At 62.8% G+C, this 57,517-nt stretch carries 50 protein-coding genes and 1 tRNA gene (2 of these 51 only partly in view); 32 read left to right on the plus strand and 19 right to left on the minus strand.

The window, feature by feature from the left end; translation table 11 throughout:
* On the minus strand, positions 1–305 hold the 5' portion of the coding sequence (locus AC1DCM_RS13480) for a Na(+)/H(+) antiporter subunit C (protein ID WP_477518605.1). It extends 196 nt beyond the left edge of the window; the window shows 305 of its 501 coding nt (coding positions 1–305); it begins with the start codon at positions 303–305; the stop codon falls past the left edge of the window.
* Positions 302–3,304 carry a Na+/H+ antiporter subunit A gene (locus AC1DCM_RS13485; RefSeq protein WP_477518606.1) on the minus strand — a complete coding sequence of 1,001 codons (3,003 nt, stop codon included), beginning with the start codon at positions 3,302–3,304 and terminating at the stop codon, positions 302–304. Before AC1DCM_RS13485 ends, AC1DCM_RS13480 begins: the two co-directional genes overlap by 4 nt.
* A gap of 203 nt (positions 3,305–3,507) precedes the next feature.
* Here AC1DCM_RS13485 and AC1DCM_RS13490 point away from each other — a divergent pair, with 203 nt between their 5' ends.
* From AC1DCM_RS13490 to AC1DCM_RS13500, 3 genes are all read left to right on the plus strand, one after another.
* Positions 3,508–4,911, plus strand: coding sequence for an MFS transporter (locus AC1DCM_RS13490; RefSeq protein WP_477518607.1), 1,404 nt, complete (start codon positions 3,508–3,510; stop codon positions 4,909–4,911).
* Positions 4,912–4,974: 63 nt separating this feature from the next.
* Positions 4,975–5,457 (plus strand): cation:proton antiporter regulatory subunit, encoded by a 483-nt coding sequence (locus AC1DCM_RS13495; RefSeq protein ID WP_442006072.1) that lies wholly within the window; start codon positions 4,975–4,977, stop codon positions 5,455–5,457.
* A gap of 6 nt (positions 5,458–5,463) precedes the next feature.
* Positions 5,464–6,663 carry a cation:proton antiporter gene (locus AC1DCM_RS13500; RefSeq protein WP_477518608.1) on the plus strand — a complete coding sequence of 400 codons (1,200 nt, stop codon included), beginning with the start codon at positions 5,464–5,466 and terminating at the stop codon, positions 6,661–6,663.
* Positions 6,664–6,753: 90 nt separating this feature from the next.
* Here AC1DCM_RS13500 and dcd read toward each other — a convergent pair whose 3' ends face one another.
* A complete protein-coding gene (gene dcd, locus AC1DCM_RS13505) occupies positions 6,754–7,329 on the minus strand; it encodes a dCTP deaminase (RefSeq protein ID WP_216927188.1) in 576 nt (191 codons plus the stop codon).
* Between the two features lie 134 nt (positions 7,330–7,463).
* Between dcd and AC1DCM_RS13510 the strand changes: the two genes are divergently transcribed.
* Positions 7,464–9,443 carry a CAP domain-containing protein gene (locus AC1DCM_RS13510; protein ID WP_477518609.1) on the plus strand — a complete coding sequence of 660 codons (1,980 nt, stop codon included), beginning with the start codon at positions 7,464–7,466 and terminating at the stop codon, positions 9,441–9,443.
* Between the two features lie 15 nt (positions 9,444–9,458).
* Here the strand turns inward: AC1DCM_RS13510 and AC1DCM_RS13515 are convergent, their stop codons facing one another.
* Complete coding sequence (locus AC1DCM_RS13515; protein WP_477518610.1) at positions 9,459–9,902, minus strand: SRPBCC family protein; 444 nt, start codon at positions 9,900–9,902, stop codon at positions 9,459–9,461.
* 215 nt (positions 9,903–10,117) lie between these two features.
* Here AC1DCM_RS13515 and AC1DCM_RS13520 point away from each other — a divergent pair, with 215 nt between their 5' ends.
* From AC1DCM_RS13520 to AC1DCM_RS13540, 5 genes are all read left to right on the plus strand, one after another.
* Positions 10,118–11,644 (plus strand): M15 family metallopeptidase, encoded by a 1,527-nt coding sequence (locus AC1DCM_RS13520; protein ID WP_477518611.1) that lies wholly within the window; start codon positions 10,118–10,120, stop codon positions 11,642–11,644.
* Positions 11,645–11,723: 79 nt separating this feature from the next.
* A tRNA-Gly gene (locus AC1DCM_RS13525) sits at positions 11,724–11,797 on the plus strand.
* Between the two features lie 145 nt (positions 11,798–11,942).
* Positions 11,943–12,404: a nuclear transport factor 2 family protein gene (locus AC1DCM_RS13530; protein ID WP_442006078.1), complete on the plus strand. Its 462-nt coding sequence runs from the start codon at positions 11,943–11,945 to the stop codon at positions 12,402–12,404.
* 83 nt (positions 12,405–12,487) lie between these two features.
* The gene (locus tag AC1DCM_RS13535; protein WP_442006079.1) at positions 12,488–12,622 is read left to right on the plus strand and encodes a hypothetical protein; all 135 of its coding nucleotides are present in this window, start codon (positions 12,488–12,490) and stop codon (positions 12,620–12,622) included.
* Positions 12,619–13,794, plus strand: coding sequence for a N(5)-(carboxyethyl)ornithine synthase (locus AC1DCM_RS13540; RefSeq protein ID WP_477518612.1), 1,176 nt, complete (start codon positions 12,619–12,621; stop codon positions 13,792–13,794). Before AC1DCM_RS13535 ends, AC1DCM_RS13540 begins: the two co-directional genes overlap by 4 nt.
* Positions 13,795–13,876: 82 nt before the next feature.
* Here AC1DCM_RS13540 and AC1DCM_RS13545 read toward each other — a convergent pair whose 3' ends face one another.
* Positions 13,877–15,259, minus strand: coding sequence for an MFS transporter (locus tag AC1DCM_RS13545; protein ID WP_477518613.1), 1,383 nt, complete (start codon positions 15,257–15,259; stop codon positions 13,877–13,879).
* Between the two features lie 156 nt (positions 15,260–15,415).
* Between AC1DCM_RS13545 and AC1DCM_RS13550 the strand changes: the two genes are divergently transcribed.
* Together AC1DCM_RS13550 and AC1DCM_RS13555 are read left to right on the plus strand one after the other, a co-directional pair.
* Positions 15,416–16,270 (plus strand): LysR substrate-binding domain-containing protein, encoded by an 855-nt coding sequence (locus AC1DCM_RS13550; protein WP_431116895.1) that lies wholly within the window; start codon positions 15,416–15,418, stop codon positions 16,268–16,270.
* A 318-nt stretch (positions 16,271–16,588) separates the two neighbouring features.
* Entirely contained in the window at positions 16,589–17,362 is a 774-nt protein-coding gene (locus AC1DCM_RS13555) for a sugar phosphate isomerase/epimerase family protein (protein ID WP_477518614.1), read from the plus strand.
* A gap of 368 nt (positions 17,363–17,730) precedes the next feature.
* Here the strand turns inward: AC1DCM_RS13555 and AC1DCM_RS13560 are convergent, their stop codons facing one another.
* Positions 17,731–18,417, minus strand: a complete 687-nt coding sequence (locus AC1DCM_RS13560) for a helix-turn-helix domain-containing protein (RefSeq protein WP_477518615.1) — start codon at positions 18,415–18,417, stop codon at positions 17,731–17,733.
* A gap of 148 nt (positions 18,418–18,565) precedes the next feature.
* Entirely contained in the window at positions 18,566–19,606 is a 1,041-nt protein-coding gene (locus AC1DCM_RS13565; protein WP_477518616.1) for a LacI family DNA-binding transcriptional regulator, read from the minus strand.
* Positions 19,607–19,802: 196 nt separating this feature from the next.
* Here AC1DCM_RS13565 and AC1DCM_RS13570 point away from each other — a divergent pair, with 196 nt between their 5' ends.
* The 4 genes from AC1DCM_RS13570 to AC1DCM_RS13585 all read left to right on the plus strand — a co-directional run bounded on the left by AC1DCM_RS13570 (position 19,803) and on the right by AC1DCM_RS13585 (position 23,452).
* Positions 19,803–20,972, plus strand: a complete 1,170-nt coding sequence (locus AC1DCM_RS13570) for a Gfo/Idh/MocA family protein (RefSeq protein WP_442006089.1) — start codon at positions 19,803–19,805, stop codon at positions 20,970–20,972.
* The gene (locus tag AC1DCM_RS13575) at positions 20,972–22,186 is read left to right on the plus strand and encodes a dihydrodipicolinate synthase family protein (RefSeq protein WP_477518617.1); all 1,215 of its coding nucleotides are present in this window, start codon (positions 20,972–20,974) and stop codon (positions 22,184–22,186) included. The genes AC1DCM_RS13570 and AC1DCM_RS13575 overlap by 1 nt, the downstream gene beginning before the upstream one ends.
* Positions 22,183–23,022, plus strand: coding sequence for a sugar phosphate isomerase/epimerase family protein (locus tag AC1DCM_RS13580; RefSeq protein WP_477518618.1), 840 nt, complete (start codon positions 22,183–22,185; stop codon positions 23,020–23,022). The genes AC1DCM_RS13575 and AC1DCM_RS13580 overlap by 4 nt, the downstream gene beginning before the upstream one ends.
* Before the next feature lie 250 nt (positions 23,023–23,272).
* Positions 23,273–23,452: a hypothetical protein gene (locus AC1DCM_RS13585; protein ID WP_477518619.1), complete on the plus strand. Its 180-nt coding sequence runs from the start codon at positions 23,273–23,275 to the stop codon at positions 23,450–23,452.
* Positions 23,453–23,475: 23 nt separating this feature from the next.
* Here the strand turns inward: AC1DCM_RS13585 and AC1DCM_RS13590 are convergent, their stop codons facing one another.
* From AC1DCM_RS13590 to AC1DCM_RS13600, 3 genes are all read right to left on the minus strand, one after another.
* The gene (locus AC1DCM_RS13590; RefSeq protein WP_477518620.1) at positions 23,476–23,709 is read right to left on the minus strand and encodes an Hsp15 family protein; all 234 of its coding nucleotides are present in this window, start codon (positions 23,707–23,709) and stop codon (positions 23,476–23,478) included.
* Positions 23,690–24,805: a YihY/virulence factor BrkB family protein gene (locus AC1DCM_RS13595; protein ID WP_477518621.1), complete on the minus strand. Its 1,116-nt coding sequence runs from the start codon at positions 24,803–24,805 to the stop codon at positions 23,690–23,692. The genes AC1DCM_RS13590 and AC1DCM_RS13595 overlap by 20 nt, the downstream gene beginning before the upstream one ends.
* 133 nt (positions 24,806–24,938) lie before the next feature.
* Entirely contained in the window at positions 24,939–26,201 is a 1,263-nt protein-coding gene (locus tag AC1DCM_RS13600) for an ROK family transcriptional regulator (protein ID WP_477518656.1), read from the minus strand.
* Between the two features lie 82 nt (positions 26,202–26,283).
* On the opposite strand from AC1DCM_RS13600, the gene xylA reads away from it, so the two are divergent.
* From xylA to AC1DCM_RS13635, 7 genes are all read left to right on the plus strand, one after another.
* Positions 26,284–27,471, plus strand: a complete 1,188-nt coding sequence (gene xylA, locus AC1DCM_RS13605; RefSeq protein WP_477518622.1) for a xylose isomerase — start codon at positions 26,284–26,286, stop codon at positions 27,469–27,471.
* Between the two features lie 130 nt (positions 27,472–27,601).
* The gene (xylB, locus tag AC1DCM_RS13610) at positions 27,602–29,032 is read left to right on the plus strand and encodes a xylulokinase (protein ID WP_477518623.1); all 1,431 of its coding nucleotides are present in this window, start codon (positions 27,602–27,604) and stop codon (positions 29,030–29,032) included.
* Between the two features lie 68 nt (positions 29,033–29,100).
* On the plus strand, positions 29,101–30,084 hold the full coding sequence (locus AC1DCM_RS13615; protein WP_477518657.1) for a LacI family DNA-binding transcriptional regulator: 984 nt from the start codon (positions 29,101–29,103) through the stop codon (positions 30,082–30,084).
* Between the two features lie 208 nt (positions 30,085–30,292).
* Complete coding sequence (gene araB / locus AC1DCM_RS13620; RefSeq protein ID WP_477518624.1) at positions 30,293–31,996, plus strand: ribulokinase; 1,704 nt, start codon at positions 30,293–30,295, stop codon at positions 31,994–31,996.
* On the plus strand, positions 31,993–32,700 hold the full coding sequence (locus AC1DCM_RS13625) for an L-ribulose-5-phosphate 4-epimerase (RefSeq protein WP_477518625.1): 708 nt from the start codon (positions 31,993–31,995) through the stop codon (positions 32,698–32,700). The genes araB and AC1DCM_RS13625 overlap by 4 nt, the downstream gene beginning before the upstream one ends.
* A gap of 34 nt (positions 32,701–32,734) precedes the next feature.
* Complete coding sequence (gene araA, locus AC1DCM_RS13630) at positions 32,735–34,255, plus strand: L-arabinose isomerase (RefSeq protein WP_431120334.1); 1,521 nt, start codon at positions 32,735–32,737, stop codon at positions 34,253–34,255.
* Positions 34,252–35,148 carry an aldose 1-epimerase family protein gene (locus tag AC1DCM_RS13635; protein ID WP_477518626.1) on the plus strand — a complete coding sequence of 299 codons (897 nt, stop codon included), beginning with the start codon at positions 34,252–34,254 and terminating at the stop codon, positions 35,146–35,148. Before araA ends, AC1DCM_RS13635 begins: the two co-directional genes overlap by 4 nt.
* Before the next feature lie 60 nt (positions 35,149–35,208).
* On the opposite strand, the gene AC1DCM_RS13640 is transcribed toward AC1DCM_RS13635, so the two are convergent.
* Positions 35,209–36,225, minus strand: a complete 1,017-nt coding sequence (locus AC1DCM_RS13640) for a LacI family DNA-binding transcriptional regulator (protein ID WP_477518627.1) — start codon at positions 36,223–36,225, stop codon at positions 35,209–35,211.
* 126 nt (positions 36,226–36,351) lie between these two features.
* On the opposite strand from AC1DCM_RS13640, the gene AC1DCM_RS13645 reads away from it, so the two are divergent.
* From AC1DCM_RS13645 to AC1DCM_RS13670, 6 genes are all read left to right on the plus strand, one after another.
* Positions 36,352–36,717, plus strand: coding sequence for an L-rhamnose mutarotase (locus AC1DCM_RS13645; RefSeq protein ID WP_477518628.1), 366 nt, complete (start codon positions 36,352–36,354; stop codon positions 36,715–36,717).
* The gene (gene rhaI / locus AC1DCM_RS13650; protein ID WP_477518629.1) at positions 36,714–37,895 is read left to right on the plus strand and encodes an L-rhamnose isomerase; all 1,182 of its coding nucleotides are present in this window, start codon (positions 36,714–36,716) and stop codon (positions 37,893–37,895) included. The genes AC1DCM_RS13645 and rhaI overlap by 4 nt, the downstream gene beginning before the upstream one ends.
* 3 nt (positions 37,896–37,898) lie before the next feature.
* Complete coding sequence (locus tag AC1DCM_RS13655; RefSeq protein WP_477518630.1) at positions 37,899–39,947, plus strand: bifunctional aldolase/short-chain dehydrogenase; 2,049 nt, start codon at positions 37,899–37,901, stop codon at positions 39,945–39,947.
* A gap of 8 nt (positions 39,948–39,955) precedes the next feature.
* On the plus strand, positions 39,956–41,434 hold the full coding sequence (locus AC1DCM_RS13660; protein WP_477518631.1) for a rhamnulokinase: 1,479 nt from the start codon (positions 39,956–39,958) through the stop codon (positions 41,432–41,434).
* A 187-nt stretch (positions 41,435–41,621) separates the two neighbouring features.
* Positions 41,622–42,053 (plus strand): aspartate 1-decarboxylase, encoded by a 432-nt coding sequence (gene panD / locus AC1DCM_RS13665; RefSeq protein WP_431116915.1) that lies wholly within the window; start codon positions 41,622–41,624, stop codon positions 42,051–42,053.
* Positions 42,054–42,213: 160 nt separating this feature from the next.
* Complete coding sequence (locus tag AC1DCM_RS13670) at positions 42,214–43,140, plus strand: AEC family transporter (protein WP_477518632.1); 927 nt, start codon at positions 42,214–42,216, stop codon at positions 43,138–43,140.
* A 20-nt stretch (positions 43,141–43,160) separates the two neighbouring features.
* On the opposite strand, the gene AC1DCM_RS13675 is transcribed toward AC1DCM_RS13670, so the two are convergent.
* Positions 43,161–45,797 (minus strand): trehalase-like domain-containing protein, encoded by a 2,637-nt coding sequence (locus tag AC1DCM_RS13675; protein ID WP_477518633.1) that lies wholly within the window; start codon positions 45,795–45,797, stop codon positions 43,161–43,163.
* A 111-nt stretch (positions 45,798–45,908) separates the two neighbouring features.
* A complete protein-coding gene (locus AC1DCM_RS13680) occupies positions 45,909–46,898 on the minus strand; it encodes an LLM class flavin-dependent oxidoreductase (RefSeq protein WP_477518634.1) in 990 nt (329 codons plus the stop codon).
* 271 nt (positions 46,899–47,169) lie between these two features.
* Between AC1DCM_RS13680 and AC1DCM_RS13685 the strand changes: the two genes are divergently transcribed.
* Positions 47,170–48,159, plus strand: a complete 990-nt coding sequence (locus tag AC1DCM_RS13685) for an ABC transporter substrate-binding protein (protein ID WP_477518635.1) — start codon at positions 47,170–47,172, stop codon at positions 48,157–48,159.
* 81 nt (positions 48,160–48,240) lie between these two features.
* On the opposite strand, the gene AC1DCM_RS13690 is transcribed toward AC1DCM_RS13685, so the two are convergent.
* Together AC1DCM_RS13690 and AC1DCM_RS13695 are read right to left on the minus strand one after the other, a co-directional pair.
* The gene (locus tag AC1DCM_RS13690; protein ID WP_477518636.1) at positions 48,241–49,170 is read right to left on the minus strand and encodes a threonine/serine dehydratase; all 930 of its coding nucleotides are present in this window, start codon (positions 49,168–49,170) and stop codon (positions 48,241–48,243) included.
* A 95-nt stretch (positions 49,171–49,265) separates the two neighbouring features.
* Complete coding sequence (locus AC1DCM_RS13695) at positions 49,266–50,153, minus strand: aldo/keto reductase (RefSeq protein ID WP_477518637.1); 888 nt, start codon at positions 50,151–50,153, stop codon at positions 49,266–49,268.
* A gap of 118 nt (positions 50,154–50,271) precedes the next feature.
* Here AC1DCM_RS13695 and AC1DCM_RS13700 point away from each other — a divergent pair, with 118 nt between their 5' ends.
* The 3 genes from AC1DCM_RS13700 to AC1DCM_RS13710 all read left to right on the plus strand — a co-directional run bounded on the left by AC1DCM_RS13700 (position 50,272) and on the right by AC1DCM_RS13710 (position 52,963).
* Positions 50,272–51,156, plus strand: a complete 885-nt coding sequence (locus AC1DCM_RS13700; protein ID WP_477518638.1) for a helix-turn-helix transcriptional regulator — start codon at positions 50,272–50,274, stop codon at positions 51,154–51,156.
* A 57-nt stretch (positions 51,157–51,213) separates the two neighbouring features.
* A complete protein-coding gene (locus tag AC1DCM_RS13705) occupies positions 51,214–51,657 on the plus strand; it encodes a GNAT family N-acetyltransferase (protein WP_442006112.1) in 444 nt (147 codons plus the stop codon).
* 91 nt (positions 51,658–51,748) lie between these two features.
* Complete coding sequence (locus AC1DCM_RS13710) at positions 51,749–52,963, plus strand: FG-GAP repeat domain-containing protein (RefSeq protein WP_477518639.1); 1,215 nt, start codon at positions 51,749–51,751, stop codon at positions 52,961–52,963.
* Positions 52,964–53,146: 183 nt separating this feature from the next.
* On the opposite strand, the gene AC1DCM_RS13715 is transcribed toward AC1DCM_RS13710, so the two are convergent.
* The 4 genes in view from AC1DCM_RS13715 to AC1DCM_RS13730 are tightly spaced (at most 10 nt apart) and all read right to left on the minus strand, a layout consistent with a single transcriptional unit that may run on beyond the window.
* Positions 53,147–54,499 carry an NtaA/DmoA family FMN-dependent monooxygenase gene (locus AC1DCM_RS13715; RefSeq protein WP_477518640.1) on the minus strand — a complete coding sequence of 451 codons (1,353 nt, stop codon included), beginning with the start codon at positions 54,497–54,499 and terminating at the stop codon, positions 53,147–53,149.
* 10 nt (positions 54,500–54,509) lie between these two features.
* Positions 54,510–55,595: an LLM class flavin-dependent oxidoreductase gene (locus tag AC1DCM_RS13720; protein ID WP_477518641.1), complete on the minus strand. Its 1,086-nt coding sequence runs from the start codon at positions 55,593–55,595 to the stop codon at positions 54,510–54,512.
* Positions 55,592–56,425, minus strand: a complete 834-nt coding sequence (locus tag AC1DCM_RS13725) for a DUF1684 domain-containing protein (RefSeq protein ID WP_477518642.1) — start codon at positions 56,423–56,425, stop codon at positions 55,592–55,594. Before AC1DCM_RS13725 ends, AC1DCM_RS13720 begins: the two co-directional genes overlap by 4 nt.
* On the minus strand, positions 56,409–57,517 hold the 3' portion of the coding sequence (locus AC1DCM_RS13730) for an LLM class flavin-dependent oxidoreductase (protein WP_477518643.1). 58 nt of this gene lie beyond the right edge of the window; 1,109 of the gene's 1,167 nt are visible here — the last part of the coding sequence; its start codon lies off the right edge, out of view; the stop codon is at positions 56,409–56,411. Before AC1DCM_RS13730 ends, AC1DCM_RS13725 begins: the two co-directional genes overlap by 17 nt.

Below are 57,517 nucleotides of genomic sequence, written 5' to 3' on the forward strand. Positions count from 1 at the left end.
CGTGCCAAGGCCCAAGTCCGGTAGATGATGCCGAGCATGAAGGCAGTGACGGCGAATGAAATGACGATCGATGTGAGGATGAGCGCCTGTGGCAGGGGGTCGTTGTACTCACTGGAGGCTGTTTCCTTGTTGAACAAAGGAGCGAGTCCGGCGTACCCTCCCGTACTGAGGATCAGCAGGTTGGTGGCGTTGGCAAGCAGCATCAAGCCAAGCAGGACGCGAGTCAGGCTTCGCTCCAAAATCAGGTAGATACCGCAGGCATACAGGACGCCCATGACGATCAGGAGGGTCAGGTTGATGCTCATGGGTTGCCCTTCCCGGAGGCGGCCGTTTCGGCGGACTCAGACGCGGCGGCTCGGGTCTTTACGGCCCTTGGCACCTTCCCTTCAAAATGTTCGTCGATCTCAGCGCCCAGGCTGCGTAGAACGTCGAGCGCCAGTCCCACCACCACGATGTAGACACCGATGTCGAAGATCGTGGACGTTACGAACTTGACGTCTCCGAATACGGGCAGCCAAAACTCGATGATCGCGCTCTGGAACACCTGGCCGCCGAGGAGGAGCGGCACGAAACCGGACGCTGCCGCCGTCGCTAGTCCTGTCCCCAACAGCGTGCCTGCACTCACTGTCGCTGCTTCGCTCAATTCGAACCGTCCTCCGGCGAGGTAACGGATGGTGAGGGCGAGGCCTGCGGTCAAACCGCCTGCGAAGCCGCCGCCGGGCAAGTTGTGACCCGCAAGGAGTAGATAGATGGAAAAAACGATCATCGAGTGGAAGATCATCCGGGTGACCACTTCGAAGATAATGGACCTCCGTTCAGGAGCCAGCGTCCGGCCTGCTACCAGCCAGGCATCGCGGGTAACGTCCGTGAACTTCCTCGCCACGGCCAGCCGGGCACCGTCGCGGGAGTCGCGGTCGACGCCGGTGCGCCGCCCCACGCTACCTTCCGGTACTGCCTCTGAGGTTTTGATGCGATCGCCGCGGCTGCGCACGAAGATCAGACTGGCAACGCCAGTGGCGGCCACGGCCAGGACCGAAATTTCGCCGAAGGTGTCCCACGCGCGGATGTCCACGAGGGTCACGTTGACCACGTTCAGGCCACCGCCGCCTTCGTAGGCCAGGCGTGGGAATTCAAGGGAGACAGGCGTGGCCACCCGGGCACCCATGGCGTAGATGGCAACGAAGATCATGGTGATGCCGAATGCGGCACCTACGATCACGCGGATCACCCGGAGGCGGCCACCCGTTCGGTCCCGTAGTTCGGCGGGCAGGCTGCGCATGGCCAAAACGAAGGCCACCAGCACGATGGTCTCCACCAGCATCTGGGTCAGTGCAAGGTCAGGCGCTCCTTGCAAGGCAAACATGAGCGCGATGCCGTAACCGGTGACAGACACCATGAGCACCGCCAGGAAGCGCTTGTTGGCGCGGACAGCAGCCAGCGCGCCCACCACGATGCCCACTCCCGCGATCAACTGCAACGGAGAGTTTGGATCGATGAAATAGATGCCGTCAGGCAAAGGTTTGTTGGTCAGGAGCAGAGCTGCGAGGGGCACTGCGAAGGCAACCGTGAGGATGACCGTCAGATAGAAATACAGTGAACCACGCTGGGTGCGGCCCGTGACCCACACTGCGACGTCATCCAAAGCGCCAATCGTATGTTGGTAGGCGCGGTCGCCGTCCACCCAATCGGGAACCAGGCCTTGCACGCGTGAAACGACGTTGCGGCCGTAGAACATGGCGGCACCGGCAACAAAAGTGATCGCGGTCAGTCCCAAAGCGGGCGTGAGCCCATGCCACAAAGCCAAGTGCCCGGCGTCGACGGCTTCCTCCCCATCTGCGAACAGCGCTGCGTAAGGCTGGATCCAACTATCCACCGGCGCGGGCCACAGTCCGTAAACAATGGTGAGGAAACTCAGAAGGGCAGGCGCAGCCAGGAAGGCGGGCTTGATGGCTTTGAAGGGCGTGTGCTCTATACCGGGCTTTGTGGCAAAGGCACCCCACATGAAGCGTGCGCTGTACGCGAAGGTAAGGATTGAACCGATCACGAGCCCGATCAGAATCCAGATGCCCCAGGCAGGTGCGTCATGGCCCATGCCGTAGTGCACGAAGGCTTCAAACACGGACTCCTTGGCCACGAAACCCGCCAGCGGCGGCACGCCCGCCATGGAGGCGGCCGCAATCGCGGCCACTACCCCGAGGGCTCGTGAGGAGCGGAAGACGCCGGAGAGTTTCCGGATATCGCGTGTCCCCGACTGGTGGTCGATGACGCCGACCACCAGGAACAGTGCCGCTTTGAACAAGCCATGGGCCAGCAGAAGCCCAAGCCCGGCAAGGGCGGCGTCAGGTCTGCCCAGGCCCACCACCATGGTCAGGAAGCCGAGCTGGCTCACCGTTCCATAGGCCAGGATGAGCTTGATATCTGTCTGTCGGAGGGCCCTGTATCCGCCAACCAACATCGTGGCCAAGCCGAGGCCGAGGACCATTGGCAGCCACAATTGCGATTCCGCGAAACCTGGCGCCAGCCGCGCGACGATGTATATACCGGCCTTCACCATGGCCGCGGCATGCAGGTAGGCGCTCACGGGAGTTGGAGCCGCCATGGCACCCGGAAGCCAGAAGTGGAAAGGGACCAGCGCCGATTTGGTCACTGCACCCACCAGGATGAGAACGACGGCGGCCCCCACCATCCCACTTGTGGTGCCGTTAACGAGCGTCCCGGCTTGGTCCAGGATGGAGGAGATCCGGTAGGTTCCTGCCGCTTGGCCAAGGATGACGAGACCCACGAGCATCGCCAGCCCGCCGGCTGTTGTAACCATCAGCGCCTGAAGGGCAGAACGCCGCGCGGCCAGGCGGGTCCGGGCATAGCCGATGAGCAAGTATGACAGGACGGTGGTGAGCTCCCAGAAGATGAACATCATCAGGAGGTCGTCGGACGTCACCAGGCCGAACATGGCACCAGCAAAAGCCAGGAGCTGGGCGCCGAACCCACCGAGCCCAGGGTCCTTGTTCTTGAAGTACCGGGCGCAATAGACCAACACCAGGGCGCCAACGCCGAGGATGAGCAGTGACATGACCCAGGCGAGTGCGTCCATCCTGAACGCAAAGTCAAGCTTCAGGTTCGGAACCCAGGGGAATACTTCTTCTATACCGCCGCCGGAATATACGGGGCCGTGCTGGAGGACCAGCCAAACGAAGGCCACGGCAGGAACCGCTGCCAGGACATAGAAGGCGTTCCGACCAAGTTTGCTGAAGATCAAGGGCGCCACAGTTGCCGCTACAAAGGTGGTGGCGAGAACTGTGATCACTGTTTTCTCCGCAAAGTCAGAAACGAATTGTCAAAAGTTGGAGCAGGCGGTCATACGTTGGGTTCAGTTGGACCAGTTTATCAAGGGGCCCGGACAGTTTTTGGCCGGAGCCGATGGGGCCTGCGAATGAATTCCCACTGCGTTATTCACATAGCGGTCTGTCATCTGCCCGCCACTGTCCGAGGCCCGATAGCATTCAGGCTATGAACGCGGCCGCAGTTCCCGAAGCCTCCCACCCAGCATCCGAGCTCGCCTCCGGACCTGCTTCCTCCAAGAAGGGCCAAATCCTTGCTTGGGCGTCCTGGGACTGGGGCTCGGCTGCCTTTAACGCGATCATGACCACATTCGTCTTCACGGTGTACCTGACCTCTTCTGCCTTCGGTGGAGAGGACGCCGCGTCTGCCGCACTTGGTGCTGCGTTGGCCGTCGCGGGCCTGGCCATCGCGCTGCTGGCCCCGGTGACGGGCCAACGTTCGGATGGCGGCGGCCGGCGCAAGCTCTGGCTCGGAGTCAACACGGCTGCCACAGCCGTCCTCACGGCCCTGTGCTTCTTTGTCTTCCCGCAGCCGGGATTCCTTCTCCTTGGTGTCTGCCTGATCGCGCTTGCCAATATCTTCTTTGAGTTCGCCGGCGTGAACTACAACGCCATGCTGGCCCAAATCTCCACACCCAAAAACATCGGCAAGGTCAGCGGTTTTGGCTGGGGCATGGGATACCTCGGTGGGATCGTGGCCCTGTTGCTGGTCCTGCAGCTCTTCGTGCAGCCATCTTTCGAATGGTTCGGTGCTTCCACTGAAGAATCACTGAACATCCGGCTTGTGGCCATTTTTTCGGCTCTGTGGTTCTTCATCTTCGCCCTGCCCGTGCTGTTCGCCGTTCCGGAAGTTTCCGTGAAGAAGGACACCGCTTCCCTGGGCTTCATCGCGTCGTACAAGCTGCTGCTCCGGCGGATCGTGGCCATCTATCGCACCAGTCCCCACACCATTTACTTCCTGCTGTCCAGCGCGATCTTCCGCGACGGCCTTGCTGCTGTCTTCACGTTCGGCGGGGTGATCGCTGCCGGGACCTTTGGTTTCGAACTCAAGGAAGTGATCTTCTTCGCGATTTTCGGCAACGTCGTCGCAGCCGTTGGTGCCATCATCGGCGGCTTCCTGGACGACAAGATCGGACCAAAGGCAGTCATCGTGATTTCCTTGGTGGGTCTGCTGATCGCGGGCACCTTCATCCTGGTGCTTGGCAACGGAAACTACGTGTTCTTTGGAAACAGCTGGCCTGCCGCCAATACTTTCTGGATCTTCGGCTTGCTGCTGTGCCTTTTTGTTGGGCCAGCCCAGTCTTCGTCAAGGGCCTATTTGGCCAGGCTCGCCCCCGACGGCGAGTCGGGAGAACTCTTCGGGCTCTACGCCACCACGGGCCGGGCTGTCAGCTTCCTTGCTCCCACCCTCTTCACCCTGTGCATCACAATTGCCGCTCCAATTGTTGAAGAAGGTGGAGCCCAGCGATGGGGCATCCTCGGCATCATGGTTGTCCTGCTCGCCGGCCTTCTGGTGATCCTGCCGGTGAAGCCGCCCACCAAGGTGGAAATAGCCGTGGTACCAGAACGTTAACTAGATAAGACCGGCTGAATACGAACGCCGTACCAGACGGTACAACAGAGTTAGGGTGGAGATATGAACGTGGATGAGACTGAACTCCCGGGCCTTGGGATCCGTAAGGATTTCGTCACGGCCTCGGGCCGTCGCATCGGTGTCGTTGAGCTTCGCGAAGGCGAGACAGAGCTCTTCGTGTCCACCTGGGATGACCCGGACACCTGCCAGGCTTCCATTCCCCTCACAGCCGATGAAGCCGCCACCCTGGGCAACCTCCTGGGCGGGCAGCACATCGCCATGCGTCTGGCAGAAGCCCACCGCGAGATACCTGGCATCGTAACCCGCCAGTTCTCCATCACCCCTGATTCCCCATTCGTGAACCAGCCCATGGGCAAAGCCCAGATCCGTACCCGCAGTGGCGTTTCGATCGTTGCGATTATGCGTGAAGGCGAGGTCGTCCCGTCGCCCGCACCCGACGTCGTACTTCACACTGGTGATTTGCTCGTTGCGGTTGGCACCCAGGAAGGCCTCGACTCGGCGGCCGATATCCTCCGCAACGGCTGACCCGCTATGGATCCGCTCGCACTAGCCCTCGTTGAACTGGGGGCCGTCGTCTTCTGCCTCGGTCTCCTTGCTCGACTAGCGGGCCGGATCGGCATGTCCCCCATTCCGCTTTACCTGGTGGGTGGCTTGGCCTTCGGTGCAGGTGGCTTCGTCAAATTGGATGGCATGCATGAGTTTTCCCATCTTTCCGGCGAAATCGGCGTCATCCTGCTGCTGTTGATGCTCGGATTGGAATACACCGCCTCTGAACTCGTCACCGGGCTCAGACGTTCATGGCAGGCCGGTGTCCTGGACTTCGTCCTGAATTTCCTCCCCGGCGCCGGAATAGCGGTTCTTCTGGGCTGGGGTCTTGTGGGTGCCATCGTGATGGGTGGCGTTACGTATATCTCGTCCTCAGGAATCGCCGCGAAGGTCATCACTGACCTCGGCCGGATCGGTAACCGCGAAACTCCCGTGGTGCTTTCCATCCTCGTTTTCGAGGACCTCGCCATGGCCATTTACCTTCCCATTCTTACTGCCATCCTGGCCGGTGTCGGGTTCCTGGGTGGGCTGCAGACGGTGGGCATCGCGCTGGCTGTCGTCACAGTTGTTCTGATGATCGCGCTCAAGCATGGGCACCGCGTCTCCCAAGCCGTTCACAGCGAGAACTCCGAAGTGTTTCTGCTGAACGTGCTCGGGCTGGCTCTTCTGGTAGCCGGTATCGCCTCTGCCCTCCAGGTCTCAGCCGCAGTGGGTGCATTCATGTTGGGCATCGCCATCTCCGGCGCCACAGCCCACAATGCGACCCGCATCCTTGAGCCCCTCCGGGACTTGTTTGCCGCGATCTTCTTCGTCGCCTTCGGCCTGAACACGGACCCCACGTCCATCCCACCGGTCCTGGGCTGGGCACTGCTGCTCGCCCTGCTGACAACTGCCACCAAAATGTTCACAGGATTCTGGGCAGCCAAACGTGCGGGCATCGCAATGCCAGGCCGCTTCCGTGCGGGAGCGGCCCTGATTGCGCGTGGTGAATTCTCGATCGTCATTGCTGGTCTGGCGGTGGCTTCGGGAGCCGTGCCGGACGAAGTCGCCGCCTTGGCTACGGCTTATGTCCTCATTATGGCCATCACAGGTCCGCTGGCCGCTCGCTTCGTGGAGCCTGTGGTCAAGGCACTCCGCAGGAGCCCCCGCACACCGCCGCGGGCGGCCGAGCGCGCCACGGCCTGATGGGTCAGCGCCTGAGGGGTCAGCGCCGGATGGTTAGCGCCTGAGGCTCTGGGCCTGACGATTCGCGCCTGAGGCCCGGCCCATTTCCGGCTAGATGGCGGTCCGGTGGAAATTCTGGTGGCTGCGGCTGGCGGTGGGTCCGCGCTGGCCCTGGTAGCGGTTACCGTACTCACCCGAACCGTAGGGATGTTCCGCTGAGGATGTCAGGCGGAAGAAGCACAGCTGGCCGATCTTCATGCCCGGCCACAACTTGATAGGCAGCGTCGCCACGTTGGAAAGCTCCAGCGTGACGTGCCCTGAGAAGCCGGGATCGATGAAGCCCGCGGTGGAGTGCGTCAACAAACCAAGCCGGCCGAGGGACGACTTACCCTCGAGGCGGGCAGCGATGTCGTCGGGCAGGCTCACTGTCTCGTACGTTGAGCCCAGTACGAATTCACCCGGGTGCAGGATGAAAGGCTCATTGCCTTCCACCTCCACCAGCCGGGTCAGCTCGGGCTGCTCCTCGGCGGGATCGATGTGGGCGTATTTGTGGTTATCGAAGAGCCGGAAAAACCGGTCAATCCGCACGTCCACGGAAGACGGCTGAACCATCGCGGGATCGTACGGTTCAAGGACAATCCGTTGGGAGTCTATTTCGGCACGAATATCGCGGTCAGAGATCAGCACAGCATCAAAAATACCCCATGCCTTGTCCGGGCCATGCATTGTCCGGGCCGCCCCATGGGACTATAGTTCCCGGACATGTAAAGCCGCGCCCGTACTTGGGGGCAACGAGCATTCGCGGGGTAATTGTGGGGAAATTGTCAGCGCCTGCGGCTATCGTGCTGGCTGGCGCGCTGGCCATATTGGTAGCCGCGTCCAGCCAAATCCTGCCAGCGACAGACGCCGTACCGGGCGGCGGAACTACTTCTTCGGGCAGTGTTCCTTCCGGCCTCACGGTCCCTGAAACCAGTACGACGCCGGACGCCGCCCCTTTGGGGGCGACCCCCGCGCCCAGCGAAGGAGCGGGCGTCGACTCTTCGCCAGGGCCGGGTTCGGGGACCAGCCCCGGTTCGGAAAATGGTGCGCCGACTAGACCGATCGCGATAGATCCGACTGTTGAGGCGCCCCCTCCGGTGCCGAACATCGGGCCCTCATGGGGCCCGGATAATCCTTCCGTGGACGGCACTCCCTCCGGGAATCCAGAGGCCAACGAGCCACCCGCCCCAAATCCTCCCGCCGCATCTGCACCGTCGTCGGCTTCCCCCACCTCCGTTCCAACGCCAACAGCGCCTGCCGTAGGACCTGGCCCGTCGGAGTCACCGACGCCAACAGCGCCACCGACTCAAACGCCGTCGCCAACACCCTCACCAACTCAAACACCGACGCCGTCACAAACGGCACCCGCGCCGTCACCAACGCCTGTCACACCCACGCCCACTCCATCGTCAACGCCGGTCACACCAACGCCAGCCCCCACGCCCTTCCCCGGCAAGACCCCGAGCAGCGATGCGAATCCGGACAACGGTGCCCTCGCGCTTCTCCCCGACGACAACACCGCGGCCATCCTGACCGTGTTCAACGCGATCAACAGCTACCGCGCTTCTCTGGGCCTGGCCCCGGTGAAGTATCACGCCACGGTGGCGAGCATGGCGCAGGAATGGTCGAACAGCATCGCCAGCCGTGAAGTGATCCAGCACCGGGCGAACTTTTGGACGGATCCGCGGGCGCTCAACCCGAACAACGGCGCTGGTGAGGTCATTGCCGTCCGATGGGATCGTGACGCTGCCCAACTGGTGGAATGGTGGAAGGGCTCCCCCGGTCACGACGCCCTGCTGCGTGATCCCCGTTTCAATGTGATGGGCATCGGGATCACGTATACCGACGGCAACTGGCAAACAACCCCCAACCGCTACACACTGTGGGGCGTGGTCAACTTCTTCGGCTACACCACGTTGCCCGCCGGAACCACCACGCGGCCCGGCGGGACGGTCACGCCGCCCACGGATCCTGTGGGTGTATGCGAACCGGGCGGCAAGTACCAGCCGCCTACCGTGAATCTGAGCGCGGCAGCCATCCGCAGCGCTGCAGACCTCGTATCCATCAGCCCGGACGGAACGGTGTACTCCTACCCGTCCTTGGGTAACGCCAAGTACGGAACGGCCCGCAAGATCGGAATCGGTTTCACCGGGCTCAAGGAGTTGTTCGTATCGGATTGGGACCGCGACGGCGTCTTTGACCTCATCGCCCAACGCCTGGATGGAGCGCTCCTGGTGTACCCGGGCAGACAGTCAGGCGGCTTCGGATCGCCGGGAGTCCTGGGCCAGGGATGGGAGTCCCTCAACATAGCCGTGGGTAATTGGTGTGCAAACAACCGCCTCCCGCAAATTGTGGCCATGGATGCATCCGGCGGGCTCTGGTTCTACAAGAATTCCGGTATGACATACATACGCACCCAGGCGGCCATCGGAACAGGCAACAAGGCCGTCCGGCTCAGCATGGTGGACTACAACGCCGATGGTTTCCAGGATCTTCTCACAGTCGAGCCCAACGGTTACCTGAGGCTGTACCGCGGCAGCGGGCTGGCCATCCCGAAGCAGGAGGCCAGGCCCGTGGTGGGTGCGGCTTGGACCGACTACACCGGTTTGCGTTCACTTCAAGGAGTGACCGGCGCCAACACCACAGGCGTCGCTGGCCTGGGCACCAATGGAGTACTGGAGTATTGGGACCTCACCTCGGGCGGACTGACGACGCCGGTCACCGTCGGCGGCGGCTGGAGCGGCTTCAAGCTCGCCCAGTAGGGAATCGTCCAGTAGTCAGACCACCGAGTCGGACTCAATGACGGTCTTGAGCTGCTCCAACTGGGCAACTTCAGTTTCCATGGTTTTCTGGATCATGCCGTTCATGAGTTTTTGCAAGCCCTTGGGGTGGTACTCCAGGGCGAACCTGAGCCGCGTGGTCTTGCCCTCGGTGCTGAGGTAGTAGCCGCCCGTGGGCCGGGCGGGTCCGGCCACCACTGCGAAGCGCACTTCTGCGCCAGGCCGGGCCTCGGTGATCTGGAAGTCAGCCGCGATGGGCCGTCCTCCCGGGCCAGTAAGCGTCTGCTGGTAGACCGCGCCCTTCTGGCCGCGAACACCGGATCGAAGCGAAATGCTGCGCACGCCCGAGCGCCAGAGGGAGTTGTTCATGCCGTCCATCAGGAATCCATAAACGGTCATGGCATCCCTGCTGATCACCACTTCATAAGCTGCAAATGCCACGGAAACCTCTTTCGGCGTACGGTTCGAATGTCGTAGCCCGGTTCCCCATACACTGCAGCTAACACCTTCAGAATAGTCAGCCGCGCTTCCCGACGACACAGGACAAACGAGCCTTGACCGAATGGTTACCTGGCGACGGATCTGAGACACAGCTGACACATAACCCCGCGCCGGGTAGAGTTCGTGCGGCTGGCAAAAACCAAATTGGGGGCGTAATGCGAGTACTGAAACATCCGTTTGTCCATGGCAATGCACGACGACGGCTGGCCGCCTGCGCGGCATTCCTCGCCATGGCGGTGGCTGGCGGAGTCATGACCGCGGCGCCTGCGTCGGCACTTCCAACAATGGCACCCTCGGCGGCGGCATCTACGGTGGCATCCACAGTCGCGAACAAAGTGGCAGTGCCCACCACTGTGAATCCCCTGCCAAGCCTGGACCCCATCGGTAACCCTGCAAGCTTCTCTGTCCTGGTCAATAAATCCAGGCCGCTGAATCCAGTCAGCTACGCCCCGAACGACCTCATCAATGCCCGTGGCTCCGGCCAGTACATGCGGGCAGAGGCCGCCGCATGGCTAAATGGTTTGTTCCAGGGAGCAGCCGATGCTGGTACCGGCGGCCTGTCGATCGTGAGCGGCTACCGTTCGTATGCCCAGCAGCAGGAGGTGTACGCCTACTACAAGGATATTTACGGCGAGGAGATTGCGGACACCATCTCGGCACGTCCCGGGTACAGCGAACACCAGACGGGCCTCGCCATGGACATCGGCAATGCTGCTGGTTCCTGTGGCCTAAGCACCTGCTTCGGAGACACGGCGGCTGGCAAATGGGTGGCAGCGAACGCACACAAATACGGCTTCATCGTCCGGTACCCCAACGGCTACACGGGCACCACCGGGTACAGCTATGAGCCGTGGCATCTGCGGTACGTTGGCGTAGCGCTGGCCACTGACATGAACCGTCGCGGATTCCCGACGCTGGAGCACTACTTCGCTGGAAACCCGGCAGCCGCCGCCAGCATCAAGTCCGGCGCCGACCTCGTAGCTGCCGACTCTTCAGGCCGGATGCTGCGTTACCCCGCGACGGCGGCAGGCGGGTATGGGGCGCCAGTCCAGATCGGTTCGGGATGGACGGGTTTGAAGCAGGGCTTCGTGGTGGACTGGGACATTGATGGCGTGTACGACATCCTTGCGCAGTGGAACAACGGCGTCCTGGGCGTTTACCGCGGCCTTCCCGACGGCGGCTTCGCTGGCCAGGTTGTCGTGGGCAATGGCGGCTGGGATCGCATGACCATTACCGTGGGCAAGTGGACGCACGCGCACCCCCGGCCCGGCGTCGTCGGGTATTTTCCGGATGGTGTGCTGCGCTACTACCCCAACACCTTCGGCGGTGCGTTGAGCGCTCCGCAGGTCATCGGCAAGGGCTGGAACGGCATGGAACTGACCATGGCCGACTGGGAGGGCGACGGCGCCAACGACATCCTGGCGAGGACAGCTTCCGGATCTTTGATCAACTATCGGGGAGACGGCTGGGCTGGTTTCTTTGGCCCGGCTACCACCGTGGGCACAGGTTGGCAGTACATGCGTACGCTCCTCCCGAGCTTCGGGCTGACCGGTGCGGGCACTCGAGGCATCACTGCCCAAACTGCTGATGGCAACCTCTACAATTACGGCCTCGGCAGGGGTTCCTGGACTACCTACGCGCAGGTTGGATCCGGTTGGAACGGCCTGAAGCTCTTCAAGTAGACATGGTTGCGCGCCTGTCATGAGGACCGCCCTAACTGCGCTAAGCTAGGACTCGCTCCGGCGAATAGCCGACAGCGACGCGGGCGTAGCTCAATGGTAGAGCGCTAGCTTCCCAAGCTCGATACGCGGGTTCGATTCCCGTCGCCCGCTCCATCATGACCCCTTGCCTTCGGGCAGGGGGTCATCTTGTTGGGAATTACGACGGCGGCACTCACCAGATAAGCCCCCGCACCCGTCGACCCCGGCCGTCCCCGAGCCTAAACTCGTAGATACATCCACCTATCCGGGAGGTCCTCCAATGACTCTCACCGACGATGCTGAGGCGGCTCCGCTCGCCGTCATCCACCGCCTGCTGGAAGCCACGAACAAGCACGATCTCGAAGCCTTGGCCGAATGCTTCGCGCCTGGCTATGTCAATGAGACGCCTGCCCACCCCACCAGGGGCTTTACGGGAAGGGACGCTATCCGTAGCAACTGGGAGCAACTCTTCACAGGAGTGCCGGACATCAAGGTTCGAATGGTGTCCCACAGTGTGTCCGGCAACCAGGCTTGGACCGAGCTGCACATGCAGGGCGCGTGGCGGGATGGCACGCCGCATGAGCTCACGGGCGTCATCATTTTCGGCGTGGAAGAGGGCGTCATCAACAGCGCCCGGTTCTACATGGAGCCTGTGGAGCACTTCGTCCGCGTTGACGACACCGCGGATCGCGTCAGCCACCGTGTGACCCATGGTCGGCCCGCCGTCGAGCCTGTGCAGTGAGTCAGCCCGATACACAGCGGCTCAGGTGCTGGGTGTATCGTCAGGAGTCAGGAGCCATTTCGGCTCCGCTCTAGGGAGCGATCATGGGCGACAAATCACCGCGCCAAGCTGCATCGAAGAAGTCCAGTAAATCCATCAAGGAAAAGCGCGCTGACAAACGGGCTGCCGACTCGCCCGACACTGCGGCCGCGAAACCCGCAACCGGCAATAAAAAGTGATTGGGGCGCAAAGTCCGCTAAGCATTGGCGTCCTGGGTTCTTCGCTGAAGCCCAACGAGCAACGGCTACCGATCCACCCGGAACATCTTGAGCGCATCACTCCGGAACTGCGCCAACGGCTGCACCTTGAATATGGCTATGGCGAACGCTTTGGTGTTTCGGACAGCAAACTCGCCGGACTTGTCGGCGGACTGGGCACACGGCGAGAGCTCATCGCCCAGAACGACGTCATTCTGCTGCCCAAGCCGCAGGCCGAGGATCTTGCTGAACTCCGTGACGGGCAGACCCTCTGGGGTTGGCCGCACTGCGTCCAGGACGAGGCCATCACCCAGCTCGCGATCGATAAAAAACTAACGCTGATCGCGTTTGAAGCCATGAACCACTGGGCTGCCGATGGCGGTTTCGGACTTCATGTCTTCCACAAAAACAACGAGCTTGCCGGATATTGCTCGGTGCTGCATGCGTTGGCTTTGACCGGCTCGACGGGTGATTACGGCCGCCGCCTGACGGCAGTGGTCATTGGTTTCGGCGCCACTGCCCGAGGCGCCGTGACAGCGTTGAACGCTCACGGCGTCCATGATGTCCAGGTGCTGACCAACCGCGGTGTCGCCGCGGTTGGATCCCCGATTCACTCAGTGCGGATCGTGCAGTTCGACCACGACAACAATGCACCGTTCCTGAGCGAAGTCATCACAGATGGTGGTCGCAAGCCACTGGCCCCGTTCCTTGCTGCTGCGGACATTGTGGTCAACTGCACCTTGCAGGACCCAAACTCGCCGCTGACGTACCTGCGGACCGAGGACCTGGCCGATTTCCGGCCGGACAGCCTGATCGTGGACGTGTCCTGCGATCCCGGCATGGGATTCAGCTGGGCGAGGTCCACAACATTCGATGAGCCCATGTTCCGGGTGGGCGGGCATGTGAACTACTACGCCGTTGATCACAGCCCTTCATACCTGTGGAACTCGGCCAGCTGGGAGATCAGCGAGGCTTTGTTGCCATTCCTGGAGACAGTGGCCGCGGGTCCTGACGCATGGGACGCCAATGAGACGATCTCCCGCGCGATCGAGATTCGCGACGGCGTCATCCGGAACCCGGATGTGCTCGAGTTCCAGGGACGCTCGGCGGAGTACCCCCACCTGCCGGCTGCGGTCCAAGCGCCCGTAGCCTAGAGGCCCACGAAAAAGGCAGTGCATGCGGCTTCACCGCAGGCACTGCCTTTTTGTTTGCGTGCGCTTATGCCGCTTGCGTCCGCTATGCAGTCTGTGTCCGGTCCACAATCCGGAGCACACGCCTGTCCCGCAAGTCCACCTTGATATGCAGGGAGGCCTTCCGGGCCAGCACGACGGCGACAACAGCAGCCGCCGTTGCCGGCACACCGCCAGCCACCAGGATGGCCAGATGCGGACCAAGGTGCTCGGCGAGCCAGCCCATCACGGGACCGCCAATTGCCTGGCCGCCAATGAGTACCACCAAGTAGAGGCTCATCACCCGGCCACGAATGCTCATATTGGAACTGGTCTGCACCATCTGGTTTGCCGCTGTGAGGAACATGAGGCACCAGAATCCTGCCAGGACCATGGAGACGCTGAACCAGACCATGGAGGGCATCACGGACGAAAGGCAGAGCATCAAGCCGTACAAGCCCGCCGAGAGCACCACTGACCGCAACCGAAGCTGACGACGTCGGGTGGATGTCACAGCGCCCGTCAGTGCACCGAGCGCAACCATGGCGTTCAGCAGACCGTAGCCTCCGGCCCCGGCGTCGTACACGTGGTCCGCAAAGGCGGCCAGCAGCACCGGGAGGCTCATCGCGAATACGGCCACGAACCCGGCCATCAACCATGGCCAGTAGATGGTGGGTTTGCTGAGTGCGTACTGGAGGCCTTCGCGCAGCATGCCCTTCTTGCGCGGTGTCGGTCGGCTAAGGTGCAGCTGGTCTTTGCGGAGGATCAGGAGCATGGTCACGGTCGAGCAGCATGCCACGGCATTGGCCGCGAATGCCCAACCAGCGCCCACAGCAGTGAGCAGCCATCCCGCGAGTGCCGGACCGATCAGGCCACCGAGCTGGAAGGTTGTTGAGTTGACGCTGATGGCGTTGCGCAGGTACTTGGGACCCACGAGTTCATTGACGAACACCTGCCGCGCCGGCTGGTCCAGGACGGTCACAAAGCCCAGGACCAGGGCGATTGTGTAGACGTGCCAGACTTCTACGCGCTGGCTGAGGGAAAGCGCCGCCAATGTCGCAGCCAGCACCGCTGCCGCGGACTGGCAGATGATGAGGATCTTTCGTTTGGCGAAGCGGTCGGCCATCATGCCGCCCCACGGGCCAAGGAACAACGAAGGCATGAACTGCAGCGCCACGGTAATTCCGACGGCGGTGACGGACCCGGAGAGCTGGAGCACCATCCAGTCCTGGGCGATGCGTTGCATCCAGATCGCAATCACGGCAATGAAGTGGCCTATTGCGAAGATCCTGAAGTTGGGTACCTTCAGGGAGATAAATGTGTGCCGCCAGGGCAGCTTTTCGCTTACGACGGCGAGTGGCTGGGTGACGGTGTCCGGCGTCTGCGGCGCGGACAGGGAATCGATGACGGGCTGGCTGACGTTTGCCGCTGAAGGCGGTGGGGGTGCCAAAGGTAGTCCTCGGATCGAGAGTTTCGGTGGGATGGCTTTAACGCTATGGTTGCCAGCAGCAATTATGGAAGCGTATTACGTCTATAACTAGCATTGCGGATTGCAATGAGGCTCCCGCACTTCCGCAGTAATTCGACCCAGCGCTTGAGGAGTTTCGTGTTTGAACCTGTCCAGCTCCGCTCCTTCCTGGCCGTCGCCGAAACGCTGAGTTTCACCAAGGCGGCCGAAAGATTGGGGCTAGCCCAGCCAACGGTGAGCCAGCACGTCCGCAAGCTCGAAACCGCCGCCAAGCGGGTCCTCGTGGCCCGCGACACCCGTGAAGTCCGACTGACGGACAATGGCGATGCCATGGCCGGGTTTGCCCGCAGCATCCTTGCAGCCCACGATTCCGCAGCACGATATTTTTCCGGTTCTGCAATGCGGGGCCGCCTCCGGTTTGGCACTGCCGACGACCTCGCCATCACGGGCCTTCCCCGTATCCTGCGCGAATTCCGCCAACTGTATCCACAGATCAACCTAGAATTGACTGTCAGTCAAAGTGACCAACTCTACAAGCGCCTTAACGCCGGCCAGCTGGACCTCGTGTTCGTGAAGTGGGTGGCGGGCGCCAAGGAAGGCACGGTTGTGCGGCATGACAACTTCGCGTGGGTCGGCGTTGAGCAAACAGTTCTGGAACCCGGGGCGCCCGTGCCCCTGATTGCCTATCCCGCGCCAAGCCTGAGCCGGAAGTTGGCCATCGACGCTTTGGAAGCGGCGGGCCGCACATGGCGCATCACGTGCAGCACCAAGCAGATCAGCGGTGTGCTGGCCGCAGTCCGGGCGGGTATTGGCGTTGCCGTGATGCCCGCATCCCTGGTTCCCGAGGACCTCAAAGTCATCACCCAGCGTTTCGACCTCCCGCCCGTGGGAGACGTCGACTTCACGTTGATCCGCAACCCCCTCGCCAACGCCGAAGTCATCGATGCACTTACCCAGGCGATCATGGGCAGGGCCCTGAGTAAATCGAACTAACTGCTACCCGAAAACCGGATGGGTGTTGTGGCGGGCATGATCCCTGCTCACATAGGGCCCTACATGTCCGAACTCATCGAGATATGCAATCAGCACTACTGACTCCCCCATCATGCTCTTAACGCAAGAACCCACGCACATGGCGTGGGCTCTTCGAAGTGGCGCGCAATCCATTATTTCAGGAACCGCTACCGAGACCATAGTAGGCCGGGTTGCATGAGTAAGACAAACCGAGAGCGGTGGGGAAGCGKCGCCAGCAAGGCTCTGAGGGAAGGGTTTGGACTTACACGGTAAGCGCATTCCAGCTATCCTGAACCAATGATCGACCTCACTACGTTGGCGGACCTCACGCCCGGCATTTGTTCCGTCACGCTCAGAAAGTCAGGGATCGACGACGTCGTCCGTATTTCTTCGGACGCAGGCCTGGCTGGCATCGAGTGGGGTACGGATATCCACGTCAGTGACGCTGCATCCGCTGCCCATGCCAAGGAAGCAACGGAAGCTGCTGGCCTCACGGTCCTTTCGCTTGGCTCCTACTACCGCGCCGGCGACTTCGGCGATTTCGGCCCGACATTGGAGCTGGCGTCCACCTTAGGCGCACCTCGAATACGCATCTGGGCTGGGGAGCTTGGTTCGGCAGACGCCCAAGACAGTCATTGGGATGCTGTCGTCAAGGACACGCAACGGGTGGCAGACTTGGCGGCAGAGCGAGGAATAGCCATCGCCTTCGAGTATCACGGCAACACCCTCACCGACTCCCCCGAAACGACAATTGAGCTCCTGCGGCGCGTAAACCACGCCAACGTCGGCACTTACTGGCAGCCCGCCGTAGGGCTTTCCGACCAACAAGCGCTTGACTCGCTGCACCGGGTGTTGCCTCACGTCGTTGGGGTCCACTGCTTTTCCTGGGGCCCTCAGGCCGAACGGTTCCCGCTCCGGAACAGGAAGCTGTTGTGGCAGACAGTGTCCGACGCACTGCGGGGAAACGGCAAGGACATGGACATCATGTTGGAGTTCGTTGAGGATGACCTGCCGGACAATGTGCTCAACGACGCAGCATTCCTGCACACCATCACTCTCGGGGAAGACTAGCGCCGCTTCAAAATGCCGTTCGTGAGCGTTATCGCGGACCGGCTAATCCCGCCGTCCGTCAACACCTAGTTCAGCGAGATTCGCAGACGTTCCACGCCCTCGGCACCTTCCGGCACTAGTTCCATGAGCTCCGGTTCATTGGCAAGGCGACCAAGCATGTTTGCGAGATGGTCCCGTTCAGCGCGCTTGTAGGTGGCGTTACGAAGGTCAGAGGCTCGGACAACAGAGGCCAAGGTAAGGAAGTCATCGATGTGTCGTTGCCGTAGGGGGTCATTGATGATGGTCAGCGCTCCCGCTTTGCCGATGAGGCTGCCGAGGATCGCGGGCCGGGCGACGCTTCCTGCTGTTCGATGAACATTGCGGGAAGTTCAATCGGCATGGACGCTCCTGAGGATTTCGCGTGCGGCTTGTTGTTCACGAACACCGGGCCGTTCGGCCAGGTCTGCCGCCACCACTAGTGGGGGAAGTTCGTCGGGGACTTGCTCGGCGGCCCGGAGGATTACATTCGGCCTCTTGCCGGGGAATGGCTCAACCAGGAACCAGTCCTTGATGACGGCCTTGAGTTCGTCGCGTCGCACGTAGGCTTCAACCTCTGAGGTGGCCAGCAGCCCAGAACGCGGGTGAGAGACTCCGGAAAGGTGGATTCGCTTGTCCCCCCGAAGCTCGGCGATGTCGTCCGGGCTGGAAGAGAACTCGAATTTTTCGGCGCGATTGGGCAGCCATGCTGCGAGAAGCTTGAGTAAGTCCGAGGAGTCCTGCAGCCGGTTGATGCGCTCTTTCAGGCGATGCTTCTCGACCGGCGAGGGTTCGAAGTCATCGAGGAGAGAGGGCCGCGAGCTGTCTTCCCGGAAGCAGGATATGAGTTGCCAGGCACTCCGTTCGGACAGGGGCCGGCCAGCAGGCTTACCAGGCCGGTACTGGACAGCGTCGGCTTCGTCAACGATCCAGCGTCCGCCGACCCGTTGGCCCCGAATGCGTCCGGATTGGACGAGCTGCCGTGCTCGGCTCTCGTTGACGTTAAGGCGCTTCGCCAGCTCGGGGATACTCAATGCCATTTCATAATCCTAGCGGTATCGCTATGAATATGTAATCAGCTTGCATTTGCGTCGATTGCATATTCATAGCGTTATCGCCACAAATGTGTAATCGTCGGACGCGGTCAGCTAACCAGAGCCACCGCTTAGGCCCGGGCGGGTGCACCAACTAACCCGCCTGACTCTCCACCGGAAGCTCCGTGCTACGGCGGAGCTTGACGGAGCCAACCACAGGACCGTCGTCCGGGTCGCCAGCCGCTAGCCTCCCAATGTCCTCCAGCGGCAGATACACCGTGGACAAGGCGGGACGGAAGTCCCGCAGGGTTTCGATGTCGTCAAAACCGGCGATGTTAGCGTCACGCGGAATCCACACGCCCTCTGAGCGCAGTGCGGCGGTCACACCGATGGCCATGACGTCGTTCACCGCGAAGATGCAGGGGCGCTCGCCGGAGGCCTTGATTCGTTGGGCCAGCGCCAGCCCGGCATCGTATCCTCCCGCACGGTTGAAGCCTGTGCGGATGACCTCAGCGCTGGGCCGACCGGCGTCGGCGAGTCCGCGCTGGAAGCCGCGGATCCGGTCATCGGAGGTAAAGAGTCCCTCAGGGCCGCCAACAATGACGAAGGCGCCCTCATGGGAGGCAGCCAACTCGTCAGCAAGCTCCGCGGCGAGGTCCTCGTTGGGCACCTCAACTACGTGGTAGCCCTCCTCGGCAGTGGAGCCCACGATCGGGTGGCCCACTACGCCGACATGCCCGCCATTACGGCAATAGCGGTCCAACTCGGCAGCGAGCTCCAGGTTGCTTTGCTCGTCCTCGGGCCGTGCCGAGCGTGAACCCGCAATGACAATTGAATCTGCGCGACGGGCAGCGAAGGCCGCCACGGCTTCACGCTCATCCGAAGGGGCGCCGGACGTGCTGGCCAACAGCACCATACGGTTCTGTTGGCGGGCCGCCTCCTGGACGCCGCGGGCAATGGCGGAAAAGTAGGGGTCGGCGATGTCGTGGACAATCAAGCCGATGAGCCCTGAGCTGGACTTTGCGAGCGCCTGGGCTTGGGCATTGGGGACGTAGCCGAGCTTTTCCGCAGCCTCCCGGACGCGCTCCGCAATATCCTCCGCGGGCTTACGGGTGGAACCGTTGAGGACACGGGACGCTGTGGCCAGGGAGACCCCTGCCAAACGGGCGACTTCACTTAGTGTGCTGGCGGCCACGAGGCCCTCCTTTTCTGCAAGCCTTCGAGACTGGCGCTAAAGAAATTATGGCAGTCTTCACCCATTTTTGGGAAAGCGCTTGCCAACCCATCCCAGCATGGTGCATGATCGAAGCAATGGGAATGCGCTTTCCCACACTTCGAATTGCAAACACCGGCAACGCACAGCGGCCGGCACACAAGGACCTGGAGAAAACATGGGCTACGAAACAAAGACGATCCGCATCGCCATGAACGGCATCACCGGCCGCATGGGTTACCGCCAGCACTTGCTGCGGTCCATCCTCCCCATCCGCGACGCCGGTGGCTTCACGCTCGAAGACGGCACCAAGGTGCAGGTCGAACCGATCCTCGTTGGCCGCAACGAAGCCAAAATCCGCGAACTCGCCGAACTCCACAAGGTCTCCGAATGGTCCACCGACCTGGACGCCGTCATCGCCGATCCCACCGTGGACATCGTGTTTGACGCCTCCATGACCAGCCTTCGCGCCGCCACCTTGAAGAAGGCCATGCGCGCCGGCAAGCACATCTTCACCGAAAAGCCCACGGCTGAGACTCTCGAAGAAGCAATCGAGCTCGCACAGATCGGCAAGGAATCCGGCGTCACTGCTGGCGTCGTGCATGACAAGCTGTACCTCCCCGGTCTGGTCAAGCTCCGCCGTCTGGTGGACGAAGGCTTCTTCGGCCGCATCCTCTCCATTCGTGGCGAATTCGGCTACTGGGTTTTCGAAGGCGACGTCCAAGCTGCACAGCGTCCGTCCTGGAACTACCGCAAGGAAGATGGCGGCGGAATGACCACGGACATGTTCTGCCACTGGAACTACGTGCTCGAAGGCATTATCGGCAAGGTCAAGAGCGTCAACGCCAAGACAGCCACGCACATCCCCGCACGCTGGGACGAAGCCGGCAAGGAATACAAGGCCACCGCTGACGACGCTTCCTACGGCATCTTCGAACTTGAAACCCCGGGCGGCGACGACGTCATCGGCCAGATCAACTCCTCCTGGGCCGTCCGCGTCTACCGCGACGAACTGGTTGAGTTCCAGATCGACGGCACGCACGGTTCCGCCGTCGCCGGTTTGAACAAGTGCGTTGCACAGCAGCGCGCCCACACTCCCAAGCCTGTCTGGAACCCGGACCTGCCCGTCACCGAGTCCTTCCGCAGCCAGTGGCAGGAAGTTCCGGCCAATGCTGAGCTCGACAACGGCTTCAAGCTGCAGTGGGAAGAATTCCTGCGCGACGTGGTCGCTGGCCGCGAGCACCGCTTCGGCCTGCTCTCCGCCGCCCGCGGCGTGCAGCTTGCCGAGCTTGGCCTGCAGTCCTCGGCAGAGCGCCGCACCATCGACATCCCGGAGATCACCCTCTAATGACGTCACTCATTCTTCCTACCGACGACGGCGGCACACGCGAGTACCGCCTCCAGCCCGCCACTGCTTGGGTCAAGCCGAGCGCTCCACTGACGGCCCGCCGCGCCTATGCCGCAGCCCACGTCATCCCGGAGGTCGCGGCTGATAACACTCCCGGCGCCCCGGCGCAGCTCGACTGGGATGCCACGCTGGCGTACCGGCACGAACTCTGGTCCTACGGACTGGGCGTCGCTGACGCCATGGACACCGCGCAGCGCGGCATGGGCCTGGACTGGGCAGCCACGCAGCAGCTCATCAAGCGAACCGGCGCCGAGGCCGCTTCTGTAGTTTCCGCAGGCAACGCCGCGACAGCAGGCAAGTCCGTCCGCGATCTCGTCTCCTGCGGCGCAGGCACCGACCAGCTGGACATCGCTGCACTCCCTGAGGGCGCTGCCGGCATTCAGGCAGTTATCGATGCCTACCGCGAGCAGATCGCCGTGGTCAGCGAGGCCGGCCCCAAGGTCATCCTCATGGCCTCCCGTGCCTTGGCAAAGGTGGCCAGCGGCGCCGACGACTACCTTCACGTCTACTCGACGCTCCTGCAGGAAGTTGACCAGCCCGTCATTCTGCACTGGCTGGGCACGATGTTCGATCCCGCACTGGCCGGCTACTGGGGCTCCGACGACGTCTCTGTGGCCACCGAAACGTTCCTTAGCCTCATCCGCGAGCACGCGGACAAGGTCGACGGCGTGAAAGTCTCGCTTCTGGACGCTTCCCATGAAGTCGCCCTCCGTGCCAACCTTCCGGAAGGCGTGCGCCTCTACACAGGCGACGACTTCAATTACCCGGAGCTGATCGACGGCGACGACACCCACCACTCAGACGCCCTGCTGGGCATCTTTGCCGCCATTTACCCTGCCGCTTCGGTTGCCTTGCAGAAGTACGACGCCGGCCAAGGTGCAGAAGGGCGCGCGATCCTTGACTCCACCCGTGAGCTCGGAAAGCACATCTTCAGCGCACCCACGTTCTACTACAAGACCGGTATCGCCTTCATGTCCTGGCTCAACGGCAAACAGCCCGGGTTCCAGATGGTCGGGGGGTTGCACTCGGGACGATCCGTCCTGCACCTTGCCAAGACCTTCGAACTTGCCGATCAGGCCGGCTTGCTGAAGGACCCGTCATTGGCGGCATTCCGGATGTCCGACTACCTGCGGATCAACGGAGTGGGCGCATGAGCGACTTTTCCAGACTCTCGCTGAACAGCGCCACGACCAAAAAGTGGACTCTTGCCGAAGCTGTGGACGGTTGTGCGCGCGCGGGCATCCCCGCAATCGGCCCTTGGCGTGATCGCGTAGCGGAAGCCGGACTGGACAAGGCGGCCAAGCTCATCAAGGACGCCGGCCTCCGTGTTTCGTCCCTGTGCCGCGGCGGCTTCCTCACAGCGCCTGATGCCGAAGGTCAGGCTGCGGCCCTGGCCGACAACTTCAATGCCGTCCGCGAAGCAGTAGCGCTGGATACGCAGGAGCTGTTCCTGGTGGTCGGCGGGCTCGCTCCTGGCGAGAAGGACGTCGTCGCGGCACGCCAGCGCGTGGCTGACAGGCTCGAGGAACTCGTCCCGTTCGCTTCTGAGAACGGTGTGCGACTGGTGCTGGAACCGCTGCACCCGATGTACGCCGCAGACCGCGCCCTCATCTCCACCCTTGGCCAGGCCTTGGACCTTGCCGCGCCTTACGACGCGAAGGCAGTGGGTGTGGCCGTCGATACGTTCCACGTCTGGTGGGATCCCGAACTGAAGGCCCAGATCGAACGGGCCGGACGCCATAACCGCATTGCCTCCTACCAGGTATGCGATTTCAACCTGCCGATCGCTTCGGACGCGCTGCTGTCCCGCGGAATGATGGGCGACGGCGTCATTGACTTCGCGACCATCGGCACCTGGGTGCGCGACGCCGGATATAAGGGCGATATCGAGGTTGAGATCTTCAATCAGGAAATCTGGGATGCCGATGGCGATACCGTCCTGGAAACCATGAAGCAGCGCTACGCGGAACTCGTTCTGCCATACGCCTAATGACGTGGTCCTCCTGCGGATGCCCTAAGCTCCGCGGGAGGACCGCCCCCAAAGCAAGCGAGCCCCTGCCCGGTCACGGCAGGGGCTCGCTTTTGTCACGCCCTGCTTGTTTCAGAAGCAAGGCCCGGAATGCCCATGTTAGATAAGTGGTACATAGCTGAAACATTGCGTCGATGAGAGGAAACAATGGCCACCTACGCTGGTTTCACCTGGACAAAGAAGTCCAAGAAACCACTGAAAGGACACCACCATGATGCTCTTGAAGACACTTAACTTTTTCCTCGACGCCAGCAGTAGCCACAGCGGGTCGTCGGGCGATTCCCCTGAAGAAACGACGCCTACTGCCGCCTTCGCTTTTGAGCGCCTGTCCTCCAGCGCCTGGGAGGGCTGGTGGGATGACGCCGATCAGGGCTTTCCTGCAGGGGCATAATCCGAGCGGGATCCTGAGTCCGGCTACACGTTGGCGGGCACGTGGACCTGGGCGCGCGGAACACCGATCAAGGTGAGAGTGCCGCCGTCGTTGGCTTCTAACTCCAGCCGGATGTTCCGGGTTCCCTCCTCTGGCTGGACGGAACTGACACGGAAAACCTCACCGTGGATTTCCACCCGGTCGCCGTCTCGAACGCTCTTGAGCTTCCGGGTGGTGCCGGTCCCGTTGACGCGAGGTTCACTTCTTGTCTTCGGCATCGGCTGTGCGTTCCTGTGATTCGTTGGTGCGTGTTTCGTCATCGTAGTTTTCCCGAAGTTCCTGCCCGCGGCGGATAATCTCCTCTTCCTGTTTCTGCTGTTTGTCGCTGCGCTTGGTACCCCGGGGCGGAAGTTGGATTGTCTCTTCAGCTTCAATCCCTCCCTGCAATTGGCGCCCGCGTTCCATTTCGGCGTCAAATTCTGCACCAAAAAGCAGCGACATATTAAGGATCCAGAGCCACAGCAGCATGATGATGACGCCTGCCAGCGTTCCATACGTCTTGTTGTAATTGCTGAAGTTCCCAACGTAAAAGGCAAAGCCCAACGATGCCAGGGCAAATATCACCAGGGCGATGAGGGACCCCGGGCTGATCCAACGGAACTTGGGCTGCTTGACGTTTGGGGTGAAGTAGTAGAGCACGGCGATGACAATGACCACCAGCACGATCAGGACCGGCCATTTGGCGATGTTCCACACGGTCAGGATCGTGTCGGACATTCCGATTGCCTTACCGATAGCCTCAGCCACTGGTCCGCTGAGGACGAGCATCGCGGCGGCCAGTGCCGCGCCCACAAGCGCAACGATGGTAACGGCAAGCATCGTGCCGCGCAGTTTGACGAAGCCACGGCCTTCATCCACTTCGTACACGCGGTTCATCGCCCTGCTGAAGGCCGTGGTGTAACCGGAGGCCGACCACAACGCCACCAAGATGCCGAGGGCCAGAGCAAAGCCCGCCGCGTTGGACCGCGTCAGTTCCTCGATGGGCTGCCGCAGGGCGTCAACACCGGGCCCGGGGGCGAATTGCTGCACGATGTCCAGTAATGCCGTGGTGGTTTTCCCGGCGTCGCCAAAGATCCCGATGAGGGAAACCAACGCCAAAAGCGCCGGGAAAAGGGAAAGCACTGCATAGTAGGTAAGGCCGGCAGCGGCATCAGGACATTGATCCTTGTTGAACTCCCGCAGTGTCCGTTTTGCGATATACATCCACGTGGGCTTGACGAGGTCGTTGAGACTGTCCGGCTTACGGTCGTCGTCAGGGGCGGGAGCGTTGCCCGCCTTCGCTGTGCTGGTGTGTGCTGAATTCTGAGTAGTCATGGGGCACCTGTTCGTGGGTTGAGCATGCGCGAACAAACTGACCACTTAATAGTAAGCATACTGATGATTCGCATGGAAGAACCCAGCGCAGAGATCCTGCGAATCCCGGAAAACCTCCCAGGGGAAAGATGCTCTACGCGGGCTTGCCCAGAAGGAATTCGAAAGGCGATTCAATGACAGCGCGGATCACTTGACCCGCCGCACCCAGCAGCGTCCCCGAGTGCTCCAAACGGGAAACGGTGAGGCTCTCCGGCTCCAGCAGCCCCGGCGCGTACCTTTCCAAACTCGACAGCACTGCCGGTTTCAGCCAATCGGCGAGGACGGCAAAGTGGCCCCCGAGTACCACGGCTTCGATGTCCATCAGACGCGCAGAAGAGGCGAGCGCGATGCCCAGGTACCGCCCGGCGTCGCGCACTGCACGCTTGGCATGCGGCTCGTCCGCGGCCAAGGCCGCGAGCAGAAGTTCGGTTCGCTCGCCAAGTGACCCCTCCGGGATGCGGGCAGCCTCAAAAATAGCTTCCTGTCCAGCGAATGTTTCCAGGCAGCCAGCCCCTCCACAGGAACATGAGGGCCCTTCTGGATGCACCACGATATGGCCCAATTCGCCGGCTGAGCCGCCAGGTCCCGTGTAGAGCTCCGAACCGATGATGACCCCGCCACCAACGCCGACTTCGCCGGAAACGTAGAGGAAGTCCGCCGGGCCATCGCCGTACCAAAGCTCGCCAAGGGCAGCACTGTTTGCCTCGTTGGACAGCCTGACACCGAGCGGCGCGTCTTCCAGCAACGCCTGCGGATCCAGCTGCTCGTGCTCCCAATGAAGGTTTGGAGCGGACAGGACGATGTTGCGCTGCTCATCAACCAGGCCGGGGACTGCAAGTCCGCCACCCAGGATCGTGATGCCTTCAGCAGCGGCTGCAGCTTTGGCCTCATCGGCGAGTTCACCCAGATGCTCCATGACCGCGCCCGGCTTGAGCCCCCGGTTGCGGGACTCCACTGTGGAACTGAAGCGCAGGTTCCCGCCGAGGTCCACCAGGCCAACGGCCAGATAGTCGACGTTGATTTCCATCCCGACAACACCTCGGCGGGAGCTGAGCTCGAGGCCCTGACCTGGCCGGCCCCGCTCTCCATCGCGATACAGGCCTACCTCGGAGACGAGGCCTGACTCCACCAGATCAGCCACCAAGCTCGATACTGCGGCCTTGGTCAGCCCTGTTCCAGCAGCCACCTGGGCGCGGCTGGGCTTGGCATCGCCGTTGCGGGCGATCGAATCCAGGACAAGCGAAAGATTACGACGGCGGACGTCGCCTACGCGCCCGGGGGCAGTTTGCTCATTCACTCTCGCAGCCTCCTCACGGGGTTGAAAGATTTTTGCCGGTTTCCATTGACCATGATCCATCATCCCCCATATAGTTCAGATTGAAAACTAATTGGAGTGCTTTTTATCCATGGCCTCCCCGCCGCCTTGCAAAGGAGCAACAATGACCCCTCAGCCAACCCCCCAGGATCGTTTCACGTTTGGCCTTTGGACCGTGGGATGGACAGGCGCCGATCCCTTCGGCGTTGCAACCCGGGCAGCCCTGGACCCGATCGAAGCCGTCCACAAGCTCAGTGAACTCGGCGCTTACGGCATCACTTTCCACGACAATGACCTTGTCCCCTTTGACGCCAGCGCATCCGAGCGTGACCTCATCCTGAAGAACTTCAAGGGCGCATTGGCCGAAACGGGCCTCAAGGTTCCGATGGTTACCACCAACCTGTTCAGCCACCCCGTCTTCAAGGACGGCGGATTTACCTCCAACGACCGCTCCGTCCGACGCTTTGCCCTGAGCAAGATCCTGCGCAACATCGACCTCGCCGCTGAACTCGGCGCCGAAACCTTCGTAATGTGGGGCGGCCGCGAAGGCAGCGAGTACGACGGCTCCAAGGATCTCTCCGCAGCTTTGGACCGGATGAAGGAAGGTGTGGACACCGCCGCCGGATACATCAAAGAGAAGGGCTACGGCCTTCGGATTGCCTTGGAACCCAAGCCCAACGAGCCCCGCGGCGATATCTTCCTGCCCACTGTTGGTCACGGCCTTGCGTTCATCGCGCAGCTGGAACACGGCGACATCGTTGGCCTCAACCCCGAGACCGGCCACGAGCAAATGGCAGGCCTGAACTTCACCCACGGCATTGCCCAAGCCCTCTGGGCCGGCAAGCTTTTCCACATCGACCTCAACGGCCAGCGTGGGATCAAGTACGACCAAGACCTCGTCTTCGGCCATGGCGACCTCACCAGCGCCTTCTTCACCGTGGACCTCCTGGAGAATGGTTTCCCCAACGGCGGACCAAAGTACGATGGCCCCCGCCACTTCGATTACAAGCCCTCCCGCACCGACGGCTACGACGGTGTGTGGGAATCGGCCAAGTCCAACATGTCCATGTACCTGCTCCTGAAGGAACGCGCCCTCGCCTTCCGTGCCGATCCTGAGGTCCAGGAAGCGCTCACTACCTCGGGCGTGTTCGAGCTCGGCGAGCCCACCTTGAACGCTGGCGAAACCACTGCGGACCTCCTGGCTGACGCCAGCGCCTTCGACACGTTCGACGCCGACAAGACCGCCGAGCGCTCGTTCGCCTTCGTCCGCCTCAACCAGCTGGCCATCGAGCACCTTCTGGGCGCGCGCTAAAGGCATCAGCCTCCAGGAAAAATCAGCCATTCGCATTACCGTCGCCGGGGTCACCAGGATTGCTTCATTTCGGGGCTGCCGGCCCCGGCGACGGTCCGTAACGGAACAAGTCCCCAAAGGAACAAAACGCATGCCTCTCGTCGCCGGGATCGACAGCTCCACCCAGTCCTGCAAAGTCGTCATCAGGGACTCAGACACTGGCGCCCTGGTGCGGCAGGGCCGCGCTTCGCATCCCGAGGGCACCGAGGTCCATCCTGATCATTGGTGGACTGCCCTTCAGGAAGCCATCAGCCAGGCGGGCGGCTTGGACGACGTCGATGCTGTCTCGGTGGGTGGCCAGCAGCATGGAATGGTGTGCCTGGATGAATCAGGAAACGTGGTCCGCCCAGCACTGCTGTGGAATGACACCCGGTCCGCCGTGGACGCGGAAGAGCTGATCCTGGAAGCCGGCGAAGGTGATCCCGCGGCGGGAGCCGCATATTGGGCCGCCAGCACGGGGACTGTACCGGTGGCATCGCTGACGGCCACCAAACTACGGTGGCTGGCTCGAAACGAACCCGAGAATGCCCGACGCACTGCGGCCGTTTGCCTCCCGCACGACTGGCTGTCCTGGCGTTTGGCCGGTCATGGGCCGGGCACCGGGCCGTCATCTCTGGAGTTGCTCCGGACTGATCGTTCCGACGCTTCCGGTACCGGCTACTTCTCCTCCGAGACGGGGGAATACTTGCCGGAAGTCTTGAAAAGCACGCTCGGCCATGTCCCGGTGCTGCCAGCCGTCGTCGGGCCTTTAGATGCTGCCGGAAAGATGTCGAACGGTGCCCTGATCGGGCCAGGCGCAGGCGATAACGCCGCAGCGGGGCTGGGAGTCAGCGCCGCCGTCGGGGATGTTGTTATCTCGATCGGAACGTCCGGAACTGTCTTCGCTGTCTCGGACGTCCCTTCCCAGGACGCGAGCGGGCTGGTGGCAGGTTTTGCCGATGCCACGGGGAACTATCTGCCGCTTGCCTGTACGCTCAACGCCACCCGCATATTCGATGCCACTGCCGCACTGCTTGGCGTGGATTTGCCGGAACTCGGCAAGCTGGCCCTGTCCGTCGAGGAAGGGGCCGGCGGTCTGACCCTGGTGCCATACTTTGAAGGCGAACGGACGCCGAATCTTCCGGACGCCACAGGTTCACTCCATGGGCTCACAGTTTCCAACTACACGCCCGCCAACTTGGCCAGGGCCGCCGTCGAGGGTGTGTTGTGCTCCCTGGCCGATGGCCTTGCTGCTCTGCAAGCGCAAGGCGTGGCGGCCCGACGCATCATCCTTGTGGGCGGCGGCGCCCAGTCCGAAGCTGTGCAGCAGGTTGCCGCTGATGTGTTCGGATTGCCGGTGTTCGTACCCGCTCCGGGCGAATACGTTGCAGATGGTGCTGCACGGCAAGCAGCCGGCGTCCTCACGGGAAGGCTGCCTGATTGGCCACTTGAAGGAATCGAGGTTGCTGAGTCGAAGACCTCCGGGACGCCCGAGTTCCTGACGAGGTACCGCCATTACGCCGCCAAGGCAGCTGTGGGCTGATCACCCCGCAGGTGCTCTATCGTGACAGGGTGAGCACTGAACAATCCGCACCAAGCAGGCCGCCTGTGATGGAAGACGTCGCCCGCGTTGCCGGCGTTTCCCATCAAACTGTGTCGCGTGTTCTGAACAACCATCCCAATGTGAGCCCGAAGACGCGCGAGCGCGTCGAGCAGGCCATCACTGAACTTGGGTACCGCCGCAACACCGCTGCACGCAGCCTGGTAACCCGACGCTCCCAGACCATCGGCGTCCTGGGAAGCGAGTTGGCTCAGTACGGCCCGTCCCACACCCTCCTCGGAGTGCAGCAGGCGGCCAGGGAAGCGGGCTATTTTGTCAGTGTCGCGGGCTTGCGGGACGTCACGCCGGAGACCATCAAGGACGCCATGGCGCACTTCATGGACCAAGGCGTGGACGGCATAGTTGTCACAGTGCCGCATCCCGGGACCTTTGAGGTCCTCAAGGACATCACCGCTCAAGTGCCCCTTGTGGCAGTGGGGTCTCTCGGCGACGAGCACCTCAGCGGCGCCACTGTGGACCAGCGCGAGGGAGCCCGTCTCGCTGTACAGCACCTCCTTGAGCTGGGGCACAAGCACATCGGGCATCTTTCCGGGCCCGCTGATTGGATTGACGCAGTTGCCCGCACCGAGGGTTGGCGGGACGCCCTGCGTGAGGCCGGCCTGGAACCAGCGGCCCTGATCGAAGGCGATTGGAGTGCCGAATGCGGTTATCGCGAGGGCCTGAAAATCGCGGCCGAACGTTCCATGACGGCGTTGTTTGTGGCCAACGACCAGATGGCCCTCGGGGTGCTCCGGGCGTTCCATGAAGCCGGTGTCCAGGTCCCCTCCGATATCAGTGTTGTGGGCTTCGACGATCAACCCGAAGCCGCTTACTTCATCCCGCCGCTGACTACCGTGGCCCAGGACTTTGAGGAACTCGGCCAGCGCTGCATCGGCTTGCTGCTTGATCGCCTGGAGACCGGCAGCACGGGTACGCCAGTGACGGTGAAGCCCCGCCTGGTCATCCGGTCCACCACGGCGCGGCTCGCTAACTAAACCCAAGTAGGTCGCAGCAGAGCGCGTTCTGGACGTTCAAAACGCGGTCAACTGCGACCTAGTTGGGTCAGAGTGTCTGAAACAGTCCCACATGACGCCCATCCTCTTGACATCAAAGTTGTGAGCGCTAACAATTGCATCAGACCTTCTTCATTTCTTCCACCCCGACCCCCGGCAATGAGGCCTTGGCCTGCCGGATGGAGAACCCATGAATACCACTGAAAACCTCCCGCTCGACGAGCAGTTCGTTATCGGCGTGGACTACGGCACTTTGTCTGGTCGCGCCGTCGTCGTGCGTGTCTCGGACGGTGCCGAACTCGGCAACGGCGTGTTCGAATACCCGCACGCCGTAGTGTCCGACCGCCTGCCCGCTACTGGCCAGCGCCTGCCCGCCGACTGGGCGCTCCAGGTGCCCAACGACTACCGCGACGTCCTGCGCAACGCGGTACCGGCCGCCGTCGCCGATGCGGGAATCAACCCGGAACATGTGGTGGGCATCGCTACAGACTTCACCGCTTGCACCATGGTCCCGACGACGGCGGATGGCACTCCGCTGAACGAACTGGAACGCTTCACGGACCGTCCTCACGCTTACGTCAAGCTGTGGCGTCACCACGCCGCGCAGCCGCAGGCCGACCGCATTAACAAGCTCGCCGAGGAACGCGGAGAGGCATGGCTTCCCCGGTATGGGGGCCTGATCTCTTCAGAGTGGGAGTTCGCCAAGGGCTTGCAGCTGCTCGAGGAAGATCCCGAAGTTTACGGCGCCATGGAGCATTGGGTTGAGGCAGCCGACTGGATCGTGTGGCAGCTGTGTGGCAGCTACGTCCGGAACGCGTGCACCGCTGGATACAAGGGCATCTACCAGGACGGCAAGTACCCGTCGGAGGATTTCCTCGCCGCACTGAACCCCGACTTCAAGGGCTTCGTTTCGGAAAAGCTGGAGCACACCATCGGCCGCTTGGGCGACGCCGCAGGCTATCTGACGGAAGAAGCAGCGGCTTGGACCGGCTTGCCTGCGGGAATTGCTGTAGCCGTGGGTAACGTGGACGCCCACGTCAGTGCCCCTGCAGCCAACGCTGTTGAGCCGGGGCAACTCGTGGCCATCATGGGCACGTCCACGTGCCACGTCATGAACGGTGACGTCCTGCGTGAAGTCCCGGGCATGTGCGGCGTCGTGGATGGCGGCATCGTGGACGGATTGTGGGGCTATGAAGCCGGACAGTCCGGGGTTGGCGACATCTTCGGCTGGTTCACCAAGAACGGTGTCCCCCCTCACTACCACCAGGCTGCAGCCGCCAAAGGCCTGGGCATCCACGAATACCTCACCGAACTCGCAGAGAAGCAGGCAATCGGCGAGCACGGCCTGATTGCCCTGGACTGGCACTCAGGCAACCGCTCAGTGCTGGTGGACCACGAACTGTCCGGCGTCGTAGTGGGCCAGACCCTGGCCACAAAGCCCGAGGACACTTACCGCGCGCTGCTGGAGGCCACGGCCTTCGGCACCCGCACCATCGTGGATGCATTCCGTGATTCCGGGGTACCGGTCAAGGAATTCATCGTGGCCGGCGGACTGTTGAAGAACAAGTTCCTGATGCAGGTCTACGCAGACATCACTGGCCTGCAGCTCTCCACGATCGGCTCGGAGCAGGGGCCCGCCCTCGGCTCGGCAATCCACGCCGCTGTAGCTGCCGGGAAGTACAAGGACATCCGCGAAGCGGCAGCATCCATGGCAGCTGCCCCGGGTGCCGTCTACACGCCGATCCCTGAAAATGTCAGGGCCTACGAGGCACTTTTCCAGGAATACCGCACCCTGCACGACTACTTCGGCCGCGGGACCAACAGCGTCATGCATCGCCTGAAGGCAATTCAGCGCGCTACCCACACCGCCATCACAGAAGGGGTCAACGCATGAGCACGCTCTTGGAAACCATCGCAAAAGTCCGGCGCGAAGTCTGCGACCTCCACGCTGAGCTGACCCGCTACAAGCTGGTTGTCTGGACTGCGGGCAACGTCTCCGGACGGATCCCTGGCTACGATCTCATGGTCATCAAGCCCTCCGGTGTCTCCTATGACGACCTGACGCCCGAGCAAATGGTGGTCACGGACCTCTACGGAACTCCCGTCAGGGGCATCAACATCGGAAGCGGCGGAACCGTTGACTGGGGCAACCCGGACCTCTCGCCGTCCTCTGACACTGCCGCTCATGCCTACGTCTACCGGCACATGCCCGAGGTTGGCGGTGTGGTGCACACGCACTCCACCTATGCCACGGCCTGGGCCGCCCGCGGCGAAGAGATCCCCTGCGTACTGACCATGATGGGCGACGAATTCGGCGGCCCGATCCCGGTAGGCCCGTTCGCGCTGATCGGAGACGATTCGATCGGACAGGGAATCGTGGAGACCCTCAAGAACTCCCACTCCCCCGCCGTGCTCATGCAGAACCACGGACCTTTCACCATCGGCAAGGACGCCAGGTCCGCGGTGAAAGCAGCCGTGATGTGCGAGGAAGTGGCAAAGACGGTGCATGTCTCCCGCCAACTCGGCGAACCCCTGCCCATTGACCAGGCCAAGATCGACTCGCTCTACAACCGCTACCAAAACGTCTACGGCCGCTAAAGCGGACGTCTCAACACTTTCAGGAGCCATGAAAATGCCCAGCGCCAACACCACGTCCCTTGATCAGTACGAGGTCTGGTTCCTCACCGGAAGCCAGCACCTCTACGGCGAAGATGTCCTCAAGCAGGTCGCCTCGCAATCGCAGGAGATTGCCAACGCGCTCAACGATTCCTCGGACGTGCCGGTCAAACTCGTGTGGAAGCCGGTCCTCACGGATTCCGACGCCATCCGCCGCACCGCGTTGGAAGCAAATTCGAACGACTCCGTGATCGGCGTGACCGCCTGGATGCACACGTTCAGCCCGGCCAAGATGTGGATCCAGGGCCTGGACGCCCTGCGCAAGCCCCTCCTGCACCTGCACACCCAGGCCAACCGTGACCTGCCGTGGGCCGATATCGACTTCGACTTCATGAACCTGAACCAGGCAGCCCACGGGGACCGCGAATTCGGGTATATCCAGTCGCGCCTCGGCGTGCCACGGAAGACCGTCGTCGGGCATGTCAGCAATCCTGAGATCGCCCGCCAGGTGGGCGCTTGGCAGCGCGCCTCGGCAGGTTGGGCCGCTGTGCGGACACTGAAGCTGACCCGTTTCGGTGACAACATGCGCAACGTTGCCGTCACCGAAGGCGACAAGACCGAAGCCGAGCTGCGCTTCGGCGTCTCGGTCAACACCTGGTCCGTCAACGAGCTCGCCGACGCCGTTCATGGCGCTGCAGAGTCCGACGTCGATGCCCTGGTTGCCGAGTATGAGCGCCTCTACGAGGTGGTTCCGGAACTGCAAAAAGACGGCGCGCGCCACGAGTCGCTGCGCTACAGCGCGAGGATCGAACTCGGTCTCCGCAGCTTCCTGGAAGCGAACGGCTCAGCCGCGTTTACGACGTCGTTCGAGGACTTGGGCGAACTCCGCCAACTCCCCGGCATGGCAGTCCAGCGGCTCATGGCTGACGGCTACGGCTTTGGCGCCGAGGGCGACTGGAAGACCGCCATCCTGGTCCGCGCCGCCAAGGTGATGGGCGCGGGGCTGCCCGGCGGCGCCTCGCTCATGGAGGACTACACGTACCACCTCGAGCCCGGCTCGGAGAAGATCCTGGGCGCGCACATGCTGGAGGTTTGCCCGTCGCTGACTGCCAAGAAGCCGCGCGTGGAGATCCACCCGCTGGGCATCGGCGGCAAGGAAGACCCCGTACGCATGGTGTTCGATACGGACGCCGGCCCCGGCATCGTGGTCGCATTGTCCGATATGCGCGATCGGTTCCGCTTGGTAGCGAACGTAGTGGACGTCGTCGATCTCGACCAGCCTCTGCCCAACCTCCCGGTGGCCCGCGCACTGTGGGAGCCCAAGCCCAACTTCGCTACGTCGGCCGCAGCCTGGCTCACTGCCGGCGCTGCCCACCACACGGTGCTCTCCACGCAGGTGGGCCTGGAGGTGTTCGAGGACTTCGCCGAAATCGCGAAGACCGAACTCCTGACCATCGACGAGGACACCACCATCAAACAGTTCAAGAAGGAACTGAACTGGAACGCCGCCTACTACAAGCTGGCCGGCGGCCTGTGAGCACCGAATTCACGCTGCAGTCCGGCGGCTACCGGGCTGTCATCACAGCCCGGGCCGCGGCGCTGCGTGTCTTGCAGTTCCAGGGCCGCGACCTCGTTGTCCCGTTCCCGGAGGGTGGCCCGATTCCGGACTACCGGGGAATTATCGCGGCGCCGTGGCCCAACCGGATTGCCGACGGTGCCTACCGTTTCGACGGCAAGGTGCATCACTTGCCCGTCAACGAACCGGACCGGGGCACATCCTTGCACGGCCTCGCCTTCCCGCTGGATTGGGAACTGAAAGAGTCCGACGCCGATTCACTCACGTTGACCTGCACGGTTGGGCCCACGCCGGGATACCCGTTCGCGGTTGAGCTCTCGGCTCGGTACGTATTGGACGGCGCCGGGCTGCACACGCGGCTAACTGCCTTGAACGTAGCCGACGCTCCAGCACCATACGGCGTGTGCCCACACCCGTATCTGGTGGCCGGTTCTTCGCCCCTGGCTCAGTGGGTCCTCGATTTTGCTGCAGATAGCTTCCTTGAGGTCACGCCTGACAGGCTGCTGCCGGTTGGTGTTGTGGGAGTTGAGGGCCACGCTTTCGATTTCCGGACCCCGCGGGCCATTGGCACCACTGAGATCGACCATGCGTTCACAGGAATAGCGTTCGACGGCGGGCTGGCGCGGCTTTCGCTGCGCGACCCGGCGGGCACCGGCGTCGGGATGTCCTGGGACGAAAGCTGCCCATGGCTGCAGATCCATACGGCAGACAAGCCGGAACCACTTCCGAACCGGCTGGGCCTGGCCGTGGAGCCAATGACCTGCCCGCCGGACGCGTTCAACAGTGGCACGGACCTGATCCGGCTGGAACCCGGCGCTGAGCACACTGCTGCGTGGAGCATCTACGCGCTGTAGTTACTCAACTCGGTCGCAGTAGTGCGCGTTTTGACCGCTCATAACGCGCACTGCTGCGACCTACTTGGGTACGCCGGCCGTGCTTTGACGCACCACGAGCTCCGGTGTGAACACCACGGCCCGGTGTTTGGTTCCGCCGCTGTCCTGCTCCTCCGCCAGCAACTCGATGGCCGTGCGGCCCAGGGCCTCCGTGGGCTGGCGGATGGAGGACAAGGGCACGACGGCGGAGACGGCGAAGTCGATGTCGTCGTAGCCGATCAGGGCGATATCCTCGGGGATTTTCACGGTTCGGAGCATGGTCAGCGACTGCATGACGCCGAGCGCCAGGAGGTCGTTGGAACAGAACACGGCTTCCGGCCTTTCGGCTGGCGCCCGCTCCACCAGGTCGTTGCCCACTTGGCGTCCGGCAAGGACGGTCTGCCCTGCGGAGTCCAGGACCTCGATCGTCGCCCCTGCTACTTCTGAGACGGCCCGCTGCGCGCCGGCAAGTCGGTTGGCTACCTGGCGAATTGATGGGGTACCTACAAAGGCCAGACGACGGCGGCCCGTGTCCAGCAGGTGCCGGGCGGCAAGATATCCGCCTTCTTCGTCATCCACGGACACTGAACTGCAGCGGTCGGTGTCGGCGAGTTGGTCCACCAGGACAGTTGGCACGCCACGCTCGCGCAGCGTATCGATCCGATCACCAACGTCCCCTACAGGCGAGATCAGCAGGCCCTGGACCCGCTGTTCCTGGAACAGGTCCATGTAATGCGCTTCCCGGGAAGCGTCCTGGCCGCTGTCCCCTACCAACACCACGCTACCCAGCGCTGTGGCTGCATCTTCGGCGGCACGGGCAACCGAGGAGAAGAACGGGTTGCCCACGTCCAGCACAATCAGTCCGATGGTCCGACTTTGGCCTGCCCTGAGTTGGCGGGCGGCGTCGTTGCGGACGAAGCCGAGTTCGGCGATGGATTTGAGGACGCGCTCCTTGGTCCTTTGCGATACGCGGTCCGGATAATTCAGCACGTTGGAAACAGTTCCCACGGCTACTTGGGCGTGGGTGGCAACGTCTTTGATGCTCGCTGTTTGGGACATGCTTTCCAATCTCCGCTGGTTGTCATCGATTTGCAGGAAACGCCTTGACACCCTCCTTCTAACGAGGGTAGTTTGAATCGTAACAAATGAAACGATTCAAAGACGAGTGACCTTGGAGAACCGCACATGAGGGTCTGTTTCCGCTCCTCCGTCCAGCCAGAGCTGATGGACGAATACAAGCGCCGGCACGCAGCCGTTTGGCCGGAGATGCTGCACGCCCTCAAGGATGCTGGATGGAACAACTACTCGCTCTTCCTGGCTTCCGATGGCCAATTGATCGGGTACCTGGAATGCGATGACTACCAGGCCGCCCAGGCGCGCATGGCCATAACGGACGTCAACGCCCGCTGGCAGGCCGAGATGGCAACCCTGTTCTCGAACAGCGACCTGCCTCCAGACCAGGGCTTCGAAATCGTCGAAGAAGTTTTCAATCTTGAGGATCAACTGGCCAAGGCCAGCACCGTCGCAACCCAGCAAAAGGAACAAGCATGAACACCACAGAATCGGCCGCCACCGAATCGGCCTTGGGCCGCTTGGGAGAACTGGCCATCGAAGTGCCATCCTGGGCCTACGGAAATTCGGGGACCCGGTTCAAGGTCTTCGGCACTCCGGGTACGCCCCGCACCGTCCAGGAAAAGATCGCCGACGCCGCCAAGGTCCACGAGCTGACGGGCCTGGCGCCTACAGTCGCGCTGCACATTCCGTGGGACAAGGTTGACGACTACTCTGCGTTGCGCGAGTACGCTGCAGGCTTGGGTGTTGGCCTGGGCACCATCAACTCCAACACTTTCCAGGATGACGAGTACAAATTCGGTTCCCTGACCTCGTCCAACGAGTCCGTGCGCCGCCGGGCGATCGACCACCACCTTGAGTGCATCCAGATCATGGACGCCACCGGATCCAAAGACCTGAAGATCTGGTTGGCCGATGGCACCAACTACCCCGGCCAGGACGATATGCGGGGCCGTCAGGATCGCCTCGCGGAATCCCTCCAGGAGATCTACGCAGGCCTGGGCGACGAGCACCGGCTGGTCCTGGAGTACAAGTTCTTCGAGCCAGCTTTCTACCACACCGACGTTCCGGACTGGGGTACTTCCTATGCACAGACCCTTGCACTGGGCGATAAGGCCTTCGTCTGCCTGGACACGGGCCACCACGCGCCAGGTACCAACATCGAGTTCATCGTCATGCAGCTGTTGCGTCTGGGCAAGCTCGGCTCGTTCGACTTCAACTCCCGCTTCTACGCGGACGACGATCTGATTGTGGGCGCAGCCGATCCGTTCCAGCTGTTCCGCATCATGTACGAGGTGATCCGCGGCGGCGGCTTCGGCAAGGAGTCAGGCGTTGCCCTGATGCTAGACCAGTGCCACAACCTCGAAGAGAAGATCCCGGGCCAGATCCGCTCGGTCCTGAACGTCCAGGAAATGACGGCCCGCGCACTGCTCGTGGATACCGCAGCATTGTCCGAGGCCCAGCGTGCCGGGGATGTCCTGGCCGCCAACGGCATCTTCAACGATGCCTTCTACACCGACGTCCGCCCGGTCCTGGCCGAATGGCGAGAATCCCGCGGCCTGCCCGCCGACCCGATCGCTGCCTACAAGGCCAGCGGTTACCAGAAGAAGATCAACGAGGACCGCGCAGGCGGCCAGCAAGCCGGATGGGGCGCATAAAGCATGAACGTGCAAGGCACCAACAAGACTGTTGAAGACCTGATTTCCCGCTCCAACCGCCTCGGCGCGGACAAGCGCAACACCAACTTCGCCGGCGGCAACACCTCCGCGAAGGGGATCGAGAAGGACCCGGTCACTGGCCAGGACGTCGAGCTCCTCTGGGTCAAGGGCTCCGGCGGTGACCTCGGCACGCTGAAAGCCGAGAACCTCGCTGTACTCCGGCTGGACCGGCTGCAGGCACTGAAGTCTGTTTACCCCGGCGTCGAGCGTGAAGACGAAATGGTGGCCGCCTTTGATTATTGCCTGCACGGCAAGGGCGGCGCTGCGCCTTCGATCGATACTGCCATGCACGGCTTGGTGGACGCTGCGCATGTTGACCACCTGCACCCAGACTCGGGCATCGCGATTGCGACGGCGGTGGACGGCGAAGCGCTGACGTCCAAGGTATTCGGCGACAAAGTGGTGTGGGTTCCGTGGCGCCGCCCCGGTTTCCAGCTCGGTTTGGACATCGCCGCGATCAAGGAAGCCAACCCACAGGCGATCGGCACCATCCTCGGCGGTCATGGCATCACCGCCTGGGGTGCAACCAGCGAAGAAGCTGAGGCCAACTCGCTGTGGATCATCGGCCAGGCAGAAAAGTTCATCGCGGAGAACGGCAAGGCCGAGCCCTTCGGCGCCAAGCTCCCCGGCTACGGCGCCCTGCCCGAAGCTGAACGCAAAGCCAAGGCGGCCGCCCTCGCCCCGGTGATCCGCGGCCTGGCCTCCACTGACAAACCGCAACTGGGGCACTTCAGTGATGACGCCGTCGTTCTTGAATTCCTTGCCTCGGAAGAGCACCCGAGGCTCGGCGCGCTGGGCACCTCCTGCCCGGACCATTTCCTGCGCACCAAGGTCAAGCCACTGGTCCTGGACCTGCCCGCCGATGCTTCGATCGAAGATTCCGTCAACCGCTTGAAGGACCTGCACGCGGACTACCGCGAGGACTACCAGGCGTACTACGACCGCCACGCCGACGCCGGTAGCCCGGCCCTCCGCGGCGCCGACCCGGCCATCGTGCTGGTCCCGGGCGTCGGCATGTTCTCCTTCGGCAAGGACAAGCAAACCGCCCGCGTGGCCGGGGAGTTCTACATCAACGCCATCAACGTGATGCGTGGCGCCGAGGCCATCTCCACCTACGCCCCGATCGAGGAATCCGAGAAATTCCGCATCGAGTACTGGGCCTTGGAAGAAGCCAAGCTCGCCCGCATGCCCAAGTCCAAGTCCCACGCCACCCGCATCGCGCTGGTGACCGGCGCGGCGTCGGGCATTGGCAAGGCGATCGCAACACGCTTGGCGTCCGACGGCGCGTGCGTAGTGATTGCCGACCTGAACCTTGAGAACGCCCAGACCGTCGCCGCGGAACTGGGCGGACCCGACGTCGCCATCGGCGTCCAGGCCGACGTGACGGACGAAGCCCAGATCGCAGCAGCGATCCAGGAAGCCGTGCTCGCCTTCGGAGGCCTGGACCTGGTGGTCAACAACGCTGGGCTGTCCATCTCCAAGCCGTTGCTGGAAACCACGGAGAAGGACTGGGACCTCCAGCACAACGTCATGGCCAAGGGCTCATTCCTGGTGTCCAAGGCCGCGGCCAAGGTCATGATCGAGCAGGGCATGGGCGGGGACATCATCTACATCTCCTCCAAGAACTCCGTGTTCGCCGGCCCGAACAACATCGCCTACTCCGCCACCAAGGCCGACCAAGCCCATCAGGTCCGTCTACTCGCCGCTGAACTGGGCGAGTACGGCGTGCGCGTCAACGGCATCAACCCCGACGGCGTGGTCCGCGGCTCGGGCATCTTCGCCGGCGGCTGGGGCGCCAAACGCGCAGCTGTGTACGGCGTGGACGAGCAGGAACTGGGCAAGTACTACGCCCAGCGCACGCTGCTGAAGCGGGAGGTGCTGCCGGAACACGTCGCCAACGCAGCCTCCGTGCTCACCAGCAACGAACTGTCCCACACCACCGGGCTGCACATCCCCGTTGACGCGGGCGTGGCTGCCGCATTCCTGCGATAAGGCCCGTCATGAGCAACGGTTCACCTGCGAGGCCAGTCTTCGCAGCAGTCGATATTGGCGCCTCCTCCGGCCGCGTCATGCTCGGTCGCGTCTCGCCTGAATCCGGCGTGTCGCTCGAGACGATCCACCGCTTCGCTAACGGCGTTGTGGAGCTCGACGGCGGCCTCCGCTGGGACTTCGACGCCCTGTTCGCGGAGGTACTCAAGGGCTTGACGGCCGCCGCTGCCGTTGCGCGTGGGAATGGCGAGCGCATCGTGAGCATCGGCATCGACACCTGGGCAGTGGACTACGGCCTGGTGGACGACGCCGGGAATCTCACCGCGCAGCCGTACAGCTACCGGGACGAGCGCAGCCGCGCGACTGTGGAACGTGTGCATGCCGCGATCTCCCCGGAGAAGTTGTATGCCACAACGGGTTTGCAATACCTGCAGTTCAACACGCTGTACCAGCTGGCGTGCGAGCCCACCCTGGAAGGGCGCCAGGCTCTCCTCATCCCGGACCTGATCGCTTTCCTCCTCACGGGAGAGCGCCGGACGGAGGCTACAAACGCCTCCACTACAGGGCTCTTTGATGCTGTTGCGGGAGAGTGGGCTACACAGTTCCTGGATGCACTCGGCCTGCCGAAAGACATCTTCCCTCCCCTCATTCAGCCTGGTGAAACCGTGGGCACCCTCCTGCCTGGCATCCTCGAAAAGACGGGATTGCCCGCGGACACCAGGGTGGTTGCGGTTGGATCGCACGACACCGCCTCAGCCGTGGCCGCCGTGCCCGCCGAGCAAAAGGACTTCGCCTACATTTCCTCGGGAACGTGGTCCTTGGTGGGCGTGGAGTTGGATAGCCCAGTGCTGAGCGAGGCAAGCCGTAAGGCCAACTTCACCAACGAACGCGGCGTAGACGGCACTATCCGGTACCTGCGAAATGTCGGCGGGCTCTGGCTGCTCAGCGAGTGCCAGCGTGCTTGGGCGGCACAGGGGTTCAGCCAATCGTTGGCCTCGCTGTTGGACGCGGCCGCAGCGCTCCCCGCCGGCGGTCCACGAATCAACGCCGATGACCCGGCCTTCACAGCCCCGGACAACATGCCGGACCGCATCCGGGCAGCTGTGCGGAACACAGGTGCCGTGCTCGCGGACCGGCCTGCCGCCGTCGTTCGTTGCATCATGGACAGCCTCGCGGCCGGGTATGCCCGCACGCTGGCGGACGCTGAACGGCTCGCGGGCCGCAGTGTGGACGTGGTTCACATTGTGGGCGGTGGTTCGCAGAACCGGCTCCTGTGCCAACTAACGGCTGACGCCACGGGCAAGCCGGTCGTTGCCGGACCTGTTGAGGCGACTGCACTGGGCAACGTCCTGGTTCAGGCGCGCGCTGCCGGTGTGGTGGAAGGTGGGCTGCCTGAATTGCGCGCGTTGGTGGCCGCCGGGACGAATCTCGAACGGTACGAGCCAGCCCGGGCGGTCAGTGCCGGACGTTCCGGACCTGTTTTGAACTGATGGCAGGCCGCGAAACAACCGAAATAGGATGTTTCGGGGCTGCTTCCTTGTCCAGCTCCTGTGAATGTCTATGAATGTTGTGAATCTTGTGAATCTGTACCTATCTACAAGCAACGCCGCCGACGCCCGCCGAACGTCTGGTACGTCACAGCGCCGGATGAGGGTGCCGCGCTAAACTGATCGCATTATGATCCGCACAATGTTCAAGTCCAAGATCCACCGCGCAACGGTGACCCATGCCGATCTTCACTACGTCGGTTCGGTCACTGTCGACCTTGACCTGCTGGACGCGGCTGACATCCTTCCGGGCGAACTCGTCTCCATCGTTGATGTGACCAACGGCGCCCGGCTGGAGACCTACACCATCGCCGGCGAGCGCGGTTCCGGTGTCATCGGGATCAACGGTGCTGCCGCCCATCAGGTTCATGTAGGGGATGTCGTCATCCTCATCACCTACGCCGAGATGACCACCGAAGAGGCCCGCGCTTATGAGCCCAGGGTGGTCCATGTCAGCAAGGACAATAAGATCCTGCAGCTTGGAAACGACCCCGCGGAGGGCCACACACCCGGGCTGATGCGTCCGCCGCAYGCGCTGAGCAACGCCGCGCACATGAGCTAACCCGGCCAAAAGCCAACCTCGACGTCGGTACCCACGTGGGTGCCGACGTCGCGCTTTGGGTGTCCGTATGACGGAACTCTCGCCAGAAAACGCTTACTCAGCACGGCGATGTGGCTAGGCTGTTGTTCGTGACCCACCACCTCCCCGCCCGCACGCCCTCATGATCGGCGTCCTGTCCGGGTTCTTCGTGGTGTGGGCCATCATCCTGGTGGGCATGTTCGTTGGGCGCCGCGGGATCCTGGGTGAGAATGCGCGCACGGTCCTGAGTTCGTTGACATTCTTCGTCGCAAGCCCGGCGTTGCTGTTCGAAACCCTGAGCAAGGCGAAGTTCCACGAGGTGTTTGCCGCCCCGCTGCTGGTCACCGCAGTGGGTGCCATCATCACGGGCCTGCTGTTCTTCCTGATCGTGAAATTCTGGCTCAAGCGCACTCTGCCCGAAGCCCTGATGTCATCGATGAGTGCCTCACTGGCGAACTCCGCGAACCTGGGCATCCCGATTGCGGTCTTTGTGCTGGGTGATGCAAGCTACGTGGCGCCGCTGCTGATTTTCCAGCTCGCGTTCTTCACGCCCCTGTACTTGATGGCTCTGGACGCCAGCACGAGTACCCACCGCACCACTCCCCTGCGCTTTCTGCTCATGATCGTGAAGAACCCGATGATCGTGGGCTCGGGGCTTGGGCTTCTGGTGGCTGGAACAGGTTTCCAGGTGCCCACGCTCATTCTGGAGCCGATCCACTTGATTGGGGGCGCCGCGATTCCGGCGATGCTCATGGCGTTCGGCATGAGCCTGAACGGATCACGGCCTTTGCAGAAGGACGCGGGACGACGCCTGGACACACTGCTGGCCAGCGGGTTCAAGCTGTTCGTGCACCCATCAATCGCCTATGTGTTTGCCCGCTTTGCCTTAGGGATGGATGGTCACGCCTTATTCGCTGTGGTGGTGACGGCGGCGCTCCCGACGGCCCAGAACGTGTTCGTGGCAGCCACCCGCTACCGCGCCGGCATCACAGTAGCCAAGGACACCGTGCTCATCACGACAATCGTCGCAGTGCCCGCAATGATCGCCGTGGCACTGCTCCTCACCTAGCCCTCCCCGCCCAAGTAGGGTTACTCCACGTCTGCGCTGGCCAGGTAATGGTCCAGGAGCTGTGCACACCGGATGAAGCCCAGGTGCGAGTACGCCTGTGGATGATTGCCCAAGTGGGTTTCCGAGGCGGGATCGTACTCCTCCGGAAGCAGACCTGTGGGACCGAACAAAGCCACCAACTGGTTGAACAGCTCCAGCGCATCATCCAGGCGGCCAACAGCAAGGTACGCCTCGATCAGCCAGGTAGTGCAGATGTGGAAGCCGCCCTCCAAACCCGGCAGGCCGTCGTCGTACCTGTACCTGAAAACGGTGGGACCCACACGCAACTCGCGCTCGACGGCCGTTACCGTATCCAGGAACCGCTGGTCCTGGACATCCAGCAGGCCGGACAAGCCGATATGCAGCACGGCGGCGTCCAGGTCGGGGCTGTCGTAGGCCACGGTGTACGAGGCCGCAGATGAATCCCAGCCCTTCCGGAGGACTTCCTTCCGGATCTTGGCGGCTATCGGCGCCCAGTCCTCGGGTGCCATTCGACCATGCAAGGCAGCAGTCCGCAAGGCCCGGTCCAGCGTCACCCAACACATGACCTTGGTGTACACGTGGTGCCGCGGTGGGCGGCGCGCTTCCCAGATCCCGTGATCGGGCTCGTGCCAACGGGCAATGACGGCGTGGGCCATCTGCTCCATCAGGAACCAGTGCTCATCCGGCAGGTAGCCGCGCCGCTCGCCAAGATCGTGAATCAGCTCGGCAATCGGTCCAAAGACGTCCAACTGCACCTGGTGGTCGGCCGCGTTCCCGATCCGCACCGGACGCGAACCGGCATAGCCCGGGAGGCTCTCGACGATCGCTTCCGTGGACAGCGGAGCACCCGTCACGGAGTACAGCGGGTGCAGCCACTCCGGCCCGGGCGCAGTCTCCAGGATGCGGCCAAGCCAGCGAAGGAACCCGTCGGCCTCGTCGCTGGAGCCCAAGCTGACCAAGGAATTAACGGTCATGGAGCCGTCGCGCAGCCAGCAATACCGGTAGTCCCAGTTGCGCGTCCCGCCGATGCCCTCCGGCAGCGATGTGGTTGGCGCCGCAAGGACAGCACCCGTGGGCTCGTGCACCAGCGACCTCAGCACCAGCGCCGAGCGCCGAACCAGCGAGGTCTTGATGGTGGGAAGCTGCAGCGCCTTGACCCACTCCCGGGCAGACTGCCCGACGGCGGCACGACGGGTCGGCTCGCCAGTCGGGTCCGCGGGCGGCGGCTCTGTATCACCGCATCGCAGGTTCAGCACAACGGGACCGTATTGCAGGGGCACTTCAGCGGTGGCAGTGGCGTACCTGCCATCACTGGTGATCTGGAAGGCAACTCCGGGAGCCGAGAGGATGATGGGATCCGAGGTACCCATGATATGGACTTCCTCGCCACGGATCTCCATGCTGAACGGCGCCGTGGCATAGTCCGGCCGGGGCGCGAACACCACCCGCGCCGTGCCCGTGCCGGACAGAACGCGGACCAGGCTGGTGATGCCTTCCGGGGCGGGCTCAAGATAGTCCGTCACTGTCACGTCTGCCCAGCGGGTTTCCACGATCATGGTGTTGTCCACATAGCGCTGAGCGAGCACTTGGGAACGCTTGACTGGCTCAATACTGAAGTGGCCCGCCGGGTCACCGCCCAGGATATGGGCAAACAGGGACCCCGAATCCGGCAAGGGGTGGGTCATCCAGCAAACCTTCGCGTCAGGAGTGAGCAACGCCGTCGACGTACCGTTCCCGATCATCGAATGCCGCTCGAGCCCCACAGCGTCCTCGCCGAAAAGCCATGCCCGCCGCAATTCGAACAACAAAGCCAGCACCCGCGCAAAGGCTTCCGGATCCGGAATGGTGTGCGCCGCCGTCGTACTCCCGGACCCGACGTGAAGGCCAAGGTCGGGGCCCCGCAACGTGGCGAGCGCCATTTCGTCGCTTGCTGCGTCGCCCGCGTAGAGCGCAGCGCTCACCCCCAGGCGGGAGCGAAGCTGCTCCAAGGCCTGGCCCTTCGCCGGTTCCTCAACGGTGAGGTCCAGCACGGAGCCGTCGATGATGAAGTAGAGCCCATACTCAATGGCGATCTGCTGGGAACGGAAAATAACGCGCTCCAGCACTTCCGGCGTTGCAGGCCGGGTGTGGACAGCAACGCCCACCGGCTTGCGGACGATGCTGACGCCTTTCTCGAAGGCGACGGCCTCAGTCAATGCCGTCGCTACCTGCTGGAGCAGGGTTTCCGTGGCAAGTGACAGGTTGTAGGCATAGCCCATGTCGAACTCAACGCCGTGGGAGCCCACCAAATGAACCTCCGCCGGCAACCTGGAGACCGCAGCGAGGTCGCGCAAGGACCTGCCGGAAATGATGGCCGTATGCGTGTTGGGGAGGGCTGCGAGCGCGCGGAGCGCAACGGCCGCACTGTCCAGCGGCAGAGTTTCGGTGGAGACGCCTTCAGCTGCACAGAGCGTGCCGCCATAGTTGCATGCCACCAGCAGGCCCGGCACGCGGGCAATGGCCCTCAGCTCCGCCATCAACTGCGGAGTGATGCCCTGTTGCGCGTCCGTCCGGAGCAAGGTCCGGAGCAGGCCAAGCGGCAGCGAGTTCATCAGCAGCGCGGAGTCTGCGGCTGATTGATTTAAGGGCGTGGGCATAGCGGATCCTTCCACTGCGGATAGCTATAGTCTCCGCCTGTGGAGTTTCGGCGTCATGCCTGAATCATTGCAAATGCGTAAAGCTTTCGGATTTATTTTCGATGCCGGCGCCTACGCCGTTACAAGCCCCGCAACCTCGGCAACCAACTCCACCGAGCGCAGGCGTTCTTCGGTGCCAATGCTCTGGTGGGCAACGATGAGTTCGTCCGCATCAGCGTGCTTGGCGAACTCGTCAAGGTAGTCGCGCACAACGTCCGGCGTGCCGACGGCCGAGTACTTCATCATTTGGGCAATGTGTTGGCCTTGCGGGGAATCCAGCACCATGTCCGCTTCGTCATCCGTGAACTGTCGGCCGCCGCCAAAGAAAAGGGACACACGGGCGCGCTTCACGGCGAGGTGGATCGCCTGCGCCTCGGCATTGCTGTCAGCTGCCGTGACGTTGACCCCAGCGATCACGTGCGGTTCCGATAGTTGTTCCGATGGCTTGAAGTCCCTGCGGTAAATGGCCACGGCGTCCTGCAAGGCGGCAGGCGCGAAGTGCGAAGCGAAGGCATAAGGGAGGCCCAACTGGGCAGCCAGCTGGGCACCAAACAGCGAGGAACCGAGGATGTACAGCGGCACGTTGGTGCCCTTTCCCGGAGTCGCTTCGACACCCTGGATGCGGGTAGGTCCAGTGAGGTAGCCCTGCAGTTCCAGGACATCCTGCGGGAAAGCATCCGAGGACGTGTGGTCGCGGCGGAGCGCACGCATGGTGTTCTGGTCACTGCCCGGGGCCCGGCCAAGTCCCAGGTCTATGCGTCCCGGGTGCAGCGTCTCCAAGGTGCCGAACTGCTCGGCAATGGTCAGCGGCGAGTGGTTGGGAAGCATGACGCCACCTGCACCCAGCCGGATGGTGTTCGTGTGGGCTGCAACGTGGGCGATCAGGACACTCGTAGCCGAGGAGGCGATGGCGGACATGTTGTGGTGCTCGGCGTACCAGACCCGGCGATAGCCCAGCTCTTCGGCCTTCTGCGCCATGGCCACGCTGCCGGCGAGGCTTTCCGCTACGGTCTGGCCCTTTCCGATGGTTGCCAGGTCCAGGATGGAAAGAGGAACAGTCACGGGGAATGCCTTTCGGTACGTTTCGCGGCACCGCACTGTTGGTTGGCGGGCACTCTAGCGACAACGACGGCGGCCCCCGGCTTATTTCTGTGAGTTGCGTCGCGGCCGGTTCCCCAGAAAGTTTGTGACCTCGTTCGACTCCCGATTAACCGCAATTACCCCCTGTATCCCAGCGTTTCAGAGTGCTTTGACCGTGTTCCTGCCCTGCCGGATAGTTGCAGCAAACAAGCACGCATACGACGTCCCAATCTGGGAAAAATAAGGGGAAACCATGGCACGTTTTGCAGCCAAGACCGGCCTGACTGCGGCGCTGGCCGCTACGGCTCTACTCGGGCTCGCAGCCTGCTCGGATCCCGGCGCAACGGCGGCGACAGCACCGTCGTCGGGCTCTTCAACGGCATCTACCAGCGTGGCCAAAGAGTTCAATCTGTCGCCCGAACAGGACCGCATCAAGGTGACCGTCGACTCCGCGGCCGCAGCCCTGGTTCCGGAAGCCATCAAGGCAGATGGCAAACTGACGGTGGTCTCAACCGGTGGGACGCCGCCGCTGAGCCTGTTTGCCACGGACAACAAGACCCTGATCGGCAGCGAGGTTGACCTCGCATACGCTATCGGCGAGAGCCTGGGCCTGCAGGTTGAGGTGCTGCCGGTGGCCTGGGCGGACTGGCCCCTCGGCGTCGAGTCCGGCAAGTATGAGGCTGTCCTCTCCAACGTCACGGTCACCGAAGCACGCAAGGAAAAGTTCGATTTCGCGACCTACCGCAATGACCTCCTGGGCTTCTATGCCAAGTCCGATTCGGATATTTCCGAGGTCAAGGAGGCCAAGGACGTCGCTGGGAAGCGCGTGATCGTCGGCTCCGGCACCAACCAGGAAGCCATCCTGGTGCGGTGGGACGAAGAGAACAAAAAGAACGGCCTGAAGCCGGTTGAGTTCCAGTATTACGACGACGACTCCGCCTCCCAGCTCGCCCTCCAGTCCGGACGCGCGGACCTGACGTTCGGTCCCAACGCCTCCGCCGCCTACAAAGCGGCCAAGGATGGCAAGACCAAGGAAGTGGGCACGCTCAATGGCGGCTGGCCGCTTAAGGCCGAGATCGCGTTCACCACCAAGAAGGACAACGGGCTTGCTGCGGCAGCGCAGGCGGCCATCAACCACCTTATTAAGGACGGCAGCTACGGCAAGATCCTGGACCGTTGGGGCCTCTCCTCCGAGGCCATCCCGACGTCCGAACTGAACCCGGCAGGCCTGCCCAAGAAGTAGGAACCGCTGTGGCAGGGCACACCTGCCGACGTCGAATCCCCGCCGGACACCAACCGGCGGGGATTCTTGCGCTGGACCCGGCTAGAGGTGTGCTGGATCGGTGTTGGCGCCGCAGAGAATGACCGCGACCGTCTCACCATCCTTGGGCACGTAAGCGCCGGAAAGCAGGGCGGCATAGGCTGCCGCCGCACCATGTTCCACCACCATCCGGTACTCCTCCCACAGCTTGCGGCGGGCCTGGACGATGTCTTCGTCGCTGACCAGCACGCTCTGCACACCAGTGCGGCGGGCAACACCGAATCCGATCTCGCCAATCCGCCGGGCGCCCAGGGAATCCGCGGCGATACCGGAAACGGCCACATCCACTGGCTCTCCCTTGGCCATGGCCGTGTGCAAGGTGGGAACCGTCTCGGGCTCGACGCCCACCACATGGGCCCGGCCTTCAACCGCTGCCGCAATGCCTCCCATCAACCCGCCGCCGCCAACAGCAACGAGGATGGTATCGACGTCGGGCAGTTCGTCCAGCAGTTCCAAGCCAACGCCGCCTGCGCCGGCCACAATCTCGGGTTGGTCATATGCATGGCAATAGACGGCGCCGGTTTCCTCGGCGAACTTCACGGCCGCAGCGTAGGCCTCGGCGTACTCAGAGCCTCCTTGGACCACCCGTGCCCCGCTGGCGAACAACTTATGGACCTTAGTGGCGGGCGCCGCCTCGGGGACGAACACCGTAGCAGGGACGCCGAGCTTGGACGCTGCATAGGCGTTGGCCAGGCCCGCGTTGCCCCCGGAGGCCACCACAATGCCAATCTCCGGGTTCAGTTCGCCATTCTCCCGGGCCGTAAGCAACCGGTTGAAGGCACCGCGCGCCTTGAACGTGCCAGTGTGCTGCATGAACTCGCACTTGAACCACAGGTGATAAGGCTCTTGGTTGCCGCTCTCAGCCACCGGTGTGTGCCTTACCCAGCCTGCCGTCCGTGAGTACGCTGCTTCTACCTCTTCGCGTGTGACCATCGTGTGCTGCACCTTTCGTCCGTTTCATCCTATGGTTCGGACGGTGGTGCAGGGGCTGGAAGTTTCTGCGTTCCTGGTTTACGGGGGTTCGGCGCTCAGGCCTCCGGGATCACCAGGGCGAAGCGCTCCGGGCGGGCGACATCCGGATCCGGGCCATTGCGGACGCCGAGATCCAGACCGTCGATGGCCGCGAGTTCTTCAGCGCTGAGCTCGAAGTCAAATACATCGAAGTTCTCCGCGATGCGCTGTGGGTTGGTCGACTTGGGAATGGCTGAGCGGCCTTGCTGCAAGTGCCAGCGGATCATCACCTGGGCGGGTGTTTTGGCGTGGGTCCGCGCGATCGTTGCAATGGCGGGATCTTCCATCACGTTCCGTCGGTCTCCGCCCCAGCCCGGGTAGAAAGTGATTCCGCCAATGGGTGACCAGGCCTGGGTGAGGATACCGTTTGCTGCATCCGCGTCCTGGACATCGGGCTGCGTGAAGTAGGGGTGAAGCTCGATCTGGTTTACCGCAGGCACGATGTCGGTTGAGGCGAGCAGTTCGTTGAGGTGGTGCGGCATAAAGTTGCTGACACCGATTGAGCGCACGCGCCCGTCCTCGAGTAGTCGCTCAAGCGCCTTGTACGCTTCGATGGTCTTCTCGAACCGGTCCGGGGCGGGCTGGTGCAGGATGAACAGGTCAAGGTAATCGACACCGAGCTTGCCCGCTGCCTTGTCCCATGCATGCAGCGTCTGCTCATAGCCAAAGTCGCTGACCCAGACTTTTGTCTCGATGAAGACCTCCTCCCGCTGCAGGCCCGATGCACGGATGCCTTGGCCCACCTCCCGCTCGTTTCCATAGGCTGCGGCGGTATCAATGTGCCGATAGCCGGTGGCAAGGGCTGCCGCGACGGCGGCGGTGGTTTCCTCGGGTGCGCTCTGGAAGACGCCCAAGCCGAGTGCCGGCATCGTGACGCCATTGTTGAGGGTTAGTTCAATAGTCATGGTGTTCACGCTATTCAGCCCTGGCACGCTGTGGGAGTGCCCGTCATTACCCCCTTGGGCGTCCCAAGTAATACCAGGCCCTCCCTCGCTCCCTTGCTGACGGCGTAGCGTTGCGTTCATGACTCATAGCGAGGACGTACGGAAGTTTCTGACCTCCCGGCGTGCAAGGATCAAGCCCGACGCCGCCGGGTTGCCGGCCTATGGGGGCAACCGCCGCGTGGCAGGACTGCGCCGCGAGGAAGTAGCGATGCTGGCCGGGATGAGCATCGACTACTACATACGGCTCGAGCGGGGAAACCTTTCCGGAGCCTCGGACAGTGTCCTCGAGGCACTCGCCCGCGCCCTGCAGCTTGACGACGCCGAGACAGCGCACCTTTTCGACCTGGCACGCGCGGCCACGGCCGCGCCACGGGTGAGGCGGAAGCGCAGTCCAAAGACGGTCCGGCCAAGCGTGCAGCGTGTCATTGATGCCATCACCACGGCACCGGCGTGGGTTCGGAACGATCGCGGCGATGTCCTCGCTGCCAACGACCTTGGCGCTGCCCTCTACATGGACCTGATGGACGAAGAAACAACCCCGCCAAACAGCGCACGATTCACCTTCCTCAACCCCAAGGCACGCCAATTCTTCGCAGATTGGGAGCGCAGCGCCGACGATATTGTTGCTGTGCTGAGGTCTACGGCCGGGAAGAACCCCTACGACAAGGACCTCACTGATCTGATTGGGGAGCTCTCCACACGCAGCGAGGAATTCCGGGTCAGGTGGGCCAGACACGATGTGAAGTACCACCGCACGGGCCGTAAACGCCTCCACCACCCGATCGTCGGTGACCTTGACCTGAGCTTTGAAGCCCTTGAGCTGTCTGCAGACCCAGGGCTGCGGATCAACGTGTACACCGCAGATCCCGGCACACCTTCGGAGGACGCATTGAAAGTGCTCGCCAGTTGGGTGGCGACCCAGCGAATCAGGGACGAGGCCAGCGAAGACGCTGTTCGGGAATAGGAGAGGTCCGGGACAGGAGGTGTCAGGAACAGCGCTGAAACATCTAGGCTGGGAGACGTGCCTCCAGAGTTCACCTTGCGCCCTTCTTACAGTTCCGATGCCATCTGGATCGCCGAGCTTCGTGCCGTGGTGATGCGTCCCGACCTCGAACGGCTGGGTCGCTGGGATCCGGTGCGGGTCCGGGAGCGCTTCCTGAAAGCCTTCCAGCCGGAGCACACCTACGTGATCCACACTGCAGGCGTGGATGCCGGGGTGATCGCAGTTCGCCAGGAGCCGGACGCCCGGTGGATTGAGCATTTCTATGTGGCTCCGGCCCATCAGGGCAAAGGGCTGGGCGGTGCCGTACTTCGGCACGTCATGGCGGCCTCCGTGGATGAGAGGCCCTTCCGTTTGAACGTGCTGCAGGGAAGCGCGGCGCGCCACCTGTATGAGCGGCATGGTTTTGTTCTGGAATCCGAGGACCAGATCGACGTCTTCATGCTGGCGGCGGGCATCCCCTAATCAGCAGACTTCCGGACCCGGCAACCCCTGACCAGCGCACCCCAAGTGCGGTAACGTCAACACATCGACGCCAGCTTCCGGGGGGAACATCATGGGGAACGTTCAAGCGCGCACCAAACGATTCACAACGGGCTCAGCGATGGCGATTGCCATGGCTTTGGCAGGAGGGCTGCTGGCCGCCGGAGCACCACCCTCCGTCGCCGCGTCCCAGCCGACACCCTACATCGACGGCGTACCGTACGTCGGCGCGGAACTGCGCCGCCAGTACAACTACGACTACTCAGCTTGCAGGAATCCCGACGGCACGGGTGAGGGCATCACCCTGGAGTGGTTGAGGGACGGGGTGCCGCTTCCTGCCGAGCGGCAAGGGGAAACCCTGCAGGTCCTTCCCGAAGACCAGGGCCACCGCATGTCGATGAAGGTCTACCCACTTACCCCGGGCCGGTCAGGTTGCCCAACGGGTACCCAGGTGAGCCCGGAAACACTGCCCATCAAAGCCTCCAGCAGGGCCATGGGCTGGACCAGCCGCGGCAACTTCGAACCACTCGCCCGAACCCACGATGGCCGCCTCATCCTGTATCCGCGGACTTACACCTACTACAAGGGAAGTTGCGAGGGCGCGTGCCCTACCTACTGGGGTGCGTGGGACGAGCCCGTGCAGGTTGGCCAAGGCTGGAACGTGTTCAACATCGTCTTCTCACCCGGCGACTTCGATGGTGACGGCTTCAATGACCTCCTCGGCAGGGATGCGGCAGGCAACCTCTTCCTCTACCCTGGCGATGGCGAGGGTGGCTGGCTTGAGCGCCAACAGGTGGGCCAGGGTTGGAACGTTTTCAACGCGATCGTCGGACCGGGTGATTTCAATGGCGACGGAACCAACGATGTCCTTGCCCGAAATCCGGCTGGAGATCTCTTCCTTTACCCCGGCGATGGCAACGGAGGGTGGCTCGCCCCCACGAAGGTGGGTCAAGGCTGGCAGATGATGAACAAGATCATCACTGCCGGCGACATGAACGGCGATGGCCCTGTGGAAGTCTATGCAAGGGACGGCAACGGACACCTCTTCCTGTACCCGGCTGATGATGCTGGCGGCTGGCGGCCATCGTCCCTCATCAGCGGCGGTTGGGATGTCTTCTCCGAGATAGCAGGACTCGGCAGTTTTCCGCATTCCAAGTACAACGACCTCGCTGCCATCAACGGGAACGGAGATTTGGTCACCTATTCTGCCGGAGCGTCCACCACCGTCCTCTGGGGACCCTATGGTCCCGTAGGCCGCGGTTGGGATGTCTTCAAGGAACTCCTCTAGTTTCCTGCGTTTAGAGCGTTTGCCCCCACACCGCCAACTGCAAGCGGATGGTTGCCCTCGACTCGTCAACCACTGCTGCTCGATTTTGCTGGATCATTCCACCATCCACACGGTGGAACCCGCGTGGATCCGGGCGCCTTCCGAGACGCCGAAGGAATGATCCAGCAACAAATGCCGCCAACATCAGGCCGGCACCGACTCAGTGGTACGCACGGGTGTCTCAAACCCCAGGTTTTCGCGCAGCGTGGTTCCGCGGTAGTCCGTAGGGTAGACCCCGCGTTCCTGAAGTTCGGGTACCAAGTGGTTCACGATGTCGTCCAGGCCAGTAGGGATAAGCCACGGTGAGATGTTGAACCCGTCCACTGCGCCAACGCGAGCGTACTCAGAGAGGTGGTCGGCGATGGCGGTATAGGAACCGGTAAAGGTCGCGTCCACCCGCGCTGTGCGGGAAGTGACGAACTGGCGGATTGAGAGGCCCTTGTCCTTGGCCTCAGCCCGCCACTGGTCCGCGAGCTGGCGCGCCTTCGCGCCATGGAAGCCGCTGCCGCGCGTCTCCGATGTCTCCTCGACCACCGGATCAATCTCCGGGAGCGGACCATCGGGATCGTACTCAGTGAGTTCGCGGCCCCAGAACTGTTCCAGATAAGCAATGGCCTGCTGCGGCCCAATCTGGAGGCTGCGGACCCAGGCCTTCTTCTCTTGGGCTTCCTGATCGGTGGCGGCCAGGATGAACTCGCTGGCTGGCATAATCTGCACCGCGTTGGCTCCGCGGCCGGCAGCGACGGAGCGCGCCACAATGTCGCGACGGAACTCCACGGCGTCGTCGAACTTGGGGTGGGCGGAGAAGATCACGTCTGCTTGTCGGGCTGCGAAGTCGCGGCCGTCCGGGGAATCGCCGGCCTGGAAGAGCACGGGACGGTACTGGGCGCTGCGAGGCAACCGCGGTGTGACGTCAACCGTGTAGTGCTGGCCTTCATGAAGCACAGGGCGTGCCGGCCCTGAAGAGGTCTCCCACGAGTCCCAGATGCGTTTGGCGGTCTCAACAAATGCTTCGGCATGCTTGTACCGGTCGACGTGGTCCAGATATCCCCCGCGACGGAAGTTCGCTCCGGTCCAGGCGTTGTCCGTGGTGACCACGTTCCAGGCAGCTCTTCCACCGGAAATCAGATCCAGGGAGGACAAGCGGTGTGCAAGGTCAGCCGGATCGTTGTATGTAGTGTTCTGCGTGGCTACGAGTCCGATGTTCCTGGTCACCGCGGCCAAGGCCGCGAGCATGGTCTGCGCATCAGGCCGGCCAGCGACGTCCAAGGCATGTGGGCGGCCGAGGTGTTCGCGCAGGCGCAGCCCCTCGCCGAGGAAGAACGCCGCGAACTTCCCCCGCTCGGCGGTCTGGACGATGCGGCGGAAGGATTCGAAGTCGGTTTGCGAACCCGACTCCGGCGCCTTCCAAATCGTGCCGGAGTTGACGCCCTGGAAGAAGATGCCGAACTGGATCTGACCCGTCGGCTGGAAAATAGCACGGTTGTGCTGTGTCATGGTGATCCCCTTAGTTTTCCGAGCCAACGGCTGCAATGGTCGTCTTCACGTAGCGGCTCGCCGGACGTTCCAGGCCCAGCAGATCGCGGAACGTCCCATCCTGCAGAGGCGCACGCAAGGATCCACGCTGGCGGAGTTCTGGCAGCACCAGGCGGGACAGTTCTTCCAATTCCACGTCCAAGACGGCCGGGTGGAGACGGACGCCGTCGGCCTCCTTGAGAAGAGAATCGAGCAGGTCAGTCAGACCGGTCGCTGAACCGACAAACCGTGCCCGGCCGGCTTCCCCAGAAGAGCCTCTTTCCGTCCAGGAAGCGGAACGCGAAACGGCAGACTGCCCGCGCGAGTCGAGAACGACGTCGAGCTCTGCAACAATCGCAACCGCAGTTCCAAGCCGGGCCCGCACATCGCTCACCTCGGCAGCGAGCAGTTCGGGCGTCGGAGCAGACACCAGCACCGCATCCACGGAATCCACCGGAACCAAGCCCTCCCCCACCAAGGAGGCAGCGGCGAGCACAGGCAGCTGACCTTGCAACGGCCGGGGGATGATGGACGGACCCTTGATGGAGTAAGCGGGACCGGCGAAATCGGCAGGAGTTTCGAAGTCCACATAGTGCAGCTTGTCGACGTCAAGGTAGCGACCCGTGGCCACATCGCGGATCACGGCGTCGTCCTCCCATGAATCCCACAGCCGGCGGCCAACTTCGACGGAGGCCGCCGCTTCCTGTGCCAGYGCCTCACCCTGAACATAAGAACGCCCGACGGCGGCCGCGGCCTCGGACGAGTCCGCTGCGGTGACGATCCACCCGGCACGGCCGCCGGACACGTAGTCCAGGCTGGCGAGCTGCGTGGAGATGTGGAAGGGCTCCGTATATACAGCGTCCACTTCCGGCACCACTGCAACGTTCCGCGTCACCGGTCCCGCAAAGGCTGCACGCTGGAGGGCGTTGACCCTCCCCGGGGCCGGTGCATCCGCGAAGGTTGCTACGTGGAAGCCAGCAGACTCCGCTGCGAGGACGGCGGCTGCAAGGTTCTGGTACCCCGCGCCGTCGAGTTCAATGGCCAGGAACCCGGCCTTGCGTTCTTCGAAGGTACTCACTTCTGATCCTGCCGTTCGTAGGGAATCTTTTCGCCGGCTTCAATGGCCACCGGAAGCCGGTTTTCGGCGGGCGGCAGGGGGCAGGTGGCGAGGTCGGTGTAGGCGCACGGCAGGTTGACAGCCCGGTTGAAGTCCAGCTGAACCGTGCCGTCCGCGGCGGGGACCACGGAGAGCGAGCGGTTGGCCGCGTAGGTCGTCTTGCCGGAAGTCTGGTCCGTGAACAGCACCAAAAGCGAGCCCGCCGCGTGGCCGTTGAACGCCGTCAGCGCCAGTTCCTGGTCCGCGAGCTTGAAACGGATCTCCCCAGGGGCCTCGTACACATGCTGGATGCCTTCCACCGCGGCACCTACGGTGGTGGGGCGCGGTGTCTCGAACGGCACGAACGTACCGGCCACGGCAAACGCCGCATTGGGTGCATAGGCGGGCGTACCTTGATACTCCTGCAACAGGGCAGTCGACGGGTTCCGTGGCCGCACGATGTACTCGCCGCCGCGCTTGGCTAGCTCGATCACGGTGTCGCCGGAGACCAGGTTGATGCCGTCGCGCTCCTCGATGGGGCCGAATTCCAGTGTGGCACCAGAGTCGGCGTTCAGTTCCACGCCATCCTGCTGCAGGCTCTCGCCTGGTTCCAGAACAACGCGTACGACGTCGGCTTCCACACTCCAGGTACCAGGCGCACCTTCCAACCGGGTCGGGTTGCTGTCCAGCCAGTGGAGATGGGTGACGGCGAGGAAGCCGTGCGGATGTGCCCGTTGGCGCTCATGGGCGGCGTGCCACTCCTGCCACTCCTCGGCAAAGGACTCGAGTGCTGTTTCAGTGTGCGTAGACATTAGCGGTATCGCTCCTGTTGAAGGCGTGGTCTGCTGTGACTGTTGCTGCGGCGTCGGGTTCGGTGGCGCCGGCGAATTCGGGTCGTCCGGCGAACGGGTCTCCGGATTCCCACAAGGTGGTTGGGGCTGCGGTGCGGACGGCCGGGATGACCTCCAGCGCGAAGCGTTCCAGGATGTCGAGCTGCTGTTCGAAGGGCAGCGTGGTGGGCAAGGAAATGGACTGCAGGTCATGCTGATACAGCGAGTGGTAGCTGAGGATCTTGTCGATCACCTGCTCCGGGCTGCCCACCAGGGCGGGCCCCTCGGCCACTGCGTGCTGGATGTCCCGGAACGGTGAGTTGTTGCCAGGAACGTTGCGGCCGGCGGTCAGCGCCTCATACACGGGACCGTACTGACGGATGGCTTCTTGCGTGGTGTCGACGATGAACACACCGCCGGCCCCACTGCCTGAGCCCAGATACTGATGCCGGGGATCGTGGCCGTGGCGCTGGTACTCCTCGCGGTAGTGGTCGATCAGGACCTTGTAGTTCTCCCGGGGCTGGATGGCGTTCGCGGTGAACAACGGATCGCCCCACTTGGCCGCCAGCGCCGCTGACGTAAGGGTTGTAGCCGAGCCGTGCCAAATCCGCGGCGAGCCCGCGAAGGGGCGTGGCGTCGTCGTGGTTGGTTCAATCAAAGGTGACCTGAAGCGGCCTGACCATGTGACGCTTTCCTTGCGCCACAGGGTGCGGAGCAGGGCGTACTTCTCAGCGAGCAACTCCCACTGGTCGTCCAAAGACAGGCCAAAGAGGGGGTACTGCAGCACCTCATTGCCTTTGCCGATCACCAGTTCCAAGCGGCCGCGGCTCAGTTGATCGATGGTGGCGTAGTCTTCGGCCACCCGAACAGGATCCAGGACAGACAACACCGCGACGCCGGTCTGAAGCCGGATTCGATGGGTGACGGCGGCAATGGCGGCGAGGACCGTCGTCGGGGATGAGGAAACAAACTCACCTGCGTGGCGTTCCCCCACAGAGAAGCTGTCGAAGCCCAGTTCCTCGGCGCGGCGGGCCGTTTCCACCACCTGGTTCAGGCGGTCAGCTGTAGAGACGA

The sequence above is a fragment of the Paenarthrobacter sp. 10N417 genome, assembly GCF_056394745.1.

What these genes read in the sequence shown, in the direction of transcription:
- AC1DCM_RS13700 (WP_477518638.1), top strand. Translation starts at nt 50,272, where the DNA reads ATGACTCATAGCGAGGACGTACGGAAGTTTCTGACCTCCCGGCGTGCA.
- AC1DCM_RS13585 (WP_477518619.1), top strand. Translation starts at nt 23,273, where the DNA reads ATGATGCTCTTGAAGACACTTAACTTTTTCCTCGACGCCAGCAGTAGC.
- AC1DCM_RS13725 (WP_477518642.1), bottom strand. Translation starts at nt 56,425, where the DNA reads ATGTCTACGCACACTGAAACAGCACTCGAGTCCTTTGCCGAGGAGTGG.
- AC1DCM_RS13685 (WP_477518635.1), top strand. Translation starts at nt 47,170, where the DNA reads ATGGCACGTTTTGCAGCCAAGACCGGCCTGACTGCGGCGCTGGCCGCT.
- AC1DCM_RS13640 (WP_477518627.1), bottom strand. Translation starts at nt 36,225, where the DNA reads ATGTCCCAAACAGCGAGCATCAAAGACGTTGCCACCCACGCCCAAGTA.
- araB (WP_477518624.1), top strand. Translation starts at nt 30,293, where the DNA reads ATGAATACCACTGAAAACCTCCCGCTCGACGAGCAGTTCGTTATCGGC.
- AC1DCM_RS13580 (WP_477518618.1), top strand. Translation starts at nt 22,183, where the DNA reads ATGAGCGACTTTTCCAGACTCTCGCTGAACAGCGCCACGACCAAAAAG.
- araA (WP_431120334.1), top strand. Translation starts at nt 32,735, where the DNA reads ATGCCCAGCGCCAACACCACGTCCCTTGATCAGTACGAGGTCTGGTTC.
- AC1DCM_RS13595 (WP_477518621.1), bottom strand. Translation starts at nt 24,805, where the DNA reads ATGACTACTCAGAATTCAGCACACACCAGCACAGCGAAGGCGGGCAAC.
- AC1DCM_RS13670 (WP_477518632.1), top strand. Translation starts at nt 42,214, where the DNA reads ATGATCGGCGTCCTGTCCGGGTTCTTCGTGGTGTGGGCCATCATCCTG.
- AC1DCM_RS13570 (WP_442006089.1), top strand. Translation starts at nt 19,803, where the DNA reads ATGGGCTACGAAACAAAGACGATCCGCATCGCCATGAACGGCATCACC.
- AC1DCM_RS13675 (WP_477518633.1), bottom strand. Translation starts at nt 45,797, where the DNA reads ATGCCCACGCCCTTAAATCAATCAGCCGCAGACTCCGCGCTGCTGATG.
- AC1DCM_RS13715 (WP_477518640.1), bottom strand. Translation starts at nt 54,499, where the DNA reads ATGACACAGCACAACCGTGCTATTTTCCAGCCGACGGGTCAGATCCAG.
- AC1DCM_RS13710 (WP_477518639.1), top strand. Translation starts at nt 51,749, where the DNA reads ATGGGGAACGTTCAAGCGCGCACCAAACGATTCACAACGGGCTCAGCG.
- AC1DCM_RS13600 (WP_477518656.1), bottom strand. Translation starts at nt 26,201, where the DNA reads ATGGATCATGGTCAATGGAAACCGGCAAAAATCTTTCAACCCCGTGAG.
- AC1DCM_RS13495 (WP_442006072.1), top strand. Translation starts at nt 4,975, where the DNA reads ATGAACGTGGATGAGACTGAACTCCCGGGCCTTGGGATCCGTAAGGAT.
- AC1DCM_RS13645 (WP_477518628.1), top strand. Translation starts at nt 36,352, where the DNA reads ATGAGGGTCTGTTTCCGCTCCTCCGTCCAGCCAGAGCTGATGGACGAA.
- AC1DCM_RS13530 (WP_442006078.1), top strand. Translation starts at nt 11,943, where the DNA reads ATGACTCTCACCGACGATGCTGAGGCGGCTCCGCTCGCCGTCATCCAC.
- AC1DCM_RS13555 (WP_477518614.1), top strand. Translation starts at nt 16,589, where the DNA reads ATGATCGACCTCACTACGTTGGCGGACCTCACGCCCGGCATTTGTTCC.
- AC1DCM_RS13615 (WP_477518657.1), top strand. Translation starts at nt 29,101, where the DNA reads ATGGAAGACGTCGCCCGCGTTGCCGGCGTTTCCCATCAAACTGTGTCG.
- AC1DCM_RS13655 (WP_477518630.1), top strand. Translation starts at nt 37,899, where the DNA reads ATGAACGTGCAAGGCACCAACAAGACTGTTGAAGACCTGATTTCCCGC.
- rhaI (WP_477518629.1), top strand. Translation starts at nt 36,714, where the DNA reads ATGAACACCACAGAATCGGCCGCCACCGAATCGGCCTTGGGCCGCTTG.
- AC1DCM_RS13535 (WP_442006079.1), top strand. Translation starts at nt 12,488, where the DNA reads ATGGGCGACAAATCACCGCGCCAAGCTGCATCGAAGAAGTCCAGTAAA.
- AC1DCM_RS13660 (WP_477518631.1), top strand. Translation starts at nt 39,956, where the DNA reads ATGAGCAACGGTTCACCTGCGAGGCCAGTCTTCGCAGCAGTCGATATT.
- AC1DCM_RS13490 (WP_477518607.1), top strand. Translation starts at nt 3,508, where the DNA reads ATGAACGCGGCCGCAGTTCCCGAAGCCTCCCACCCAGCATCCGAGCTC.
- AC1DCM_RS13560 (WP_477518615.1), bottom strand. Translation starts at nt 18,417, where the DNA reads ATGGCATTGAGTATCCCCGAGCTGGCGAAGCGCCTTAACGTCAACGAG.
- AC1DCM_RS13520 (WP_477518611.1), top strand. Translation starts at nt 10,118, where the DNA reads ATGCGAGTACTGAAACATCCGTTTGTCCATGGCAATGCACGACGACGG.
- AC1DCM_RS13500 (WP_477518608.1), top strand. Translation starts at nt 5,464, where the DNA reads ATGGATCCGCTCGCACTAGCCCTCGTTGAACTGGGGGCCGTCGTCTTC.
- xylB (WP_477518623.1), top strand. Translation starts at nt 27,602, where the DNA reads ATGCCTCTCGTCGCCGGGATCGACAGCTCCACCCAGTCCTGCAAAGTC.
- AC1DCM_RS13575 (WP_477518617.1), top strand. Translation starts at nt 20,972, where the DNA reads ATGACGTCACTCATTCTTCCTACCGACGACGGCGGCACACGCGAGTAC.
- AC1DCM_RS13695 (WP_477518637.1), bottom strand. Translation starts at nt 50,153, where the DNA reads ATGACTATTGAACTAACCCTCAACAATGGCGTCACGATGCCGGCACTC.
- xylA (WP_477518622.1), top strand. Translation starts at nt 26,284, where the DNA reads ATGACCCCTCAGCCAACCCCCCAGGATCGTTTCACGTTTGGCCTTTGG.
- AC1DCM_RS13625 (WP_477518625.1), top strand. Translation starts at nt 31,993, where the DNA reads ATGAGCACGCTCTTGGAAACCATCGCAAAAGTCCGGCGCGAAGTCTGC.
- AC1DCM_RS13690 (WP_477518636.1), bottom strand. Translation starts at nt 49,170, where the DNA reads ATGGTCACACGCGAAGAGGTAGAAGCAGCGTACTCACGGACGGCAGGC.
- AC1DCM_RS13590 (WP_477518620.1), bottom strand. Translation starts at nt 23,709, where the DNA reads ATGCCGAAGACAAGAAGTGAACCTCGCGTCAACGGGACCGGCACCACC.